The sequence below is a fragment of the Marinomonas alcarazii genome (genome assembly GCF_003208215.1).
In the GTDB taxonomy this organism is placed as follows: Bacteria; Pseudomonadota; Gammaproteobacteria; order Pseudomonadales; family Marinomonadaceae; genus Marinomonas; species Marinomonas alcarazii.
In genome coordinates this window covers 57,672-115,342 of record NZ_QKLW01000003.1, presented here as the reverse complement: position 1 = coordinate 115,342, position 57,671 = coordinate 57,672, and the positions used below count along the sequence as shown (strand labels likewise).

The window sequence follows — 57,671 nt, the reverse complement described above, 5'->3', positions numbered from 1 at the left end:
AATGAATTTAATTTAAATATGATGAATTATATTCATGATTAAAAAATAGACACTGCACAAAGCAGTTACTTTTTCTCGAGAATAAATAGACTGGGAAAGACGAAAACGCCCTAGCTAGAGCGTTGTTTTATCGGACTCTAATCAACAAGGGAAAACGGAATAACCGGACAATTGAGCACAATATTGGTCCGTTCGATGGTGACCAAGCCCTGATCTTCAGCCGTAAGAATGGCTTCTTCAGACCTCAGCTCTGTTGCCTTACTTGGGTCTTTCCATACAACGACGTACATCAACCAAAGTGGTGAGTAATGAGTATCTTGGCTTTCATAGCCTAATGGCTCAGGAACTGACGCAAATACACTCCACGCTTGCTCTTGATTTGGAAAAGCATACACACGCTCCAATACCGTTTTGACTTGGGGCGGTTTGGGATAATTTGGCACGGCATCACGCAAACGAGGCGCATAATTGGCATTTTTGGCTTTTGCTACCCCCTGATCAGAGACATCGGTAGTAATGTAGCGAACTTCTTTGCCTTCATGCCAGCCGTGCAACAAAGGCAAGCTAACCTGAGGCGTATCTTTCATAACGCTGCAAGCAGACAATGCACACGCAAAAACGATGGCAAACACACTTTTAACTATCATGTATGTGAACGTCCTTAATAAGGTTAATTTTCTCATCCATTCTAACCTCGTAATCATTCTTCATTTTCGTCTTTTAACTTCGCGTATTTATAAACCGTGTTCCGGCTCACTCCAGCGGTTTTGGCGGTTTGCGAGACATTGCCTTTGAACTCGCTTAAGAGCCTAGGTATCAAGTCTTCTAACGGTTCATCTTGTTCGCTGGCAGCCTTTGATGATGCTGAATCATCAACTTGCCCCATGGCATCGAGGTCGTCAAAAAAATCATCAGGCAAATGCCATTCTTCTAGCTCTTCCTCATCGGCCATTGCCATGCCGACTTTCAGTACATGAGCGAGTTGACGCATGTTCCCCGGCCAAGGATGTCTAACCAATAATTCAAGCATATCTGACGATAAAGCAGGGCCGGGCTCTTCTTTTCGCAGACGTTCATGCAAATAACGAATCAATTCAGCCTTGTCGGTACGTTCACGTAATGCTGGTAATTCGATGTTTAACCCTGAGATTCGATAATATAAATCTTGGCGAAAACGTCCTTCTTTCACTTCTTCTTTTAAGATGCGATTGGTGGCGGAAATCAGTTTAATGTCCACAGGAAAGGCTTCTGTTGAACCCAATGGCGTAACCACTCTTTCTTGCAAAACACGCAATAAACGCGACTGCACAGCCATGGGCATTTCACCAATTTCATCGAGAAATAACGTACCGTGATGCGCGCGACGAATCAGACCAATTGAGCCTCTATTTTGTGCACCAGTAAAAGCGCCTTTTTCATAACCAAAAAGTTCAGACTCAACCAATTCCGCGGGGATGGCGGCACAGTTTACCGCTACCAGCATCTCTTTAGAACGAGAGCTATGATAGTGCAAACTGCGCACAAAAATTTCTTTCCCAGCCCCCGTTTCACCATGAATCAGAATAGGAATGTCTTTCTCCATAATCTTATGAGCCTGACGAACTAAACGCTCCACCCGATCATCACCATGCTGTAATTCGGACAGTGGAATCACGTTATCTGGAATCGCTGCAGAAGAAGGAGATTCCGCTTTTTTAATTTTTTCTTTTGGCGGATTTTTTTCATTCATAACAATGACTTCTGGTTGGCTAGGAGCAATATAATCGGCACGCTGACGAAAGTCTGGTATGCGCATAATTTGCTGTACGGGCGGAATGACTTTGACGTAAAACTGATAACGCCCCATGGCAATCAGTTTCATCGGTAAGCTAAAAGGATGATGCTTAATTTCACGCATTTCGATATCAAACACCTGATTGATATTTAGCAGAGCTAAATCTCTCGCCAACACCACTTCCGCACGACGATTTGCAGAGACAATCGTGCCATTTTCATCAAGCACTAAAATGCCCGACCAATGACTGTCCAAACTGACCACATTGGTATTAAAACTGAGAATGAAATGTTCCTGTTGGAAAGCGGAAAATATCAGGCGATTTTCCACACTCAGGGACATGAGCTTGACCATGCCAAAGGTATGATCTTGTGGCAAATACGCGTCTGATGAGATATCCAACACGCCAACCAAATCGTTTTTGGTGTTGTAAATAGGCGATGCAGAGCCAACCATGAAGCGATTAGCACGTAAGAAGTGTTCATCCCGACCCACTTGGATCGCTTCACCTGTAATCAGGGCTGTCCCAATGGCATTGGTTCCGACACCCATTTCAGTCCATTGGTTACCACCCACCAAACCATGTTGTGCAGCACTGCCAAAACGCGGTTGCCCCCAAGTGTTCAGAACATGGCCTTGGCGATCCGCCAAAACGATCATACAAGCCGAATTGCTAAGGATGTTCTCATAATACGGCAATACTTCGTTTTCAGTGGTTTCCAACAAGCTACGATGCTGATCAACTAAATCGTTTAAGGTGCCTTTTGGTAGCGTCGCAAAATCAGGACGACTGCTGTGATCCAGGCCAAATTGCTCGCAACGATACCAAGACGCTTGAATGCGCTCTTTGTGAGTTTGCGTCAAATTCGTTTCTGAGCTCGGGTCTATAACCTTAGATTCTGCGGCATTTTTTTGTTGTTTTTGTTCTTCTTCGTCTTGCATTTACAACTCCAACACACCGACCTAGACAGTCAAAGTGTGCATGAAATGTTCACTTTAATTGAATGACTCTAAACACTTTGAACAGTCGTGAACAGTACTTTTTCGAATGTGAAAAACAGAATAACGAATAGAAAAAGACAATAATTCCTATATTTTTCATGATGTTAAGCGTCCTAATTAGCATGAAAATATTTTTGGCACGGCTTTTGTAAGTACTTATTACATACAGACAAAATTGCTGTGTGTTCATTTTTGAGCCTTGCACAAGACCAAAAGCGTGCACACAAGAAAACAATAACAACAAAAAAGGTATTTACAATGTCTCTGACGCTGCAGAATGTATCGCGCGTTGTTGAAGGCGAGACGTGGATCGATGACGTAAACCTGTCTCTCGAACCCGGCTCTTTCAACGTTTTACTTGGACGCACCCTGTCCGGTAAAACCACACTAATGCGCCTCATGGCGGGTCTTGATCGACCCACCAAAGGAAAAATCCTCATGAATGGTGTGGACGTAACAGGGGTTCCTGTTCGTGAACGCAACATTTCCATGGTGTACCAACAGTTCATCAATTATCCCAATCTCACGGTTTACGAAAACATCGCATCGCCACTGCGTTTAGCAAAAATGGATGAAAAAGAAGTCGACCGTCGCGTACGTGAAACCGCTGAAATGCTCCGCATTGATCCTTACCTTGATCGTCTGCCACTGCAACTATCTGGTGGCCAGCAACAACGTACTGCCATGGCAAGAGCCTTGGTAAAAGACTCGCAAATCATCTTATTCGATGAGCCTCTGGTTAACTTAGATTACAAATTACGTGAAGAGCTACGCCAAGAATTACGCGCCTTGTTCAAAGCCCGTAACTGCATCGCCATTTACGCCACAACCGAACCTAACGAAGCCTTGGCTTTGGGTGGCAACACCGCCGTTTTAAACGAAGGTCGTTTGCTGCAAATGGGGCCAACCGCCGAGGTTTATCACCAGCCAAAAGACATTATCACTGCAGAGATGTTCTCTGAACCACCCATCAATGTGGTTCCTGGTCGCGTCAGCGAAGAAGAAGTCACTTTCGACGACACAGTGCATTTCCGTTTGAACAGCGATTTGCGTCGTCTTACACCGGGTGAATATCAGTTTGGTGTGCGTGCTTCTCATATCGGTTTAGTACCTCATTCCGACGATGATTTAGAACTGCCAGTCCGAGTGGATTTAGCAGAGATCAGTGGATCTGAAACCTTCTTACATGTGCACAATCCACACTTTGATTTAGTGCTTCATCTGTCTGGTGTTCATGCCTACCAAGTGGATCAAGAAATTAAGGTCTACTTCCCAACGCACAAGCTGTACGCCTTCGATGCCCAAGGCAAGATGGTGCATTCCCCAGCACGAATGAGGGATCAATAATCATGGCTTCTATAACCTTAAATGCCTTAGCGCATACCTATACCGACAATCCAACCAAACCAGAAGACTACGCCATCCGCGAAATGTCTCACGTTTGGGAGCAAGGCGGTGCTTTCGCTCTACTTGGTCCATCTGGCTGCGGTAAATCCACCCTACTGAATATTATTTCTGGGCTGCTAAAACCGTCTAATGGGGAGGTTTTATTTGACGGCAAACGCGTTAACGAATTAAAACCCGAAGAACGTAATATCGCGCAGGTTTTCCAGTTTCCTGTGGTGTACGACACCATGACAGTGTTTGATAACTTGGCTTTTCCCCTGCGCAATATCGGCGTGCCGGAATACAAGGTGAAGTCGAAAGTTTACGAAGTCGCCGAGATTCTTGAGCTGTCTGACCAGCTAAAGCGCAAAGCCAAAGGTTTGTCAGCGGATCAGAAACAAAAAGTCTCCATGGGACGCGGCTTAGTACGTGACGATGTGTCGGCGATTCTGTTTGATGAACCACTTACCGTTATCGATCCTCAGCTGAAATGGAAGCTGCGCCGCAAGCTAAAGCAGATCCATGAGCAGTTCAACATCACCATGGTGTATGTGACCCACGACCAATTAGAAGCCTCGACGTTCGCCGATAAAATCGCCGTCATGTACAACGGGCAAATCGTCCAATTCGGCACGCCACGAGAATTATTCGAAAAACCAGCTCATACCTTTGTTGGTTACTTTATCGGCAGTCCTGGCATGAACTTTTTTGAAGCCGAACTAAAAAGCAACGGTGAAGAAAAAGCAGCGCTGATGTTTGGAGAGCATGAAATCTCCGTCAGCGATGCCATGTTAGCGCGTTTAAAAGCCATGGGAGCTAATAAAGTCACCTTGGGCATTCGCCCTGAGTTTGTTCATGTTTGGGAAGGCAAAAATGACGACGCTTTTTCTGTCAATGTGGATTACGTGGAAGACCTTGGCACCTACAAGATTCTGTCTTTCATGTTCCATGGGCAAGTAATGAAAGCGCGTTTGAGCGAAGACCAAAAAGTCCCTTCAGGGCAAATCTATGTGAGCTTTCCGGAACAGTGGACCAAGGTCTATGTGGACGAATATTTGGTTGATGTAGACGGTCAACCAGACACAGCAGATCAGAATAAGGAGACCGACCATGCAAACTAAAGTCGAGAACAACAAGGCATGGTTCCTTGTTATGCCCGTTTTCCTGATCGTTGCTTTCTCTGCCATCATCCCATTGATGACGGTGGTGAACTATTCGGTGCAGGATATTTTTGACCCTTATACTCGCTACTTTGTTGGTACTGAGTGGTTCAAACAAGTGATGCTAGACAGCCGCTTACATGAAGCTCTGCTACGTCAGTTTATCTACTCATTCACCATTCTGATCATTGAAGTACCACTGGGTATTTGTGTTGCCTTGATGATGCCAACAAAAGGTCGTGGTGCCTCTTTGGCTTTGATTCTTGTTGCCATTCCCCTGCTGATTCCATGGAACGTTGTGGGCACAATCTGGCAAATCTTCGGCCGTGCTGACATCGGTTTGTTCGGGGCCTTTATGAGTAGTATCGGTGTCGATTACAACTACGCGTCTGATCCGACCGATGCTTGGTTAACTGTCGTCTTGATGGACGTGTGGCACTGGACGCCATTGGTTGCCTTGTTGTGCTATTCCGGTCTACGAGCGATTCCTGAAGTCTATTATCAAGCGGCACGTATCGACCAAGCGTCTCGCTGGGCGGTATTCCGCTACATCCAGCTGCCTAAGCTTACTAACGTACTGATTATTGGTGTGTTATTGCGCTTTATGGATTCCTTCATGATTTACACCGAGCCTTTTGTACTAACAGGCGGTGGCCCAGGCAGTTCTACAACTTTCTTGAGTCAGTCCTTGGTACAGCAAGCCATCGGCCAGTTTGATCTTGGCCCTGCGGCAGCCTTCTCGCTGGTGTACTTCTTAATCATCTTGCTCGTGTGTTGGGTGTTCTACACCACCATCATGAACATGCAAAAAGACAAGTAGGAGCGGATCATGACGCAATTAAAAACATCAATGACACGCCACAATACAGGCACCAAAGAACAAGCTCCGGTTTACAGCAAAGCTGAACGTAAGACGCGTAATGCCCACCTTCGCGGTCGCTTTGGTTTGGTGCTGTATTTGGTTCTGTTATTACTGCCAATCTATTGGCTGATTAATATGTCATTTAAAACCAATACGGAAATTCTTAGCGGCTTATCTTTCGTCCCAGCGGATTTCACCTTGGCGAACTACGCCAAGATATTTGGCGATCCAACCTGGTACATGGGTTACGTAAACTCAATCTTTTACGTATCCATGAACATGGTTATCAGTCTACTGGTTGCCTTACCTGCTGCTTATGCGTTTAGTCGCTATAAGTTTATTGGTGATAAGCACATGTTTTTCTGGCTGCTATCTAATCGTATGGCACCACCTGCGGTTTTCTTACTGCCTTTCTTCCAACTGTATTCGTCAGTGGGGTTGTTCGACACCCATATCGCTGTGGCGCTAGCACACTGTATTTTCACTGTGCCATTAGCGGTGTGGATACTGGAAGGTTTTATGAGTGGCGTACCGCGTGAAATCGACGAAACAGCGTACATAGATGGCTACTCGTTTCCGAAATTTTTCGTACGAATTTTCATTCCTTTAATTCGTTCCGGTATCGGTGTAACGGCCTTCTTCTGCTTTATGTTCTCTTGGGTAGAACTCTTGCTCGCACGCACATTAACGTCAGTCGAAGCAAAACCTATTGCCGCCATTATGACGAGAACGGTGTCTGCTTCTGGGATGGATTGGGGGCTGCTCGCGGCCGCAGGTGTACTGACAATTATTCCGGGAATGCTGGTCATTTACTTCGTTCGTAACCATGTGGCGAAGGGCTTTGCCCTTGGTCGAGTGTAAGGAGAATTATTATGGCTTGGATGTCTTGGACATTACCCACTGCCCTGTTTTTTATCGGCATTGCTGTGATCTTGGTCGGTATGACCACATGGCAATTGATCTCGCCTTGCGTAGAGCGTCGTGGCTTTTTGCCACTGGCAACCACGCGCGGTGATCGCTTATTCATTGGCCTGCTTAGCAGTGCTTTTATCCACCTTGCATTCGTTGCGTTAACGGATGTGAACATCGCGGTGGCAACCGCCCTATGTGCACTCTGGATGATTATCCTAATGCGCTGGGGCTAGTCAGCGTCCTTATCAGTAATAAAGGATGGAATTTTTGGCACGGAAGCCAAACCTAAAAACCAAAAGAAAAACCAAACTTTGTTGAGGTAAAATATGCACTACAATAAGAAAAAAATTGCACTCGCCGCCTTACCCTTTGCAGTCATGATGCATTCGGCAACCTTATGGGCTGACGCATACTCAGATGCAGCAAAAAAGTGGGTAGATACCGAATTCACCGTTTCTACACTAAGCAAGCAACAACAGCTTGATGAAATGCAATGGTTCACCGACGCCGCAAAAAAATTCCGCGGCATGGAAATTAATGTCGCGTCAGAGACATTAACGACTCACAAATACGAATCTCAGGTATTGGCTAAAGCCTTTACAGAAATCACCGGCATCAAGGTCAACCATGACTTGATCCAAGAAGGTGATGTGGTCGAAAAACTGCAAACACAAATGCAGTCTGGCCGTAACATTTACGATGCCTACGTCAACGATTCTGATTTGATCGGTACGCATTTCCGCTACGGTAAAGTCGTGCCTATCTCTGACATGATGCAGGGCGACGGTAAAGATTTCACGTCACCAACCCTAGATCTTGCCGACTTCATCGGTTTGGATTTCACCACAGGGCCAGATGGCAAACTTTATCAATTGCCAACGCAGCAATTTGCTAACCTTTATTGGTTCCGTGCTGACTGGTTTGCTCGTCCAGACCTAAAAGCAAAATTCAAATCTATCTACGGTTATGAACTCGGTGTACCCGTTAACTGGTCCGCTTATGAAGACATCGCAGAATTCTTTACTGACAAAGTGAAAAATATCGACGGCGAACGTGTTTACGGTCATATGGATTACGGTAAAAAAGACCCTTCTTTAGGGTGGCGTTTTACTGATGCATGGTTCTCCATGGCTGGTGCTGGCGACAAAGGGATTCCAAATGGTCTACCTGTCGATGAATGGGGCATTCGTATCAAAGATGCGTGTTCACCTGTTGGTTCAAGTGTCTCTCGTGGCGGCGCAACAAACGGCCCAGCTGCCGTTTATGCGACCACTAAATACGTAGATTGGTTACGTAAGTACGCGCCACCAGAAGCACAAGGTATGACCTTCTCTGAATCTGGCCCAGTGCCAGCACAAGGTGCCGTGGCCCAGCAAATCTTCTGGTACACAGCCTTCACAGCGGACATGACAGCCAAAGGTCTACCTGTTGTAAACGAAGACGGTACGCCAAAATGGCGCATGGCTCCTTCGCCTGTTGGGCCATACTGGGAAGAAGGTATGAAGAAAGGCTATCAAGACGTAGGTGCTTGGACTTTCATGAACTCTACCCCAGAAGATCGTCGTTTAGCGGCTTGGTTGTACGCTCAGTTCACCACAGCCAAAACCGTTTCTTTGAAGAAAACATTGGTTGGTTTAACACCTATTCGTGAATCCGATATCAACTCGCCAGAAATGGCTGAAGCCGCGCCTAAATTGGGCGGTTTGGTTGAATTCTACAAAGGGCCTGCACGTAAAGAGTGGTCGCCAACTGGGATCAACGTGCCAGACTACCCTAAACTTGCGCAACTTTGGTGGCAGTACATTTCTCAAGCGGCAAGCGGAGAAGCCACTCCACAAGAAGCGCTTAACGGCCTAGCGGCAGCACAAGATAAAGTCATGGAGCGTCTAGAACGCGCCAACGTGCAACCGATCTGTGGACCGAAAATGAATGAACCACGTGATGAAGCCTATTGGTTAGCTCAACCTGGCGCACCAAAAGCGAAGTTATCCAATGAGAAACCACAAGGCGTTACCGTTTCTTATGACGATCTACTTCGTTCTTGGGAATAATATCACTCGACCCTCTCTGAACGTTTGACCGGCTTAGGCCGGTCTTTTTTTGGGTGGAGTCATGGGAGGATGACGTTGTGTGAGAAAATAGTTTCTATGGTGTGGCTTAACAAAAACATCAATGGGTCATTTGCTCATCATCTGACATCAAAGCTCTTAGCTCATCCTGTAAGCTCTCAATTTTTTCCGCCAATATATGCTGTTGTGATGGCGGTATTTGAGCAATATCCTGAAGCGATACTTTTTCTAAATTTTCAAGCAAGCTAACCAAATGTTGTATGCGGTCATCTTTTCTGTTCATGCGAGTTCTCTCCGTAGATTGCATGGTAATGACTTAACCATAGACAACTTTAGAAAATTACTCTGTCTAATATTCGAAAATTTATGTTAAAAACGGAAAAACTCACTATAAAGCTGACATGAAACAACTTCAATTCATGCCAGTTTACGTTAAAAAATAGGGATTATGTTTAGAGGTAAGGCTAACAACCACCTTTTTTAGCTTGTCCTGGAGGACAAAATTTACCCGAAGATCCGTTATCCTTGTGACCTTCATCGCTTTTCGCTTCTATATCAATACCAGCAAGCTTCCCGCCCACTCGGTTTATCTCGCAACCGGTTAACGAGACCAGACTGGCTACAATAATAAGTAAAGTGGCTTTCATTTTTATCTCCTCATTCTTCGAATGGGCGAGCATACCAAAGTACTTTTCTGACCACCCTTAGCCTTACAAAGTCATGACTGTAATTTGCATTACCCAAAGGTCGCTGACTGAATCCTTTCGGAGCCATCATCGATCAAACTAAAAGTGAATGAGTGGATTACAAAAAACACTGCCCAATATCAGTCGCTAAAATAGCGATAGGAATACCTACCAGAGCACCTAATGGTATGATGGGTCTAAGACACAAATCACAGCGATGCTAACCCTGACAAGGACACCAATTTGATGACAGTACCTAAACATGAAGATTTCCAAAACAAGGGTGTCCTTAAACTTTCCAATGTCATCGATGTTGAAAAGGTTGCCGATGTTCAAACCCATTTTTGGCAAGAAGTTAACCGCAAGTTTGGCATTAATATCGACGATCCTAGCACATGGTTTTCCAATGCCAGCAACCCTGTCGGAGACGCTCGGGCAAAACGCCTAAACGGAATGGGATCGATTATGCGAGAGCTCAAAGACTCGGGGCAATTAGATGAGATAGAGAGTGAAATCCAATCATCTTTAGATCAGGTATTCGGCACTCACACCTGGCGCCCATTAGATCTTTGGTATTCTTTATTAAGCTTTCCAGGCTCAGAGTCGGTTTGGAATGTCCCTCATAAATCTTGGCACAGCGATGAACCCAGTGTGGTAGGAGACGCGAAGCCTTGGAGTTTATTTGTTTTTGTATTTCTCGATGATGTAAGTGCAGACATGGGAGCAACAACCGTCATTTCTGGGTCTCATCGACGCGCGGAGCGTCTTGCCAAAACACTCGGGACATCTAATAACGAGGCATTAATAAACGCCTTTGAATCAGTGAACAGCGGTCTGTTTAAAAACCCTAACGACGTCACACTATTGCCTATGGATCAGGTGTTAGATCCCCTTGTTCAAGAAGACCCTTGGTTCCAAGAGCTGCTTCAAGAAGGTTCCCCTGATCAACGAATCCAACGATTCATAAAAGAAGGCAGTTCGCTGCATGGCATTGAACAGAAAGCTGTCACATTGACCGGCGCTGCTGGCGATATCATCGTATTTGATCCACGCTGCCTTCACACCTTTTCCGCGAATGTGTCCAACCTTCCGAGACAAGTATTACGACTCGATTTTAGACGCCAATTATAATCTAGCTTCCAAGGCCTTCATGACTAGAATAACTCGCAACAACGCACAGACAGATCATTCAGATGAGACATTAAACAATGCACGAAATGCATTTGAAATCAGTTTGTCTAACTTCACCACGGATCACACGGAAGTCATCAACCACATGCAAGAAATTGTTGAGATTTTACTTAAGCAGAAGCAATTTGCTGAGGCATTAAAAGAAATCGAGCAATTAAAGAAACTGGCGACATCGAATAAGAAGATCAAAATCGCCATGCTTGAAATGAAAGGTCGTATCAAACAAGTTGGCGCAAGATCGGGTTTTCGATCTCGCGCCACCAAAAAATATACGACAAAAAAGCCTAAAAGCGCTTAATCGAAACGGAAGCTAGACGCTGTCCAACCACCAAACAATCCTTCATCATGATAAACGCAAGTTGCTTTGCCATTTTCAGCGGCGCCAAGGGCAACCATAAGAGGAATCAAATGATCTTCTCTTGGATGACAAAGACGAGCGTATGGCGCCTTGTCCCATTCGACAATACTCGCACTGCGCTCGGCGGGCTCAGAGTCTAATAAGGTTTCTTGTAACCAAGCATCAAAGCCATTCGAAGGCTTGATGGCTTGCGGGCCTCTTAACCCTAGGTTATGAAAGCTCAAACCACTGCCAACAATTAAAACGCCTTCTTCACGCAATGGCGCCAAGGCACGACCTAACGCCATGTGTTCTTCTGGGTTTAGATTCGATTTAAGTGACAATTGAACCAGTGGCATGTCCGCTTCTGGATACATTACAGCCATGGGCGCAAATGCACCGTGGTCGAAACCTTTTTTATCATCAAGATCCACCGCAAAGCCTGCACTTTTAATGAGTTCAGAGACACGATCGGCCACCTCTGGCGAACCCGGAGCTTGGTATGTCACTTCATAAGTATGCGCAGGAAAGCCGTAATAATCGTATTCCATTCCTGGCGCTGGATTAGACTGAACAGCAAAGGTTTTGCGCTCCCAATGGCCAGAGATCATCAAAATCGCTTTTGGCTTTTCAGGCAATTCTTGCGTCATGCGAACCAAAGACGCTTCAAGATTGGAAAACATCGCGCGCATGTCAGCGATATAAGGCCAAGGGCCGCCACCATGGGAAATAAAATAAGTAGGTAACATCATCATTCACCTGTAAAACTGGAGTAAGTAGCCAACGTACAAAACGCTGAATTGGCTTTATTGATGCAATCAGTCTAGGCGTGCTCATCGACTGGATCAATATGCATCCAGTTAACCCATCATTTCATTTTGATCAATAATCTTCAAAAAAGCCCTACTGGCGTTTCCTTTCAATCAAAAAAAACACCGCCATTATGAAGTGACCGTGTTTTTCAGATTGCTCACCGACTCTTAGGCGTTATTGGCTTTTTCAGGCGTATAAACACGCAAACGATGACCGTCAGGATCGAGCGCAGTAAAAGTCGTACCAAAATCCATTTCGGTTGGTTCTTGAATAATGTCGACTCCCAGCTCTCGCCATTTGATGTAGTTAATCTGCAAAGTAATCAGGTTATCAAGAGTTAATGCCACTTCCATACTGCCCGCAGGGACATCATTGGCTTTTGGCAATACGTCTTCTCGCGCCCATAAGCCAAACTTGGCTCCCGTTTCCGAGACAAACAAGGCAAATCCTTCAGTTAACTCCACAGGTTCGCGGTCAAACAAAGGGCGATAAAAATCCACGCTGCGCTGAACATTATTCACATACAAGATGGTGAAATTTGAAAGATCCATACTGACATTCCTATTCGCTGTTTAGATTTCACATTAAAAGTTTAGTACTTCTCATCAAGCTTGAGCCCGATAATGAGAGAATAAACAAGCAGAGTGTCAGATCTTGTCAGTAGTGATGGAAAACAACGGAGGTTTTATTGGGAAGACTTAGATTCATGCAGAGTGGCTCGCCATTGTTTTAGCAAGACAGGACGAGGCGTGGCATAGCGCGTTTCTATTAGCTCACTCGACAGAATTCGGTCAGTACGAAAATTACGAATGTCTTGGCGCAATTCACACCAAGCAACCAACACACGCACTTCATCAAAATAGCCCAAAGCAAATGGCCAAATCCGTCGCTGAGAGTGTTTGCCTTTTAAATCTCGATAATCAATGGAAAGAATCTTTTCATCTCGAATCGCTTGACGAACTTCAGCTATATTCACCGTATCTCTGGTCGACTCTTTACTCGGGCCGATCAGCAAAGTCGTATCGTCGAGCATGTCTTTTAACTCGATAGGCAATACCGCTGCAATTTTATTCAAGGCGTTTTGTGCACCATCACTTAATTGGCTATCGGTACGTTGCGCCACCCAACGGGCACCCAGTACCAAGGCTTCTATTTCTTCCTCAGTGAACATTAATGGCGGCAGAAGAAAACCCGGTTTAAGTACGTAACCCACGCCAGCTTCGCCTTCGATATTCGCGCCCTGCTCTTGCAACGTCGCAATGTCTCGATACAAGGTGCGCAAGCTCACATTGAGCTTTTCAGCTAAGGCTTTCCCCGATACCGGATATCGATGACTCCGCAGTAAAGCAATGAGAGCAAGCAAACGTTGAGAACGAACCACAAGTGCACCTATCAATAAAAAGACGTTCGACAATACCTCTCCATTCTGTAATGAACAACTCATCTCGCTAAAAATTTCACTCGCTGAAGTGAAAATCTCGTGTAATGAATATCTCCTTTTCTGCGCTTTTAAACGCCATTTCGATACGCCATGCGTGTTGAAAATGCCTGTTAAGTAAACACCGAGTCATGATTGCGCAATAGCAGATTACACAAGGGGTTCAGGTCATTTTTCTGTCAATTTTTAAGTACTGATAAACGCGTTATTCTGGAAAAAGAACAACCAACATAGCTATTTATCAGGAGATAAAAACATGTCTTTTAACATCGCAAAACGCACGCTTCTCAGCAGTATTATTGCAGCGTCCTCACTGTCCACATTGGCGCTTGCGCAACAACAAGAAGGGTTCACAATTACGCCAAGCATTGGCTACTACAACATGGATAGCGACCGAGATATTAAGGATGACAAAGCTTATTCATTAGGTTTGGGGTATCAATTTAACAACCCATGGGCTGTAGAATTTGTTTACCTAAACGCCGACAGTAAACAGGCAGGCAATGATGTCGATGTAGATCAATACCGTTTAGACGGTCTCTATCATTTGCCAACCCTAAACAATGTAGATCTCACCCCTTATCTAGCTGCCGGTGTGGGCACCACAGACTTTAGTAACGATTCAGGCCACGACAATGTCCAAGTTAACGCCGGTGGTGGTTTAAAGTACGCCGTCAACGATACGGTATCAGTACGAGCAGACTTTCGTTTAGTAAACGATGTTGAAGACCATCACCTAGATAATGTGACCTCTTTGGGTGTGCAGATGACATTTGGCGGTCCATCCAAGCAATCTTCCTCTAGCGACGACAGTTACAACACGCCCGTCCAGCAAACTTACACTCAAACGGAGCCCGTACAGCAAGCTCAAGTTGAGCCAACCGAGGAAGAACCCGTAACAGACGAAATGGCAGAGCAGCCAGAAGAAATGGTTCAAGCAGAACCAGCAACTGAGGCACCAATGGCCGGTGAGTCAACTCAACAACCCGTTGTAGAAACGCTACCGCCGGAAAAAATAAACATTCAATTTGGTCTTAATGAAACCACTGTTGAGCAGAAGTTTTATCCAGATATAGAAAAAATCGCAGTATTCCTTAAAGACAATCCTGGTAGCACAGTGATTATCGAAGGACATACGGACGACACAGGTGCAGCAAGTTACAACCAAACCGTTTCAGAAAAGCGCGCTCAGTCCGTTGCTGATGTGCTAATCAACACCTTTCAGGTTGACGAGTCTCGTGTCGAGGCCATCGGTTATGGTGAGGAAAGACCTTTTGTCGAAAATGACAGTGAAGAGCACCGTGAAGCCAACCGCCGCATTGTTGCGATTATCTCCACCAGCGAAGCCTAATCGCCTAGCAACGATTATCAGCTAATGGTCACATTGCGCCCAATACTGAGTATTGGGCGCTTTTTTTTGCTTATTTGATACTTTGTGACGCGCTTCTTCATAGTCAGGTCACAATTACTTTTTGGCACTTTTTAAGTGAAAACTTAATGTAATAAGCGGCGCATTTCCTACACCCTTTCGAACACATTTTAACCACCCAACTGCTGGAATATAACCACTTAAGTAAAGCTTACGTCATGATTAGGCAGTCGCTGTTCACGTCCTATTTTTTGCGCATTTTAGGTGGGGTTTTCAGGGGGGAAAATCAGCGTAATCTAGATAGCGAACAACAAAACATTATGTTCATTAGGAGAAATAATATGTCTACTTCATTTAAAAAACGTACTCTTTTTAGCGGTGTCCTAATAGCTTCATCACTCGCTACCATGGCATATGCAGAAACACCAAAACCCGGCTTTACCGTTACACCAAGCATAGGTCACTACAACGCAGACGGCGACAGACAAGCTGGCGATGATACGTCTTACTCTATTGGTGTTGGTTATCAAACCAACAGTCCACTGGCTCTAGAAGCGGTTTATCTTCATTCAGATGCCAATAAACGCGGACGCAATAACGACCTAGATCAATACCGTGTCGATGGCCTTTACAGCCTTCCTGAGTTTACGACAGTCAACCTGACACCTTATGTTGCCGCAGGTGTTGGTATGACAGATGTTGATGGCGATTCAACCAACCTACTGGTTAACGCAGGTGGTGGTGTGAAATACGCGATTAACAGCGATGTCGATCTACGTGCCGACTTCCGTCTTGTGAAAGATGTGGAAGATAACCATTTGGATAACGTGACGTCTGTTGGCGTACAGTACAACTTCGGAATGCCGAATCAACCAGCGTCTCAAGGGTCTAACGAATAACTCGTTAAGCTAACCAAATCATTCTCGCACACGGATGTGCAGTACGACCAAGATAGAAAGAAAAAAATCGCCCAATGGCAACATTGGGCGATTTTTGTTTATTCAATCTAAGGCTTTTATATTTCAAGCTCTACTAAGAAAATCATCCACGCCTTTCGCAACCAAATGACCTGTTGCAAAACACGCTGTTAACAAATAGCCACCCGTTGGCGCTTCCCAATCCAACATCTCGCCAGCACAGAAAACACCGGGCATAGCGTTAAGCATGAGCGCTTCATTGACACTGCTTTCACACACACCACCCGCACTCGAAATCACTTCTTCTATTGGCTTAGTTTTATAAAAACTAACAGGCACAGCTTTTAAGCATCGAGCTAAGCTTTCTGGGGTTTGAAAGTCTTCTTTAGAAAATGCCTCATGCAGCAGCACAGCTTTCACGCCAGATATACCTAGAGTGCGTTTCAGATATTTACTAAAAGATTCTTTTGGTTTGATGTTTCGCAGCTTTTTAATGACTTGTTCTTCACTTTGTAACGGTAGGAAGTCCATCAACAAAGACGACTGGCCTGACTCGTTAATGCCATCACGTAGGTATTTAGAAAAAGCATAAATTAGACTGCCCTCCATACCATCTTGAGTGACAATGCATTCGCCCTTTTTTGTGACAACTTGTCCATTTTCTAAGGTAAAAGAAAACGCCACGTCTTTTAAAGGGCTGCCAGCGAACTTAGTTTTTAAGTGTTCACTCCATTCACTGTAAAAGCCACAGTTGGCGCTTTGAAGAGGAGCAACATCGACCCCTTTATCCGTCAATACAGAGAACCAAGCACCATCAGAACCTAGCTTTGGCCAACTTGCACCGCCCATCGCCAACACAATCGCATCGGCCTTTGCCGTAACTTGTTCACCAACATGATCAAACACGACTTCATTGGCCGACAAGTTCGTCATTTTATGACGCATATGAAACTGCACACCGGCATCCCGTAAGCGCTTTAACCAGTTGCGTAATAACGGAGCGGCTTTCATGTCTTTAGGAAAGACACGACCTGATGTACCAACAAATGTTTCTATGCCTAGATCATGAATCCATTCACACAACGCATCCGCATTAAACTGGCGGATCGAGGTATCAAGCCATTCGGCTTTATCGTAATAACGCTGAATAAATTCTGGATACGCTTCGGAATGGGTAATGTTCATGCCACCAACACCGGCCAACAAAAACTTGCGGCACGCACTGGGTTTAGCATCGTAAACATGCACTTGATGACCTGCTGCACAAATACCTTCTGCTGCCATCAGACCCGCAGGGCCAGCGCCAACAACAACGACTGTTTTCTGCGTTTGCAACGCGTCTTGCATATTTACCAACATCACTTCAAAGAGTTACAAAAAAGAGGCGCATGATAAAGAATATTGACTCAAGGCCCAATGCTTTCTATAGAAAAACTCGCATTATACTTCAGGTTGTTTGCTCTGTACCCCAGCGGTTAAGGCAAGACGCATGGCTTCTTCTACCCCAATATCCAATACCGTTAAGCGGTCACGGGAAATATACAGCGTCATACCGCCAATTTGATAACTTAACGGTACGTACACACCGACAAGATCTTGCTCACCAAAAAGTTGCTGTCCGGTTTGTTCACCAGTAATAAAACCAATCACTTGCGCGCCATTCCATTCAATGGACACAACGCTTTTCATCTCCTTTTTCTCAGCCAAATTGAAGACCATCATCATGTCTTTAATCGCACCATAAATGGACTTCACTAACGGAATACGCTCGAAAATATTCTGGCTAATTTTAACCAAATAGCGGAAGCCGTATAAATTCACCAAGAAGCCAGTCACCACCAGCATGGACAAGCTCGCGATCAGACCTAGCCCAGGAAAATAAAGCGATTCAGGAATCAATAGCAGTAACAGCGGCTGAGCAATTGCTTCCCCCGTCGCCAACAACCAATAAATTAAAGATACGGTTATACCAATGGGTAAAACCGCCGCCAGCCCTTTAAGCAATAACTTAATCAATTTGTTCATGTCTGAAATGATCCTTTAAAATTGTTCACAGCATACCGCAAGCTTTGTGCCGCTCCTATTACTCCGAGTAAGACTTAACGAAAAGATTGCTGAAATCTGGTTAGCCTTATACCCTTTTGGACAATCCTTACTTTTTTATCTGTTTATTACACTAGAGGTCGCACTAACGTGAACTACAAACGTCTTGAAACTTTTGTTTGGGTTGCCTCTTTAGGAAGCTTCCGTAAAGCCGCCGAACGCCTCCATACCACGCAACCGGCGATTTCAGCCCGCATATCAGGATTGGAAGAAGAGCTAGGCGTCAAATTGTTCGAACGAGACGGCGGTTCCAGCCCCATTATGCTGACCTCAAAAGGCAAAGAATTACTCCCTTATGTGGAAAAAATTCTTTATCAGACTGAGCAGCTAAAAAAACGCGCTGGGCTGTCTACCGCTTATTCTGGAGTGCTACGCTTGGGCGTATCAGAAACCATAGTAAATACTTGGCTACCGGATTTCCTTTCACGACTCAACAAAGACATGCCCAACCTTGATGTAGAAATGACCGTCGACATCACCAGTAATTTGGCCAATGGCATACAAGACAGATCATTGGATTTAGGGTTATTGATGGGGCCGATTTCAGAGCCAAATATTGTCAACCGAGAGCTTTGTACGTTTGATCTTTCTTGGGTCGCCAGTCCAAATTTAAATCTACCAAATCGATTATTGTATTTAGAAGAGCTCGCCAAATGGCCAATCATTACCTACGCACGAGCCACCAAGCCTTATATCGAAATCAATCAAAAATTCCGCGAGCTTGATGGACCACCAGCACATTTTTTTGCTTCCACCTCATTGGCGGCATGTCGCAGTTTAGCCATTGATGCTGTTGGCATCTCCACCTTGCCAAACATCATGATTAAAAAAGAATTAGAAGCAGGAAGTCTGCGAAAAATCAGAGCCGTTTGGACTCCGAACCCACTGACCTTCACTGCCTCTTATTCTGATGAGCCTTTTAATCCGCTCGCAGAAGTCGCTACCAATATTGCCGTGATGGCAGCAGAGGACTACAACAAGCAGCAGCATTTTCCAAAGGACTCATAACTGAAAAAGCGCTTAGCTTTTAACAATAAGCTCTACCTTTTTTGCCAGATCTAAAATCAACTGATCCCTGCCTTCAGCCGCCGTCAACATCAGCCCCATAGGTTCTTGTTGAAAGCAAAAAGGCAGAGAAATACTGCAACCATTCAGTACATTGGCGAGCGAGGTATTACGCAAACACAGTAAGTTTAAACGGTCGTACTCGGCGTCTTGCTCTAAATCGGACAACTTAGGCGCGACAACCGCAACGGTCGGCAGCAAGAAAACCGTATTTGGCTCTTCTTCTGACATCCGCGTAATAAAAGCCTTTCTAGCCGCTTTCGTCTGCTCAAAATCGGCAACACTAATCGTGTTTGCACGGGCAATACGAGAAGCCACTCGCGGATCAATGTCCACGTGGTCTAGTTCATAGTGTTGACTATAAAACGCCTGACTTTCAAAAGCCGAAAACTGCCAAACCGGTAGGTTTTTATACTCTTCCAATGCCTCGACAAAGCGCCGCTCAATCGCCACACCTTCCGCCTCAAGGCGAGCCAGTATTTCGTCAAACCCATGCTCAACCTGCTCATCTAAATCGTTCATACCAAAATTGCTGGGTACGACAAGACGTATTTGCTGATTGTCAGTATTCTTATCGCCACCAGATGCAGGCTTTGTTCCAGACAGTACATGCCATAACAGTTCACATTCCTCTACTGTTTTAGCTATTGGACCAATAGAATCAAGTGACTCTGACAAAGGTAAACAACCTTCTCTTGATACACTCTGTTGCGACGGTTTGAACCCAGTCAAACCGCAAAACGCAGCAGGAATACGCAAAGAGCCGCCAGTATCCGTACCAAGCGCCGCATCCGCCACCCCCAGAGCAACCGACGCTGCACCACCACTGGTTGATCCGCCCGTAATGCGGCCAGCGTTCATCGGATTATCTGGCGTGCCGTAATGAGGGTTTAAGCCTAATCCCGAATACGCCAATTCAGTCATATTGGTGTGACCCAAAAAACTTGCACCAGCCAGTCTTAAATTGTTAACCGCTGCTGCATCTTGCTCTGCAATCTGTGGATGAATAAACACCGAGCCTGCTTGAGTTTTATAGCCCTGTACTTGAAATAGGTCCTTGATCGAGATAATCGCCCCATTCAATGGCCCTGACTGAGGCTCAACATAATCAAATAACTCAGTGAAAACCGCTTGCCCTCTTGCATTAATAATATCTACAGCGCTCTTCCACTTGGCAGTCAAATTTCGGTCCTGCCAAGCCAAAGTCGATGAATTTGATTGCATCATACCTTCGCTCACTATTGGCTATTCATTGCTTTGAAAAACTACCCTCCTTGGCTCACTCCGTCAAAGGTATAATGAACATCACCAACCCTTTGATAAAACTTTTTTATCAAATCACCCAAAAAACATGATTAGACTTTTAAGGTAGGCAAGATCTACTCTTGGTCTATAGATTGTGGCAAGAATAAGGAAGCCTCCATGAAACCAGCTCAGTCACCACTACTGCAAAGCACTTATGAATTGCGTCAAGCAATTCGTAGTAAAGCGCACACTGGCCCTACAAGCGGTTTAGTACAGGGGGCAATGCAAGGTAATGTGGTTATTTTACCTGCGGATTGGGCAAGTGATTTTTTGCTTTACTGTCAAAAGAACCCAGTGTCCTGCCCTTTAATTGGCGTGTCCGAAGTGGGTGATTTTACAATGCCACAACTTGGTCATGACATAGATATGCGCCACGATATTCCAGAATACTATGTGTATCGAGATGGTGAAAAAGTCGAGAACCGTTCCGATATCGAAGATTTGTGGCAAAGCGACATGGTGGCGTTTGTCTTGGGTTGTTCTTTTTCTTTTGAGCACGCGCTATCTCAAGCAGGACTCACACCAAGAAACATTGAAGAAGACGTGAATGTCTCTATGTTTGAAACCAATATTGCCACCGTACCTGCGGGCCGTTTCTTTGGCAACACGGTCGTCACCATGCGCCCTTATGTACCAAAAGATGCGATCCGAGCGATTCAAATAACCACACGTTTTCCAAAGGCTCACGGTGCGCCAATACATTTTGGCTCGCCACAAGAGATTGGCATTACAGACTTAAATAAACCAGATTACGGCGATGCAGTCAGTGTGAAAGACGGAGAGGTGCCAGTGTTTTGGGCTTGTGGCGTCACACCTCAGGTGGCCATTCGTAACGCTAAACCACCCATTTGCATTACCCATTCACCAGGAAAAATGCTGGTTACGGACATTCTAGATACAGACTTTGCTGTTCTTTAGCTCATTTCAAAAGCTCTAGATCTGCACAACGAAGGTAGAACCTACCTCACCCTGAATAATAAGAACCACACAACAACATTTAAAATAGGAACGATTACTATGTCAAAGTTATCCAATGCATTAATTGTTAGCGGCATCGCTCTTGGCGGTCTGACCTCTACAGCCAGTTTTGCTGAAAAATGGCATATGCCAACGCCTTACGGTGATGGTAATTTGCAAACACAAATCGCTTATACATTCGCGAAAGAAATCAAAGACAATAGCGACCTTGAAATTACTGTTCACTCTGGTGGCTCTTTAGTAAAACATACAGAGATTCCTCGTTCTGTGAAGTCAGGTCAGGTTCAAATGGGCGAAATGTTCTTGGGCATTTTGGGTAATGAAAACCCCATTTACAAACACGATAATATTCCGTTCTTAGCAACGTCTTTTGAAGATGCTAAAAAATTGTGGGAAGCCGCTAAACCATCCATTGCTAAAGAACTTGATAAAGACGGCATGATGTTGCTTTACACTGTGGCATGGCCAGCGCAAAGCCTTTATAGCAAAGAGCCTGTAAACAGCTTGGCTGATTTGCAAGGTCAGAAAATGCGAGCCTACAGCCCAACGCAATCTCGTCTTGCTGATTTGATGGACACCACGCCAATGACGATTCAAACCCCAGACATTCCACAAGCATTTAGTACTGGTATTATTCAAGCCATGATCACCTCTCCATCTACCGGTGTGGACAGCCAAGCTTGGGATTACGTGAATAACTACACAGATGTCAAAGCATGGATCCCAAAAAACATTGTTGTGGTCAACAAGCGCGCATTCCGTCGTTTAGATAAAGCGACTCAACAAGTGGTACTAGACGCAGCGAAAAACGCGGAAGCAGCGGGTTGGACTCAAATAGCAGCACGTGCAGCGAAAGACAAGGCAACCCTACTTGAAAATGGTATGACGGTTTCTGACCCATCTCCTCAGTTAGTTGAAGAGCTAAAAGCCATTGGTAAAACGATGACAGAAGAGTGGAAAGCGGAAGCGCCACAAGAGATTGGAGAAATCCTAACTCGTTACCAAAACTAAGTCTCTATAACGACCCCCACATTATCTCTCCCCTTGAAAATAAGAGGAGAGATAATAAGTGCTCCTCCCTAACCCTCCCCCTGCTAAGGGGGAGGCTGGGAGGGGGTCTCTAATTGCTCTTCAGAAAAGTGAACACTATGAGCCAATTAAAAGAAAAACTTTACCTCTGCTCTGGCCTGTTGTCCGGTTTGTGTATTGTTATTATTACCTCGCTTTTATTAGCACAAATCGTCGGTCGTTTATTCGGTTTTATTGTCCCTTCTGCAGAAGATTTTGCAGGCTACGCTCTGGCGGCATCAACCTTTCTTGGCCTGGCCTATACCTTTCGCGAAGGCGGTCATATTCGTGTCACCCTGCTAATACAACGATTTTCGCCAGTACCTCGTAAGATACAAGAAGGGATCATCCTGATCTTATCCTTCGCGCTATTGTGTTATTTGTCTTACGCCTGCGGTTATATGGTCTATGAATCCTATATTTATGAAGAAGTCTCCTACGGCTATATTCCAGTTCCACTGTGGATCCCTCAATTGCCCGTTGCCATTGGTGTGATCGCACTGAATCTGGCCATTTTAGACGCTTTAGTTAGCTTATTACGTGGTCAAAAAACCACTTACAGTGAACAAGAAGACGCGTTGTCTTTGGAGGAAATCTAATGGATATGATGTGGATTTCTATCCTACTCGCGTTTGCCTTAATCGCCCTATTATCTTTAGGGGTTTGGGTATCTTTTACTCTGATCGCGGTGGGTGGTCTGGGGTTAATTCTGTCTGAAAACTACCAGGTAGATTTGCTTTTCGCGACGTCTAGCTGGGGTGCCAGTACGGCGTGGTCACTCACCGCATTGCCGCTGTTTATTTGGATGGGTGAAGTCCTGTTTCGCACTCGCTTATCAGAAGATTTATTCAAAGGCCTCTCTCCTTGGTTAGGGGGCGTTCCAGGCAAATTGCTGCATGTGAATATTCTCAGCTGTGGCATTTTTGCCGCGGTATCAGGGTCTTCAGCAGCCACCGCTGCGACCATCGGACGTATGACATTGCCAGAGCTTCGCAAGCAAGGCTACAGCGACCGCATGGCCATTGGCACATTGGCGGGCTCGGGCACTTTAGGCCTATTAATTCCACCTTCGATTATTTTGATTGTGTACGGCGTGGCGGCCGAAGTGTCTATCGCACGCTTGTTTATTGCTGGCGCTTTACCCGGTTTATTGCTCGTGTCCTTGTTTATGGGGTTCACCATGATTTGGGGACACCTACACAAAGACGAATTGCCAAAAACAACCGGCCATGAAACCAGCTGGTCTGCTCGTATCAAAGGCTTGCGCAAGCTTTTACCCGTGGTCGGTTTAATCGGTTTCGTATTGGGTTCCATTTACGGTGGTATTACCACCCCAACCGAAGCGGCTGCCATCGGTGTAGCCGGTGCTTTAGTGCTGGCCGCGCTGACGGGGTCCTTAAGCCGCCATAGTTTTATGGACAGTTTATTGGGCGCTGTAAAAAGCTCTTGTATGATCGGTTTCATCCTCGTTGGCGCGCATTTTTTGACGCTAGCGATGGGCTTCTTGGGTATTCCTAAAGCCTTGGCGTTATGGATCTCAGGCATGTCCTTGTCGCCAATGGAGTTGATCTTATATCTAACGGTTTTATTCGTGGTATTAGGTTGCTTCTTAGATGGCATTTCAGTGGTGGTACTGACCGTTGCGGTCATTTTACCTATGGTGCAAGCCGCGAATATTGACCTATTGTGGTTTGGCGTTTTCATCGTGTTGGTGGTGGAGATGTCGCAGATCACCCCGCCTGTTGGCTTCAATCTCTTTGTTATTCAAGCCCTAACAGGGAAGAACATTTTGTATGTCGCAAAAGCCGCTTTGCCGTTCTTTTTACTTATTGGCGTAGCCATTTTGTTGATCAGTATGTTTCCTGAAATTGTGACTTACTTACCAACAACCATGTCTCAAAACTAAGCGCTTAGCAGTAAACAAGCTTAAGGAATAAAAAATGAAATTAAATTGTGATATGGGCGAAGCATTCGGTGCTTGGAAAATGGGTTTAGACGATCAAATCATGCCGTTTGTTGATCAGGCAAACATCGCTTGCGGCTTCCATGCTTCCGATCCATTGACCATGGCAAAGACGGTTGCCTTAGCGAAACAGCACAATGTGACCATAGGTGCCCATCCAGCCTACCCAGACTTAGTCGGTTTTGGACGTCGCAATATGGACATCGCCCCTGCTGAATTAAAAGCCTTGATTCAATACCAAATTGGCGCTCTTAAAGGTATCTGTGAAAGCCAAAACGCCCAAGTGGATTACGTCAAACCCCATGGTGCTTTGTACAACACCATGATGGCAGACTTCTCTGTTTTGGATACGGTGATGCAGGCCGTGAGCGAACTAGACGCTACATTGCCGCTGATGGTTATGGCGGTACCAGAAGCCCCAGAAATCAAGAAGATGGCGAAGAAATACGGCTTGAGTGTTTGGTTTGAAGCGTTCTCCGATCGTTTGTACACAGACGAAGGTCGACTCATGCCACGCAAAGAACCCAATGCGGTTCACACAAGCTTTGATTTAATCGAAAAGCAAGTCGAGCAATTATGTGAAACAGGCACATTAACGACTGCCTCAGGCAAACAACTGGCCATCCATGCAGATACCATCTGTGTGCATGGCGATGGCGCTCATGCGCTGGATGCTGTGACGCGTATTCGAAGTCTGGTTGACCGATTAAAGCTTTCTAAAGCAACTAAACAACTGTGAAATAAATCATGAGCCGTGAAGATTTTCCAAGTATAGACATGGTCAGTAATCAGGCCTGCTTATTAACATTTAGCCAGGTAATCAGCGAAGCGACATCTAATTACATTACCCAAGTCACCCAACATTTGGCAAAGCTGGAAGGTATTGTCGATTTAGTACCATCTTATACCACGATTTTAGTGGTGTTCGATGACGATCATTATGATCGCTTTGCTATTTTCAAGACCATTCGTCAGACCATAGAAGTGATTGACCCTAATGATTTTTCTGTCACAGATCAGCGCGAAGTGGTGATTCCCGTTTATTACGGCAAGGAAGTGGGACCAGATATCGACGATGTGGCCAAACACTGTCAATTAAGTATCGACGACGTTATTAAGCGCCACAGTGAAACAACATATCGCGCTTATGCTATTGGCTTTACACCTGGGTTTGCTTTTTTAGGCAATACTCCAGATGAATTGCACGTTCCCAGAAAAACCACTCCTCGCTTAAAAGTACCTATTGGCAGTGTGGCACTGGCAGAAAATCAAACGGCGGTTTACCCCAGCGTCACGCCAGGCGGTTGGCAAATTATTGGTCGTACGCCTGTCAATTTGATCGATTGGGGCAGTAAAAACCTTGCTCTTATCGCCATGGGAGACTCAGTACGATTCGAGCCTATTTCTCGCGATGAATTTTTAGTGCAAGGAGGTCAGCTCGATGGCTTTTAAAGTAATCAAACCTGGCTTATTGGCATTAATCCAAGACCTAGGTCGCCATGGTCATCAGTCGATTGGCCTGACGACAGGCGGTCCCATGGACGAAGTCGCTTTCCGTTGGGGCAATGCCTTACTCGATAACCACGACAATAGCCCTCAAATTGAGATCACCTTTGGGATGTTCGCGTTAGAAGCGCAAGCAGACACCTCGATTGCCATCACAGGGGCGGATCTTGGGGCGACGCTGAACAATAAAAGCATCTCGCCTTGGCAAACCTACGCCATTAAAAAAGGCGATGTATTGGCCTTTCAGCAACCCGTCTGGGGATTACGAGCCTATCTTGCGGTGAAAGGGGGCTTTCAGTGTGAGCCAACATTGGGCAGTGTTGCTACTGTCGTACGCGAAAAGATTGGCGGCTTAACAGGCAAGGGAGACAAACTCCAAAAAGGCGATCTGTTGGCCTATCAAGCCAGCTCTGATTATGAGAAAAGATCCGTACCACGCTTGGCTATTCCGAATTATAGCAACAAAGAAATTCCGGTCATTCTGGGTTATCAGTATCAGTCCTTTTCTTCTTTAGATCGGGCAAATTTTTTCTCTAGCGATTACACCGTGTCGTCAAACTCAGACCGCATGGGGTATCGCTTAGAAGGACAGAAAATCCACAGCGAGTTGAAAGGTATTATTTCTGAAGGGATTGCTTATGGTGCGATTCAAGTGCCAAAAGATGGCCAACCTATTGTCTTACTGCAAGACAGGCAAACCATAGGTGGCTACCCAAAAATAGGCTGCGTAACACGTATTGGCGGTAGCATTCTAGCTCAGCAAAAGCCAGGGGATATTATTCAGTTCACCCCAATCACGGTCGATCAAGCAGAAAAAGAACGTCTTTTACAAATGGCTCGCCTTGCTCAGTGGCGCTAACCTCCAACAATATGACGTTCATCAATTAGAAAACCCTACCTTCTATTGATGAGCGTTATATTACGTTACGCTGCACTCTGGTAACAAATTAAGACAATTCCACTCTAAATTCTTCCCATCTTTGCTAGAAAACACTCTACAATCTATTTAAGGTCGCAAGCTCTTATTCTAGGCTTATTTTCGGTCGTAAAATGTCATTCTACGGAGTACTTAAAACCCATGGTTTTGTCGCGCCTCGTCGTTTTTTCTTTTATGTTCATTCTCGCCAACCTGAGCTTTGCAAGCACAAGTCAAGCTGCACAGATTATCAAAGTGGGAATGAGCGGTGCTTTCTCGGGTGATAATGCCTCAATGGGAGAAGACTTTAGTGCGGGCGCACGCGCTGCTTTTTCTCGATTCCACAGCGAAACGGGCCATACGATTCAGCTCATGTCCATGGATGATGCCTACGAGCCTAGCCAAGTGGGATCCAATGTAAGAACCTTACTAAAAGATAGTTTCGTTGATGTATTATTTGGCAATATCGGGACGCCAACCATCGCAGTCAGTGCGCCCATTGCACTAGAAAATAAAACGCTTTTATTTGCCCCTGTCACCGGCTCTTCGGTTATTCGTCCCTCCACGCCCGACCGTTACATCATTAACTATAGAGCGAGCTATGAGGAAGAGTTAACTGCCATTTTTGATGCCTTAGCGAACGAGCTTAAGTTAACGCAAAATGACATTGCCTTCTTTAATCAACAAGACATGTTTGGTAGTACGGGACGAAAGTACCTTAACAAGCTGATTAAAAAGCACAATATAGGTTCAAAAAACAACCTGTTGCAAATGGAATATTCACACAACACCCTGGCAGTAGAACACGCCGTTGCAGACTTGCTTACCCGCACTCCAACCCCCAAGGTTATTTTTATGTTTAGCAGTGCTGGTCCCAGCGCAAAATTCATTCGACTAACCAGAGAGTACGGCCTAGATCCATTATTCGTCGGCCTCTCCTTTATGGGGAATCGATTATTTGTAGAACAATTACAGGATATACCAGCCCGAATTCTGATTACCCAAGTAGTACCGTCATTCAGAGACCAAACACTGCCTGTGGCGGCCGATTTTCGTCAAGATATGGCTAAATATTCTCCGCAGACTAAACTAAATGCACTAAGCTTTGAAGGTTATATCGCGGCTCGGGTTTTCACCAAACCATTTACCAATGAATTACCAACCAGCCGTGAGCAAATCATTGATGCCCTTGAGTCATTAGGGAGATTCGATATCGGTCTTGGCGTACCGCTTACCCTCTCGCCCCAAGAGCATCAAGCAAGCCACTCCGTATGGTTAACGCAGTTAAAAGTAGGACAGCTGGTTTCCATCCCTTTTAGCACTGCACCAAAACTCTATCTAGACTATATCAATTAGCGAAGGTGTCATACGGAATGAAAGTGTCGATTAAAATGCCTAAATCCAGTATCCGGTCCTTAGTCTGGCTGCTTACTCTTGTGGCACTAACCATGACAATCGCTTTTTCTATCATGCTTTCAACGGCGCTAGCCGAATTAAAAGTCACTTACAACGACGCAAGAACATCCCAAGACGAACTACTGTTTGCATCATCCGAACTACGAGAGCTTTTACCCGCTCATCAATATCGACTACGCCAAGTACTGCAAGAAGACTATGCTGCAGTTTATCCACCAGCAGAACAAATAGACCGAATAGATGCCGCCATAAAATCATTAGAAAAAGCAGGTAAAAAAGATACTGAATTTAGCTTTCTGTCTTCGGCACTAAATAGAAGTCTCAACCAAATATTACAGCTCACAATCGATATTCAAATCTGGAGCCAACAACGCAGCACGTTTGAAAAGAGTTACCCTAACGATAACTATAAAGAAGACACCCTAGCAACATTACAAGAAATGCGCGATTTACTTAACGATGTGGAAGGGAAAATTCATCTTAGTGGCGCAGCTATTCTATACCGTTACAACAACAGCGTCGACGAACAAAAAGCCAAGCTCGCACAAGAGTACAGCGATTTCAGTAATATGCGTCTCAACTCGCAAATACATCAAATTCTCATAAGCCTTTCTGACTTGAGAGTACTCATTAACTTTATGCTCACTGAGGCCGACATAGACAACCTAAGAGACATCAAAGACAATGGCGTAAAACCGATATTAGAAAGCCTAAACCGCCTCCCCATTTTATTAGAAAAAGATTTCAGTCTTACCTCAGAGAAATTAAAAACGCTCACGCAAGATCTGGCTAAAGAGATATTTGGTGATCGCTATTATGTAAACCAACAAAGGGACATCATTGTTCCTTCCGGCTTGAGTTTATATCAGATGCGTATCGACCAACTGCAAATTGAAAATGACCGAGCCCGCTTAGACAAACGCTTTTATAGTGCATTTCAAGACTTACCAAGGATGTTGGACTCCATTGGTGAACGCGTTCAAGTTCAGTCGAAAAAAACCAACTACGAAGTAGAAACACGTCTTGATGATTTCACAAAACGCATGTCCTCAAAAGCACTGATGGGTGTTTTCGCGTTGCTGATTTTATCTTGGATTGTGTCTCGTAAAGTGAAAAAACAACTGGCAGATTTGGTCGACAGCGAGAACCGCTTCCGCTCTATGTTCGAATTGTCTCCTGATCCAGTGTGGATCCTGTCGGGGCATGAGGTTGTAGAATGTAACAAAGCGGCCGTTGAACAAATGGGCTTCACCCATGAGCGAGACATCAAACAAAAAACCATGGAGGAACTCAGCCCAGCCACCCAAGCCAATGGTTATCAATCCTCCAGCGCTCTTGAAAACGTTCTAAGACGAGTAGAACAAGAAGGTTATCATCGCTTTGAGTGGCTGTTATCTGATGCTACCGGACAACCACTAATCGCCGAAATTACCATGGCCAGCATTGTGATTGCCAATCAGCCAGCCACGCTCTGTACTTGGCATAATATTCGTCAGCGTAAACAGGCAGAAAATGAGCTCAAAGCCCACCAAGAACAACTGGAAATCGAAGTTAAAAATCGTACCAATGAACTAGAGATTGCAAAAGACGCTGCCGAGCAAGCAAACCGAGCAAAAAGCGACTTTCTCGCCAATATGAGCCATGAAATTCGCACTCCAATGAACGCCATCATTGGCATGTCTCATCTTGCCTTATTAACCGACTTGAATAAGAAACAACGCAGTTATATTGAAAAGGTCAGCTATTCTGCTGAGTCGTTACTTGGCATCATCAATGACATTCTCGACTTTTCTAAAGTCGAGGCCGGCATGCTCACCATCGAACAAATAGACTTCAATATCAATACTGTATTTGGCGATGCTGCAAACATACTGGCATTAAAAGCCGAGGAAAAATCCATCGAGCTATTGTTCGATATTTCCCCCAATGTGCCACACAATTTAATAGGCGACCCTTTGCGACTCAGGCAAGTCCTACTCAATCTAGGTAACAATGCCATTAAATTCACGGAGCAAGGTGAAATCATCATTTCTGTTCATCGTTTCAAACAAAAAGGTGATCAGATTGAGTTGCACTTTAGTGTCAAAGACACAGGCATAGGCATCTCAGTAGAAGAGCAGACCAGACTATTCCAATCTTTTTCTCAAGCGGATTCATCGACCACCCGCAAATTTGGTGGAACAGGCCTAGGGCTCGCTATTTCGAAAAAAATCATCGACTTAATGAATGGTAATATTTGGGTAGAAAGCAAAGTAAATGAAGGCAGTACCTTTCACTTCACCTTGGCCTTTAAACAGAGCAAGGATGTATCCCAAAAGTTACCTAATTTACCGCTTTCACACCGAGTACTGATTGTTGATGACAACAGCACATCACGGGATATTTTACATCATATCATTGAAAACTTTGGCTTAAGAGCCTCCACCGCCAGCAGTGGCAAAGAAGCCTTGAGCTTGATTGCAGAAAATCAAACCAGCGACCCGTTCTCATTAGTATTGGTTGATTGGAAGATGCCCGACATGGACGGTGTTGAAACCTGCCGAGCGCTCCTTAACCAACATCAAGGCAAAAAAGATTTCCCAACCATTTTAATGGTCACCGCTTATGGATTAGACGAAGCACGACGAGCCAGTATGGACATCGACATTTCTGGTTTTTTAACCAAGCCTGTCACACCCTCTTCGTTATTTGATGCCATCATTCAAGCCTCGCACTTGGAATACGCAACCCCAATAAAACACACTCTGCTTCCGCAGACGAATACGCGATCCCTCGTCGGTGCTCACATATTATTGGTCGAAGATAACCTGCTAAATTTGGAACTGGCTCAAGAACTGCTTTCTACTAATGGTCTTATCGTCGACACGGCTCAAAATGGTCAGGAGGCAATCGACAAACTCAAAGAAAATACCTACGACGGTATTTTGATGGATTGCCAAATGCCTGTTATGGACGGTTACACCGCGACTAGAATCATTCGCCAAGATGCCAAGTATCGCGATTTGCCTATCATCTCCATGACCGCTAATGCGCTCGCAGGAGACAAAGAAAAAGTGATTGAAAGTGGCATGAATGACCATATATCCAAGCCTATTCAAGTCAACGCGATGTTTGAAACATTAACGAAATGGATAAAACCGAAACAACCCCTCACCCAACACTCTTCATCCAAACCAACGCTCTATCAGCAGTCCCTCACCCTTGAGGAGCAACGTGATTTAGAAAAACTAGTGGGCATTGATCTAGCCATTGGGCTTGCGATCACACAATATGACATCCACTTTTTCTGGCGCTTACTGTTGCGTTTTTATGAGTCGCAATCTTCATTTGTTAAACAATTTAGCGAGCTGTATCAAAAAGAAGACAAAGAAGACGCCCTACGTATGTTACACACATTGAAGGGCAATGCTGGCAATATTGGAATGACCGACTTAATGCACAAGGCTGCCGAATTAGAAAACGCCTGCCAGCAATCCGAAGCACAATTCACATCGGCGCTCAACCAACTGGCAGAAGAGTTGGAACGTATTCTGCTACCTATTCAAAACCATAAAGATCGACAAGAACACCTGACAAGCGAAGCACCCTTGGCAACAAAAAAACGACAAAAAGTTTCATCAGACTACTATCAAGCATTGCTCAATAAGCTGTACGATCATTTATTGAACGATAGACTGGATGCGGATATTGTTGCAGCAGAACTTGAAAGCATCACTGAAGGTAATGAAAACATTGATGTTCTCCATAGCATTCGCCAGTCCATCACTCGTTATGACTTTGAGTCGGCCTTGACTAAGCTAAAAGACTTAATGCCAAAAAATGAGTGAACTATATAAATCAATATCATAGCGGCGGTTACTTTCATGCTTACACAGGAACAACATAAGCCACTCATTCTGATTGTGGACGATACGCCAGAAAATATTGACGTACTGGCGGCGACTTTGCGCAACGAATACGACCTTAAAATCGCCACAAATGGCAAAAAAGCACTAAAAATTGCTCAACAAAGCTCACCTAAGCCAGAAATGATTTTATTGGATGTGATGATGCCAGAAATGGATGGCTACGAAGTTTGTCGTCAACTAAAAGCCAACCCAATCACCTCTGACATTCCTGTTTTATTTGTTACCGCCAAAGCCAATCCTTGCGATGAAGAGCAAGGCTTTGCACTTGGCGCCGTTGATTACATCACCAAACCGATCAGCCCTCCGAGAGTAAAAGCGCGTGTTCGCACACATATCGCGCTCTACAATCAAAACCGCCAACTGCAAAAGAAAGTCAAAGAACGCACACTGTCACTGGAACAGAACCGCCTACGCATTATTCAGCACCTTGGGCGAGCTGTAGAGTACAAAGACAATGAAACTGGCGCACACGTTATTCGTATGAGCCATTACTCTAAATTCCTCGCAGAAGCCTATGGTGGCAACCCAGATTGGGTAGAAATGGTATTTAATGCTGCTCCCATGCATGATGTTGGAAAAATTGGCATTGCAGACTCCATCCTCCTAAAACCAGGAAAATTGGATCATGATGAATGGGACACCATGCAGCAGCACACTATTTTCGGAGCCAAGATCTTAGGCGATTGTGATGATGATCCAATGTTAAATATGGCGAAAGTCATTGCGCTCACCCATCATGAAAAATGGGATGGCTCAGGTTACCCATATGGACTAAAGGGCGAAGAGATTCCTATCGAAGGTCGCATCGTTGCCATTGCCGATGTGTTAGATGCACTGCTTTCTAAACGCCCATATAAAGCAGCCTGGACACTTGAAGAAGCGTTAAACTATATGGACGAAAACGCAGGCCTGCATTTTGATGCTTCTTTAATTAAATTACTTCATACCGTCATACCTAAAATTGAAGAAATCCGTGCTGCCTATCCTGACGAAGAATAGTCAGCACTTCCCCCTCCCGCTCTAAGAGCTTGCCCACCTTCGTTACCTATCTTTTTTGTTCCTCCCAAACTTCCACAGAACAAATAGCTTTTATCAATTAGGATTTTAGTTATTAACAATTTTATTAATCATCTTCGTTTCCCTAATATGAGTCCTGTTGGTAACGCACTCAAACACACATTAGGAGAAACACAATGATCAACACGCAAATCAAACCATTCAATGCAACGGCTTTCAAAAATGGCGAATTCGTTGAAATTTCTGAAAAAGACGTACTAGGTAAATGGGCTGTATTCTTCTTCTACCCAGCTGACTTCACTTTTGTTTGCCCAACTGAACTTGGCGATGTTGCAGACAACTACGCTGAACTTCAATCTCGCGGCGTGGAAGTATTCTCTGTTTCTACAGACACTCACTTCACTCACAAAGCATGGCACGCAAGTTCTGACACAATCGGCAAAATCCAGTACTACATGGTTGGCGATCAAACAGGCAACATCACAAACAACTTCGGCGTAATGCGTGAAGGCCAAGGTCTTGCAGACCGCGCGACTTTCTTGATCGATCCAGAAGGCACTATCCAAGCAATGGAAATCACTGCTGAAGGTATTGGCCGTGACGCTCAAGACCTACTTCGCAAAGTAAAAGCTGCACAATACGTAGCCGCTCACCCAGGTGAAGTTTGCCCAGCAAAATGGAAAGAAGGCGAAGAAACACTGACTCCTTCACTAGACCTAGTTGGCAAAATCTAAGCTGACAACTGTCTAGACCCATAAAGGGGTCAGATCCCTTAATAACACATTGAGGAATCCCTTTAGATGACTTTCGTCTAAAGGGGCCTGACCCCTTTTACTCTTAACGCACAGTACATTACTCAATCAAACAGGTTTTATCATCATGTTAGAAGCAAACTTAAAACAGCAGTTGGGCACATACCTGCAAAATATCGTTAATCCGATTGAAATTACTGTGTCCACAAACGGTTCAGCGAAATCCGAAGAATTACTTGAATTGGCTCGCGAAATTACCGAGCTAAAAAGCGACAAAATCACCCTAACGGTGGATGCGAATTCACAAGGCCGTGCACCGCAAATGGCCATCGCGCCAAAAGGCGAAGCAGCACGTGTACGTTTTGCTGGCATTCCAATGGGCCACGAGTTTACGTCTCTCGTATTGGCTCTATTACAAGCTGGCGGCCACCCATCCAAAGCCGCACAAGCGACTCTTGAGCAAATCAAAGGCTTGGATCAAAAACTCAACTTTGAGGTGTACATTTCCCTCTCTTGCCACAACTGTCCAGACGTTGTGCAAGCCGTTAACTTAATGGCGGTATTAAACCCTAACATTACAGCGACCATGATCGATGGCTCTTTGTTCCAAGACGAAGTGAATGAACGCAACATCATGGCCGTGCCATCTGTCTTCCTAAATGGTGATCATTTTGGCCAAGGCCGAATGACCCTGGATGAGATTTTAAACAAAGTCGATACTGGCGCAGCAGACAAACAAGCGGCGGAGTTATCCGAGAAAGCCCCATACGATGTCCTTGTCGTTGGTGGTGGCCCAGCGGGTGCCGCAGCGGCGATTTACTCAGCTCGTAAAGGCATTCGAACTGGCGTCGTGGCTGAGCGCTTTGGCGGACAAGTATCTGACACCATGGCGATTGAAAACTTCATCTCTGTAAAAGCCACCGAAGGCCCGAAATTGGTCGCTGGCCTTGAGCAACACGTACTAGATTACGATGTTGAACTGATGAAAACGCAAAAAGCGGTTCGCCTTGAGAAGAAAGAATTCGTCGAAATTGAACTAGAAAATGGTGCTGTACTGAAAAGTAAATCTGTCATCTTAGCCACTGGCGCACGCTGGAGAGAGATGAACGTACCTGGCGAACAAGAATACCGTAATAAAGGCGTGGCGTACTGCCCACACTGTGACGGCCCATTGTTCAAAGGCAAGAAAACAGCCGTCATTGGCGGTGGTAACTCGGGCATCGAAGCCGCTATTGATTTGGCGGGAATTGTAGAACACGTTACCGTTCTTGAATTTGGCGATACGTTACGTGCAGACGATGTATTGGTGAAAAAAGCCAACTCTTTGCCAAACGTTACCATCATTAAAAATGCCATGACAACAGAAGTCCTTGGCGATGGTCAACGAGTTATCGGCCTGAAATACACTGATCGCTTAACCGACGAGTCTCACCTTGTGGACGTTGCTGGGATCTTTGTACAAATCGGCTTGGTGCCAAACAGCGAGTTCCTAAAAGACACATTGGAACTGACGAATAGAGGCGAAATCGTCATCAACGCTCACGGTGAGACATCGATTCCAGGTGTGTTTGCGGCTGGTGACGTCACCACAACGCCATACAAACAGATCATCATCTCCATGGGATCTGGCGCGACAGCGGCTCTTGGTGCGTTTGATTACTTGATTCGTAACTAAACACCCGCCTTCAGCAACGCCCGAACCGACCAACGAAAATCCTATAAACCGCCCTCTGGCTTAACTAGGTGGCGGTTTTTTGCGCTCCTGCAATTAAGTTAGAAACAAACTTCCCGCCTCGCTCCACGCGCAAGCGCGTAAAACCGCTCGGCGTGAGTTTGTTTCTACTTGATTTTACAGTTAAGCCAACTTATGAATTACTAAATCGCTCTCTTTCTAACAAATCAATAATGATTATTTCTATCTCCTGAACTCCGGGATAGTTTTCAGCAATACTCAGCCAGTAGGTTTTAAGTGCTCCTGAAAGCTCTTTCAAATTGACTAATTTACCGTCAATACTCCATCGCTTTGTAGGTTCTATATCTTGAGAAACTAATAGAAAGACACCACACACAGCACTTTCCTCTCGAAGATAATCGCCCACGAGCTGGTTCCTTAATCGTTCGCATAAATCTGGGCCAGACCACGCTTTATCTAATAGCTTTAGCTCAACTGGAACCGGAGATTGTACACTTGTATTATGAAGCCAAATATCCATGCGTTGACCATTGGCAAGTTCAGATTCTTGGGCCGTTGTGTATTGACCATGGCTGTTTTGGTTCAGCCAGCCAGCAATCAAAGTTCGCATTTCAGTTTCACCTTCTGCTCTTTTCCAAGTTCTCCATGGGCTATCATTACCTCGCTCTAACCAATTTTTTAAATCGTTTAGTCGGTTAACCGTATGATCAAAAAGTTGGCGATGTGTTGCAGGTTTTACTGTCTGATTTTTATCAAACTGACCAAACTGATCTACCGTCCAGAGCTCTAAATCACCATCGACCATTGCTCTTTTATATGCTTGTTGAGCCATCCATTTTCGATACTCAGGCTCGGGGTGTTCTTCAATCAGTTGTTTGATAGCTGCATAACTGGCAAAACCCGTCATATTACATAGAAGGGAAAACAATGCGCTCCGAGCGCTTTGTGCATCATCTCTCAACTCTGGAGAATACACTCCGCCGTCGGCACGGTTTATATCCTCTTTGGACGGAATATATTTATGCATGAGGACATAGAGCTTTTTCAGATGCTCTGGTGTCTTGAAGTAACCTACGTTAGGCACACTAAATGATCTATGGCTTTCACCAACAAGAGCGGTAACAAAAACCTGAGCTGCTCTACCGACAAACTCACTTTTAAATCCTGCTAACCATTGTTCAAGCTTAGGAATGCCATTCACTGGATCACAATCAACCAATAGAGCAAACCAGCAAGCAACACTATCTAAATCGTTACTTTTATCTATTTCTTGCTTTGCAATACTTGCCAAGCGATTAGGGTCACTTTTCCCAGAAATTAAAAGTTGAATACAATCTCTTCTATTATTTCCTTGAAGTGTATTTGAATGGGCTTCAACCCATTCTAAAAGACTAACCGCGATATCTTCATGTAACCAAGAAGCATTGAAGACAAGTGAACTCAATATACGGTTATACAAATCCAGTTCTGCGTTTTCTAGCTCCCAAATGAGCTCTTGAGTGACGGCTTTGGAAACCAATGAAGGAAATGCTCGGTACATACTCTCAAACCAACTAGGAAAACCATTTATCTCCCACGTGATATAGCGCAATGCATGCAGAACTTCTGATTCATCTAAGTGATATGGAAATTCCGAATGTTCAGATGTTTCAATTTCTAAACCAGATAAAGCAAGAAGAAGCGAGTAAGGGTGTGAGTTACTTCTGATTCCACTTTCTGATTGTAATGACGGGGTGTAAACTCTCCACAGTTTCATCAGTGCATCGCGATAAGAACTAGAAACTTCGTAACCAAACTCAGGAATTAATTTCGTCCAACTAGAGCCACTACTTCGTTTTGCTAATAAACGCTCATTATTAATCTCATCCAGTATCCAGCAAAAGTCATTCGTCACTTCACCAAAATATAGGTGTATAGAGTTACATAAACGCTCTGGGTTACTTTTTAGATCTGCTATCCAAGCATCACGGGACGTTTTTTTCTGTTCTTGTATAACATCATTTTTTTTCCTGCGCCTTTCATTCTCTTCTTTGTGCTTTTTTTCCCACTCATAAACTGGAGGGTCTATCAACATATCTAATTTATTAGTTAAAGTGACACTATGTTCTACGCTTGCTTTTAACTTTGTCAGCATATCCGATGGTTTATCGAGCTTGGTGTAAAGACGAAAGGCGGTACTTAGCGCAATAGATCGATCATTCTCTAATTCACGAGAACGGATAAATAAAAGCAATCGTTGAAAACTCTCAACTGTACTAAATGCCCAAAAATGCCCTTGCCAAGAAATAGGCCAATCTGAAGTCAAAGGTTCGCTTTTAGGATCTGAAAGTAGCTTTATTTTTTCCTGTTCAATACAAGCCCAATAAAGCCGATCATTCAATTCACTCCAATGCGGTATCAGTTCGGCTAAGTTACTTTCATAATCATCAAAGTGTTCTCCACCATAAGAATTGTATAGCGGTAGCATCATAAGAATGGATAAACTTTCTTCGGAAAATGAAAATGAATGCCTTATCTCAATTAGGCGTTCCACAAGATGAACGGCGACACCAAGAAGCCATGAATGAGCTTCCGAAATTTTACACTCACTCTTCTCGATATACGGCGGATCATTTAGATAACCGATTAAGCCATGTATTAACGTTTGATAAATCTGTGTGTTTGCAGCAATAGGCATTCGCGTAACAAACTGATGAAGTGCTCGTCGCAAACCATTCGCCTCGAAGCTCTCATTGGCAGATAGTTTTAATTTGCTAACTGATAAAAGTATATTTTGAATATTCTCACTGGTTGGCGCTGCATCTTCGATTAGCTCTGCTAGCAATCGACGTGGAATTTTTTCCTCGCTTTGATTGAGCCTTTGCCATAAGGATTGTATTTGTTCATTGGTGCCACAGGTTATAACAGCCCGAGCAGAGGTTAATCGAGCATAACCCCCACGGATAGGGTTAAGAGCTATTTCCAGCAAAGGAGCAACACAGTCCGTCATTTTCCCTTGCCAAACCAATCGAGCCAGGAAGAAAATGGCATCATCATTTTCTTTGTATTGATCGATAAGTTGTAAAGCATCTTTTGTTAGGGCTGCATCAGCAATTTTTGCAATTGCGCTGTTATCCCCTCCAGTACTATTGTTTTCATCCTGCGCAATACGGTGGACTATATTTTTAAGAATGGTTTTTCTTTCTGGTAAAGGCAGTTTAGATGGATCTCCACCTTCAATAGCAACCTCAGGATCAATACTTAGTACAGTGTTTCTGATGTTGGTATCCCACAATATTAACCAAGGCAAAATGGATCGAAGTCTTGGCCTAATGATTGTCTCGCCATATTGTTCACCAATAAATAAACGCTCTATAGATAAACGACTGTCGCCATTAGCCATCAGATGAGCAAACCATTTTGCTGCGAGCAATGCTCTGATATCACGATGCCGAAAACGAACCGCTCCGTAAATAACATCGCTAAAAACACCTCGCTCCAAAAGTGCATTCACATCATGCGGATGCCAATCAGACAGTACAGCTTGTGCGTCTATTCCAAATCTGTCGGGCGAGGCATCAGGAATATTGATACTTGATTGGCCGCTCATGACGACAGCGGCAGCCAAACGCTGCGCACCCTTATGAGCTTGCTCTAAATTTAACGGCTGACGTTGTGCTCTATCTATATTATGTTCATCGCTTAACTGCTCATTTATACTGTGTTCTAGTAGATCTAGACGGCTACCAAGTTTTTTATCCTTTCTCCATTTGGATAAAATACTATCTAAATCAAGAGGCCGTTGAGCCAAGCTCCAAATACTCGCTCTATCAATTTCCCTTAAGAGTTCATCAATGTCATTCACTGACCTTTTTTCACAGAAACAGCGAATTCTTTCCTCATCTAAAGGCCTCATTCCGTATACAGTCAAAGCACTTTGAGGTTGAGTGAGATTATCTTCAGTATTGTCGTCTTCGTGTTTTTTTGCAGCTAAAAATAAATATCTATTTAGCAACTCTCGATCCGCTACTGGTCGCCAAGAGTAGGGACGACTGGAAATATAAAGATGCATTCTATGAGCACCGTTTTTGATACCTTTAGAGAATTGCTTTAACGCTAATTCAAGAGCCCTCGGGGTTTCTAACCTTGCTTCATCGACCGAATCCAAAAAGAACCAAGCTTCTTCTGTCGATGCTAGCCAAGCGTTAAATTCATCTTCTGTTCCAACCTCAAAGGCGTCATAAAAATCTTGCTCGATATCTTCAATACGAATAAAAAAAGATAGTCTGCCTTGTTTCGATAACGCTTTAGCTCTACTGCGTAATTCCTCCGTCTTACCGGCACCAGCTTCAGCTAAAATGACACAGCGATATTCACCCTCTAAATCAGCCCAAGTTTTTAGCGCTGAATGACCTAAAGAAAAAAGCGATTCATTATTTTCTAGATCTTCTTGGTCTTCTGAAATAATTGAAAATTGACGATCTAATGGAATGTACTTTTCTTTAGTCATAGACGATAAGTTCGCTTCATCAAAAAACAAAGGGGTTTCATACAGTTACTAGGTTTAACAATAACGCTAACGTGTTAAGGCTCCAAGCTAAGTTTCTTCCACTTCCCCATACGTAAATAAACAACTATACAAAAACGTACCATTTATGGTACAAATTAATTCATGAATAACATAAAACACAAGAAAGTGTCTGTTCGCTTTTTCCGAACTGCGTCGGGAAGTGAACCTGTCAGGGAATGGTTCTTGTCTCTTACAAAAGAGGATAGAAGCGCCATAGGACAGGATATCAAAACAGCAGAATACGGTTGGCCTATCGGTATGCCCATATGTCGTTATATGGGAGATGGGCTGTGGGAAGTGCGCACTAACTTAGAGGGTGGTCGTATTGCTAGGGTGTTATTTTTCTTTAGAAATAACGAATTAATTTTACTGAATGGCTTTATGAAGAAATCCCAAAAGACACCTAAGTCTGAATTAGATCTGGCTAAAAAACGAAAACGTGAGGTTGAAAATGGCTAACAAACACATCGGATCTTCCTTTGACGAGTTCCTTGAAGAGGAAGGCATCTTAGCTGAAACCAACGCTATTGCTATAAAACGAGTCGTTGCATGGCAGATTCAACAAAAGATTGAACAGGAACATTTGTCTAAGACGAAAATGGCGCAGCTGATGAAAACAAGCCGCTCTGGATTGGATAGACTGCTTGATCCAAAAAACACATCTGTCACGCTGCATACCTTGGACAATGCCGCGAAAGCGTTAGGTAAAAAACTCAAATTAGAGCTTGTTTAAAAAGTGACGTTACTCTCTTCATTTTAAGTATGGCTAAGTGTTACTCATGCTTCCCAGTCACTAAGACAAGCTAAAATCTTTGCGTATGGAAAAAATTAAACACTGACTTGCAGGAGTAAAATATGGATACGTTAAGTTACTCAGCTTTTAGAGCAAATCTTGCTAGCACGCTTGATAAAGTGAATGACGATCATAAGCCTGTTCTCATTACTCGTCAGGGTGGCAAACCAGCCGTATTGATTAGCTTAGAGGGCTTTCAAGCGTATGAGGAGACTGCCTATTTGATGGCAAGCCCAAAAAACGCTTCTCGTTTGAACGAAGCTATTGCCGAAGTGGAAGCAGGCAAAACACAGACAAGGGATAGGATTAAGAAATGATGCTGCCTTGAACAGAAATTGAATAAAAAGCCAATGCAAACCTTCATTCGTATTGGCTGTTTATGTTCTATTCTGCGTTATTTTTCGGCTTTTTCATTCCACATTTTTAGCTCTGACTTCGACCAAGAGCCGTACGAAGCATTTGGCATAACAATCCAGTCGTTACCAAAATGGGCTGCTTCTTTCGCCACGAGGCCACGCTGATACTCAGTCGATTCCTTATTTTTAAATTCGGCAGCAAAATCATGTAAGCTGTCGCCTATCAACATAATAATATCGTGCTCTTTGCGAACGACATCACGACGTGCTTCTTTCGACTCGGTATACAGCAGCACATTGTCACTGCTCACTTGTGCAATATTCAGCTTCTAAGGTATTAGGGAAAAATCGTCGCGAGACTCTCATTCAAAGTGGTACCTTATTTCGTTGGTACTCAATAGAATAAAAATACGAGGTAATCCATGATCACAGCACCCGAACTTAAACATTTTGCAACATTAGAAATAGAAGTCGCTGCACCGCAAGAGGTGGGTAAAACCCTTCACGGAGAGCGTCGAATCATTCCTATCCTAGGTGGCAAAGTCACCGGTGACGGCTGGCAAGGCGAAGTGCTTGCGGGTGGTGCCGATTATCAGCTTATCGTCTCACCAAGAATGTCTCACTTAGACGCTCGCTACGTCTTTGAAACAGACCAAGGTGAACGTATTTACATCCATAACGAAGCCATACGTGTTGCATCTGCTGAAATCACTCAAAAGATCAAAGACGGTGAACTAGTGGACCCAAAGCACGTTTATTTTCGCTGTGTCCCCAAATTTGAAACCAGTTCTGAGCGCTTTCAGTGGATTACAGAACGTGTCTTCATCGGCGTCGGTATCCGCAAACCAACGTTGGTAGAACTGCAAGTATTCGAAGTTTGTTAGATAAAAATTACAACGCTTCCAAATACTCAAAAACCTGTTCTGACTCGAGGGGTCTAGCAAAATAATGGCTTAATGATGACTCATTAAAGAGCTTATTTTAAAAGCGATATTCCCCCCAATACCCACAAAAAAGCCGATGCTAGAACGAGCATCGGCTTTTTGACCCTCTGGTAAACGTTATTTTGCGTTTTGTTCATTCCACGTTTTTAGCTCTGACTTCGACCAAGAGCCGTACGAAGCATTTGGCATAACAATCCAGTTGTTACCAAAGTGCGCCGCTTCTTTGGCAACTAGACCACGCTGATACTCAGTCGATTCCTTATTTTTAAATTCGGCAGCAAAGTCATGTAAGCTGTCGCCTATCAACATAATAATATCGTGCTCTTTACGAACGACATCACGACGTGCTTCTTTCGACTCGGTATACAACAACACATTATCACTGCTTACTTGAGCAACATTCAGCTTTTTCAGTGTCTTAATCGTGTCAGCTTTGTTCTCCTGAAAACGATCTGAGATATAGTAAATTTTCACACCTTGTTTTGTGACAAAGTCGATAAAATCTTTAGCCCCTGGGATCAAGGTTGGCTCGCCTTTTTGCTCCCAATCACTCCAAGTATCCCAAGATGTATAATCGTGGCAATTATTTACATCACGAACTAATAATGGCGTGTTATCGATCACTGTTTCATCCAAATCCAACACCACAGCAGGCTTTTTATCTGAATGATGATTCGCTAAAAGTTGAATAAAACGCTGCGTGGCAAACTGGTACGCCTGCAATTGTAACGCCATCACTTCGGCAGACTGTTGCTGATAACGCAGCGCCATAGTGTATTCTTTTGGTGCGCAACTGGTATCTTCAGCTGCAAACGTAACACTGCTCAATAGTGGTAAAGCAACAAGAATAGATGAGGTAATTTTTCCCATAAAATGACTCTCCATGTGTGTATAACGAATTAATGTGACATTTTTATTAAACATGCATTTAATTATAACTCAAAGCTATTTTTCTTTTTTTCCTTATTTCGGCACCATAAAAAGAATGGTTTTAAACAGTAAGAAATTATGTCGAGCTAGCTTCTACCTCACACTTTTCATCATGCCAAGAGTGTTGGGATTTCGTCTCTGTCTTTGCAATGTAAGCAACAAAATATTGATTTGTGATTAAAATTTCTCACCATAAATAACCGACCTTATGATGAAATTAAAATGCTATTCTGGGGTCTGATTAGCGCTGAAGACATTCTTTCAACACACTTCAACCAAAGAGACATAGTATGAAATTTTTACGTTTAATCTCCATTTTAGAAGGCACATCGCTTTTACTGCTGCTCTTTATTGCCGTGCCATTGAAGCGCCTGATGGACATGCCAGAGTATGTGAGCATCATTGGCCCAATTCATGGTGGGTTGTTTATCTTGTTTAACATTCTTTTGATGTTAAGTGTGTCTCGATATGGGGTGTCATCAAAACACGCCTTGATGGGATTTGTTGCGTCATTAGTGCCATTTGGTAGTTATGTCTTTAAAGCGAAGATCTTAAATAAATACTAATTAGCCCCTTCCAATAACATTGATCCAATAAAAAAGCAGAGAAAAAGACGACCCTCTTCTCTGCTTTTCGTATTATGTTTCTGATCATTTATAACAGATCAATCAGCCTTAAACAGAAGACTTCTTCACAAACTGAGATTTCAGCATCATTTCCCCGCCGCCATCCAATTTGCAATCAATGTCGTGGTCGCCATCTACAAGGCGCTTAATAGTCGCTTTAGTGCCGATTTTTAGCACTTGAGAAGAGCCTTTGACTTTAAGATCTTTCGCTAGGGTCACTTTATCGCCTTCTTGCAATAAGTTACCGCCCATGTCTTTGATAATGAGTGCATCTTCGTCAACGACAACTTCGTTCGGATTCCACTCGTGCGCGCACTCTGGGCAAATCAACATAGCTTGATCTTCATACACGTAGGCGGAATCGCATTTTGGGCAATTTGGAAGACTCATAATTATCACTACCTTCTAACGTAAACAGGAAAATTTCGCGCATTATAACCCTATTTTCATTATGGTTTTTGTCTAGCCGCAAAAAATTCAGTAAAAACTTTCAGTTGTACAACAAAATCCTCCTATGCAATCGACACAGAATCGATTTGCATCTTAATTAAACCAATACTCTCTTCAATACGTACTAAAGTTAGTTAAAACAAATAAATAGGGTTATGTGATGAAATTGGGTGTGGTTTGGTTCGGAGATGATTTGCGCTGCGCAGATCAGAACATGCTTTGGCGAGCAACTCAGGAGGTCGATTATCTTGTCTGTCTGTATTGCGATGAACCTCATAATAACCGCCCTAGTCGCTATGCAACACAAGGCATGTCTGCCAACCGCCGCCGATTTTTAGACCAAGGTCTGCAAGACTTAGCCATGCAGCTACAAGCCTTAGGGCAGACGCTATTCGTTAGTTCTATGGATGCGGCCACCAGCTTAAGCTTGCTGCTCAACGAAGTGCCAATCTCACACATTTATCGTAATCATCACTCTGGTTGGGATGAACGGCAAACACTCAAGCGTATCGCCAATAACTTTCCTGATGTTCGCATTCATCTGGATCATGGTTTGAGCTTATTCACGCCCTCTCAGCTGCCATTTGATACGGCAGAATTGCCCGATTCTTTTTCCAAATTCCGGCGTTTAGTAGAGAACTTAGATACGTTCACGCCCCTGCCAGCCTTGCAAAAACTGCCACCCGTTCCGAAGTTCGATCTGCAACGCATTCGACCTTGGCAAATCAAAGTCATTGATGACAACAAAGCATTTACGGGTGGTGAACAAGCCGCAATAGATCAGCTAAGCGATTATTTTTCCACTGATCTACCAGACAGCTATAAAGAAACACGTAATGAATTAGACGGTTGGGAGAACTCCACTAAATTTTCCCCTTGGCTTGCACAGGGCAGTCTGTCAGCCAGACAAGTCAAAGCCAGCATCGAGGTCTACGAACGAGATCATGGCGCAAATGAATCAACCTACTGGATCTATTTCGAGCTCCTCTGGCGCGAGTATTTTCATTGGTACGCGACTCGTTACGGCAAACGCCTTTTCTTACCCAGCGGCATCACGGGAAAACACACTCAAGGCAGTTATTATGCGGAACGTTTTCGCAAATGGAGCCAAGGCAACACGCCTTACCCTTTGGTTAACGCCTGTATGAAACAGCTCAGTGAGACAGGCTTTATGAGCAATAGAGGTCGCCAAATTACCGCCAGTTGTTTGATCTATGAATTAGGCATCGACTGGCGTTATGGCGCGGCGTATTTTGAAGAACAATTGATCGATTACAGTGTTGGCTCAAACTGGGGCAATTGGCAATACATCGCGGGCGTCGGAGCAGACCCAAGAGGTGGCCGCCACTTTAATTTGCAAAAGCAAACCGAACAATACGACCCAAATCAGCTCTTTATTCATAAATGGCAAGGCCAAATTTTTGATACGCAACTGGACTCGGTCGATGCGGCCGACTGGCCCATTTATCCGACCAAATGAGCGACCACCAGATGACAGGCAATATTGCCATAAAACCAGCGGTAGTTTGGCTTAAGCGAGATTTACGCCTTAGCGATCATCTACCTCTTGCATCGGCCATGGCGAACAACAGACCGATTATCCTGTTGTATATCTTTGAACCCAGCCTGATCGCTGATCCACATTACAGCGAGCGCCACTGGCGCTTTGTTTGGCAGTCTTTAGAGGATATGAATCGCCAACTAACCGAACATGGTGGGCATATACACATAGTTTGGCAAGAAGCCCTGCCTGCACTTGAAGCGCTTCATGACGCCACGCAATTCGATGAATTATTCAGTAGTGAAGAAATTGGCATCGGCCTCACGTTCCAGCGTGATATTGAGATCAAATCTTGGTGTCAGCGACAAGACATATCGTGGCATGAGTCACCAACAGGCGCGGTAATACGACCACTTGATAACAGAAAAAATTGGGATGAGGATTGGCAACATGTCATGCGCGCCCCCTTGGCAAACATCGACCTTAAAGCAACCACTTGGTATCAGATAGACTCGCCACCTCTGTCGGTTCCAGCCTCATGGCAAACACCACAAAAAGGCATGCAAACGGGCGGCCCTACGCTGGCTTGGAAAACCTTAGACAGCTTCTATGAAGGGCGCGGCAAAGACTATTATCGATCTATTTCCAGTCCTCTTAGCAGCCGATCAGCCTGTACAAGACTGTCTCCTTATCTCGCTTGGGGGAATATCAGTCTCCGAGAAGTCTATCAAGACCTGCTATCGCGTTGGAAAACCGCTGGCTGGAAACGAACCCTTATTGCACTCAGCTCTCGATTGCATTGGCACTGCCACTTTATGCAAAAATTTGAAAGTGAATGCCGCATGGAGTTTGAACCTGTTAACCGAGCTTACGCCCACTTCCCTTATCGGCAAGATGACCAAGTCGAGGCAGACTTAATTGCTTGGCAACAAGGACAAACGGGTTATCCGATGGTTGATGCGTGCATGAGAGCTTTGCATCACACCGGTTACATTAACTTTCGTATGCGCGCCATGCTGGTAAGCTTTCTATGTCATCACTTAAACATTGATTGGCGCCTAGGCGTACATCACCTAGCCAGGCTATTCCTCGATTTTGAGCCGGGGATTCACTACCCACAATTTCAAATGCAAGCTGGTGTCACAGGCTCAAATGCCATTCGGATTTATAACCCCGTAAAGCAGGCTCAAGACCAAGATCCAGATGGCGAGTTTATTCGCCGTTGGGTGCCGGAATTGGCTGAAGTCCCTGTACCATTGATACACTCTCCTTGGGAAATGTCACCGATGGAGGAAGCCTTGTATCAATTCAGCCTTGGAGAAAACTATCCAGCGCCCATTGTTAGTCTCAAAGAGGCCGCAAAAGAGGCCCGTGATCGCCTTTGGGGATATCGTGAGCAACCAAACGTTCAGCAAGAAAAACAACGCATTTTAGCCACCCATGTGCGTTCGAATAGTCGGGCAAAATCCAGACAACCGAAAGTAAGGACATCCTCATGAAACCATTCCACACACTGCGCGTTATTCTTGGTGATCAACTTAATTCGACACATTCTTGGTTCAAACAACAAGATCAAGGTGTGCTGTATTTGATCGCTGAACTGCACCCAGAAGCTACCTATGTCACACATCATATTCAAAAGCTTTGCGCGTTTTTCCTCGCCATGGAACGCTTTGCTAGTGCCTTAAAAGAAAACGGCCATGACGTGTGTTATCTCACTTTGGATGACACGCAAAATCAGAGCCTAGAAGAAGTCATTTTAAGCCTCACTAAACAACATAATATTGATCGTATAGAGCTGCAGCGCCCCGACGAATATCGCGTGCTTCAACAATATCACCAGTTAATCACAAGCGATTCAAAGCCAACATTTAACATGGTTGATAGCGAGCATTTCTTATTACCATTCAACGAAATTCCTAACTTTTTTCAGGCAAAAAGTACCGTTCGTATGGAGCATTTTTATCGCAAGATGCGCCAACGTTTTAATATCTTAATGGCGGACGAAAGAGAGCCTGAAGGCGGCCAATGGAACTACGACGTGGCCAATCGCAATAAACTCAAAGCAAAAGATCTGGACGACATTCCAGCGCCCTTATGTTTTCAGCATGATGTGGCGCATTTGCTTGAGCGCATTCAGCGTCACGAGATTCCTTTTCTTGGCAAAGCAGAATCCAATTTACTTTGGCCTGTTTCCAGCCAAGACGCGCTGAGTTTGCTTACCTTTTTCTGCGAGCACTTGCTGCCGAATTTTGGCCGCTTTCAAGACGCCATGACAAGCCAAACACCCCATAGTTGGAGCTTGTACCATTCACGTTTGTCTTTTGCGCTTAACGCGAAATTGATCAGCCCAAAGCACGTCATAAAAGCCGCCATTTCGGCTTATCGAGAAAACGACAATATCGACATCGCCCAAATCGAAGGATTCGTGCGACAAATTCTCGGCTGGCGCGAATATGTGCGCGGCATGTATTGGATCAATATGCCTGATTATCAACAACAAAATGCCTTAAACGCCGAGCGAGCTCTGCCCAGTTTTTTCTGGAACGGGCAGACAAAAATGAAGTGTCTTGCTAACGCCATAGGGCAATCTCTCGATTATGCTTACGCCCATCATATTCAACGCTTGATGGTGACAGGCAACTTTTGCCTATTAACCGAAATTCGGCCGCAGCAAGTCGACGAATGGTATCTGGGGATTTACGTGGACGCCCTAGAATGGGTGGAATTGCCCAACACGCGTGGTATGAGTCAATTCGCTGATGGCGGTTGGATTGCTTCTAAGCCCTATGCGGCAAGCGGCAGTTATATGCAGAAAATGAGTGACTACTGCGGGAATTGCCACTACAAGGTAAAAGAGAAAACCAGCGCAGAGTCATGTCCTCTTAACAGCTTATATTGGCGCTTTATGGTCAAGCATCGAGACCGCCTTGCTAAGAATCATCGCATCGGTATGATTTACGGCAACTGGGACAAGCAAGACGACGCACAAAAGCACGCCGTCTTAGAAAGAGCACAGTGGTGTTTAGACAACCTAGAATCGCTCTAAACCCAACTATGAGCGGACAAAAACCTAATTTACCGGACTAGGCAAACTGATTAACAGACAATTCCACCATTAAATCACTACTGATTTTCTCCAGTGCCGCTTCCAATTCTGACAAAGGTAGATCTTTCGGCACAGCCAACACCATATCGGTTTTAAATAACATATCAGAGCTCATCGGCGCGGGTTCGCACGTAGTGGTGAGCTCTTTAACGTTAACCATCAAGGAATGCAGCACTTGAGACACTTCTTTAACAATCCCCGGACGATCATTCCCTACCACGGATAAAGACAAGGTCGAGCCAGATCCTGAACTTTGTTTCGCTATTTCAACGGTGACATGCAGACCCAATTTTTCAAAATCACGCAAAGCACTCACTAGAGCTTCTTGCTGATCCAAAGGCACAGAGACAGTCAAAATACCGGCAAATTTATCTGCCAAATGCGCCATGCGGCTTTCTAGCCAATTGCCATTATAACGCGCGATGGTGTCGGACAGACGCTCAACAAGGCCTGGGCGGTCTTCGCCAATAAAACTCAATACAAGATGCTGCGACATACACTTCTCCATCGATATTGTTAGACTGGTACAAATTACATCAATTCAAGACTACTGTAGTTAGACACAAGTGCCAAGCACACGCCAATTGAGTTACTCACCCTAAATTATAGTGAATCCTATCGCTTTGTGTTTACCTGTTGGCGCAAAAACCAGAAGCCCAAGCTGGCAGCGAGCAGACCCGAAAAGCTGCCCACGCCAATGGCCCATCTCGCGCCAAAGAAGTCTGCAACCCAGCCAACCAAAGGTGCACCCAACGCGGTGCTGCCCATTGCGGTTGCCAGAACCACAGCCATCACTCGGCCTCGATAGCGCTTCTCCGTTGCCACCTGCATATAAGAAGCCGTCGATGTGGTAAACAGCTGCAAACTAAGACCGAGCAAAATAAGCAACACAGCGAACGCCCAGAATGACGTGCTAATCGCGACCAAGAAGCAACTCACCGCAAACATAGCAGCGACATAGATCATAAAACGAAATGTCGGTGAGGAGCGGCGGCTAGCAGTGACTAAAGCGCCGCTAATCGAACCGATCGCCATCATAGAAATTAAGAAGCCATATTGATCTGCATGGCCTTGAAACACATGCACTGTCATCGCCGAAAGATAAACCGAAAAATTCATACCTAAACTGCAAATTAAAAATGACATGACCAGTATGACGGCCATCTCACGATGCAGCCAAATGTACCGAAAACCATCCAGAAACTTGGCCACATCTGGCGTCTTTTTACTGTTATCCACCTCCACTTTTGGCAAGCGACTCTTGAAAAGATGCAAAGCCATTAACAAAGGAATAAAAGACAACACGTTGATCATAAACACCCAACCCGTCCCGATTAGGGCGATCAGTATGCCTGCAATAGCTGGACCTACAAGACGTGCAGAGTTGAAGGACACGGAATTCAGGCCAACGGCGTTTGATAGCTCGTCTTCACTCACAAGGTCCGACACAAAAGCATGACGAGCAGGCGCGTCAAAGGCGGCAACGCAACCTAATGCAAACGCACAAGCACACACTTGCCATAGCTCAACATGACCACTCAATACCAATATGCCAAGAATTAATGCCAGTGCTGCCATCAAACACTGAGTAATAAACAGCAGCTTTCTACGATCCATCCTATCTGCAGTCCACCCCGTCACGGGCAAGAGTAAAATCTGCGGTGCAAATTGTAAAAATACCACCAGCCCTACGGCTGAGGCATTCTTATCTGATAGTTCGGCAATGACGATCCAATCTTGCGCCGTTCGCTGCAGCCAAGTACCGATATTCGAAATAACTGCGCCACCAAACCAAAGCCTATAATTCAGGTTTGATAGCGATCGAAATGCATTACTCAATACACACCTCTTAAACTGATTAATAAAACATCAAATATTACTTAAATGTGTCATTTTTTAGGGGTAATATAAGAATCCCCTTACACGAGGAGCTCAAAAATTACTGATTAAAGACGGTTTTCTTATACTCTCGTGCATTTTCTCAACTAATCGACCAAGCATATCTTGCTCTGTAAAACATAAATGGACTTTGAGTTTCACAGCAATGGCGTAATAAATATAACTTACTGTGGGTAATACATCGTGATATTCAACAAAATGTCTCTAAAAGCTCAATTTATTTCCGTAATAGCACTGCCTTGCCTTGTGCTCTTACTTGTTAGTTGGGCTGGCTTACGCGGCCTTTCTAGTGGACAAGAGCAAACTAAACAATTAGCCGAAAATACAAGCGCACCACTGCGATCTCTGGCAGAAGTGGCATCACGTATACCTCGTATGCGTGTGGGTATCGATATTATCTTGCTGCAAGAAATTCCAGCCATGCAAGATCAAAAAGGCGCTCTCACTCGCGTTAAAGAAACCCGTACCGAAGATATCCCAGAAATGGATATGGCGCTCAAGGAAGCATTAAATTCCCAAGTTAATCCTAAAATGCGTGCTGAAGTACAAAAACTCATAGACGTGTTTGCTAAAGTTAAACGTGACGAACTAACGCCTATGCTGGCCGCCATTGAAAATAATGACTTGCCGACCGCGCAAGAAATATACAAAACAAAATACGCAAACAGCTATGGCGTTATGCGTAAAGCTGTCAATATGCTCCTAGACGAACTGCTTGAGCAAGGCCAGCAAAGCTATGCCCAAAGCCAGATAAATTATGAAAAAAGCCGCAACAACATGATCGGCTTAATCGTGGTTGCCTTATTGGCTTCTATTCTCTTGGCTTGGTTGATCTTACGTCGTCTTAACAGCCGCGTGTCTTATCTACAGCAACATATTTCAAGCGCGAGTGACAAACTGGACCTTGGCTCTGTGATGTCTCTAGATGGCAAAGACGAACTTAGCGATATCGCCCAACATTTTAATCAGTTTATCACTAAAGTTCGCACGGCTATTGAAAACGTTGCTGAAAACTCCCGTCAGCTTGCCCATACCGCAAACGACGTCGCATCGAAAGCCAAAGCAACGCACACCAACTGTTTAAATGAGCGCGACCGTACCACTCAAATCGCCACCGCCATTCACGAAATGGGAGCCACAGTAGAGAACATCGCTGAAAACGCGTCTCAAGCAGCTAAAGCAGCCCAAGAAGCGGATAAACAAGCTCATCAAGGCGCTGGCTTAGTCGCACGCGCTCGCCAAGGAGTAACTGAGCTATCTACTGAAATACAACACATCAGTGCCGACATTGATTCTTTAGCAACGCAGACTGATTCGATTGGTAGCATTCTAGACACCATTCGCAGTATCTCTGAACAAACGAACTTATTGGCCTTGAACGCAGCGATAGAAGCGGCTCGGGCTGGTGAACAAGGTCGAGGCTTCGCCGTCGTTGCCGATGAAGTACGTAACCTTGCCAGCCGCTCTGCTGCATCGACTGACGAAATCCAAAAAATGATCGACAAGCTCCAAGAACAGTCGGCCAAAACCGTTGCGACCATCCAATCTGGACAAGATCAAAGCACCGAAGTAGTTGGTCAGGCGAATGAAGCCAATACATCGCTGGAGCAAATTACAGCGCACATTGGCCAGATCAGTGACATGAACATTCAAGTTGCCACTGCGACAGAAGAGCAATCTCTCGTGGTAAACGACATGAGCAAAAACGTTGAAGAGATTAATCAGCTAACAACAGAAACGTCGGAAATCGCCGATGAACTGACAGCATCAAGTACCAACTTGCAAAAACTGTCTGTACAACTTGATAAACTGGTTACCCAATTTAAGCTTTAAAACAGCCTAAACCAGCACATTATAGAAACCAAAAAGGGAAGCACTTTGCTTCCCTTTTTTGTCATCGCAGAGCGATAATCACATTATGGCAATCTAGTTCTTATCATTAGAAAGACAAGCCGCCGCTGTAAATAACGCATCCGTCGAGCTATTTAATGCCGTTTCAGCAGAATCCTGTAAAACGCCAATAATAAAACCAACCGCCACAACCTGCATGGAAACTTCGTTGGAAATATTAAATAAGCTACAGGCCAACGGAATCAGCAACAGCGAACCACCCGCCACACCAGAAGCACCACACGCAGAGACAGCCGCAATCACACTAAGCAATAACGCGGTACCAAAGTCCAAGGTAATACCTAAGGTATTTACGGCTGCCAAAGTTAACACCGTAATCGTGATGGCAGCGCCAGCCATATTAATGGTCGCACCCAAAGGAATAGACACGGAATAAGTATCTTCGTCCAAGTCTAAGCGCTTACAAAGGTCCAAGTTAACCGGAATGTTCGCAGCAGAGCTGCGGGTAAAAAATGCGGTTACGCCACTTTCTTTTAGACACTTAAATACTAAAGGATAAGGGTTACGACGAAGTTTCCAGAATACCAATAATGGATTGGTAACAAACGCAATAAACAGCATGGCACCAATCAATACAGCCAACAAATGGGAATAGCCAAGCAAGGCATCAAAGCCTGTCGCCGCAATCGTACTGGCCACCAAACCAAAGATACCAAACGGCGCCAAGCGAATAATAAAAGAAACAATGCCGGTCACGCTGGTTGATAAATTCTGAAGAACGGATTTTGTTGTATCGGAGGCATGACGTAGTCCTAAGCCCAAGCCAATCGCCCAAGTCAGAAGACCTACATAATTGCCCTGCACCAAAGCGTTTACAGGGTTATCGACCATCTTAAATACCAAGGTATGTAAGACTTCACCTATGCCTTGAGGTGCACTTTTACTTAAATCAGGAGAGACCAAATTTAGCTCGGTCGGAAAAGCAAAACTGAAAACAACCGCCGTTAATGAAGCGATAAAGGTACCAATAATATAAAGCAGAATCACTGGGCGAATATGGCTTTGCTGACTTTGCTTGTGATTGGCAATCGACGCCATCACCAGTATGAACACCAAGATTGGCGCAATGGCTTTGAGGGCCTTGACGAAGAAGTCACCAAGCAAACTGGTCGATAAAGCTATGCTCGGTGCGACATAGGCGAGAACAATACCACACACAATACCGATGGCAATTTGCAACACTAAACTACCGCGAAGATAACGCTGAAACAACGAAGGTTTTTGATCAAATGTCATTAGAAGGGGGTCCATTGAAATTTTCAAAGCCGCACCTTACTTCATCCTCGCTTAAAAATGAACCATTTTAGGGCGTTATTGCCGATATTATTGCAACATACCAACCAAATCGGAGAATTAACCGATTATTCAACTTCCTTACTTTATGCTTAAAGTTCGACTTGAACTTAATCATTACAAGACCAATATTAAGGGAATACAAAAACCTTATTTAGGAATAACCATGTCGAATTTGTTAGAAAAATTAAACTGGCGCTATGCCACAAAGAAAATGGACTCAAGCAAAGTCGTTGAGCAAGAAAAAGTAGACCGCATTCTAGAAGCGATCCGCCTAACAGCGACATCAAGCGGCCTCCAGCCTTACGAAGTTATTGTTGTAAAAAACAAAGCCCTGCGTGAAGCCATCGTCCCTCATGCTTGGAACCAAGCGCAAATCACTGACGGTTCGCATCTTTTGGTTTTCGCTGCATGGGATAACTACACAGAAGAACGAATTAACAAAATGTTCGACCTAGTAAACGATGAGCGTGGCTTTAAAAATGAAGGTTGGGAAAACTACCGTCAAATGATTTTAGGTGCTTACCCTCCTCGTGATGCTGAAGTGAATTACCAACATGCTGCTCGTCAGGCATACATTGGTCTAGGCACGGCCCTAATTGCCGCTGCTGAAGAAGGCGTAGACAGCACGCCAATGGAAGGCTTTGATCCTGCAAAAGTTGACGAGATTCTAGGTCTAACAGAACGCGGTCTGCGCTCTGTGATTCTGCTTCCTTTGGGCTACCGCGCAGACGAAGGCGACTGGTTGAAAGATCTGAAAAAAGTCCGTCGTTCGAAAGAAGATTTCATCACTGAAATGAACTAATTTTCTGTTTCATTGAAACAACAGATCTAAAACGCCAGCCTGCTGGCGTTTTTTTATGCTTCTTTCTTGAACTTGGCAAAAAATAGGGAACAGTGCTACCAAGCTCAAAAAGAATGACCCAAACTGACTGAAACCTGCGTATGTTAGTAGAACTAAAACTATCCAATTGCCAAGGACTCAGCATGCCAAAGTATCTAGGACTTCTATTCATCACACTATTCTTAAGTGCTTGCTCTTCAAACGACAACTGGCGCACCGCAAGCCGAGAACCAGCGGGTATCGCACCCTCACCAGAAACAGAAAAACAAGCCGTTATCGAGTTTTATGCCGCCGATGCTTTTAGTTGGCGAGGCTGGTTTGCGGTTCATACTTGGGTGGCAACCAAAGAAAAGAACGCGTCTGAATACACTGTCCACGAAGTCGTCGGTTGGCGAGTAAAAAGAGGACTTCCTGCATTATCTGAATACACAACCACCACACCGGACCGTTATTGGTTTGGTGCGAAACCAGAGAAAGTGCTTTCGATTATTGGCCCTAAAGCCGAAGCATTGATTCCGAAAATAGACGAAGCGGTAAAACGTTACCCCTGGAAAAACGAATACACAGTGTTCCCAGGGCCAAACAGCAACACTTTCCCAGCGTGGATTGGCTTGCAAGTGCCAGAACTGGATCTTGATATGCCATTTCGCGCCATTGGCAGTGGTTATGCAGATTAAAAACGCTTAATCGCAAGAAAACTGAGCAACAAAAAAGCGAATGGTGGGAGCACCATTCGCTTTTTATCATCTAACCTATCCCAGCTTAGTGCTTAGTCGAACCGGGATTTGGGATGAAGTTAATCACCACTTCTTCCGCTTCTGGAGAACTGCTATGGGGCTGATTCACTCGAGTAGGAATCTCGGTTGGCTGCGCCTGTATTACCGTAGATTGCTCATCCGTGTAACCACAACCAACGCACTCACGATATTGCTTTTCAGCGTCATCGTCGCGCCAAGCACGAATTTTATCCATCTCACTACAACGAGGGCACACAGCCCCTGCGATAAAGCGTTTTACTGTCATAACCCAACTACCTTAAAAAAAATAACGCCTTAAAGCGACGTCATAAAAAAAGCAGCGTCTTAGCTGATTTGCATCAGGCGAGACGCTGCTTCCTTGCAGTACAAAAGTTTATGCCGCGATGCCGCTGTGTCTCAATAAGGCATCGGTGCTTGGCTCACGGCCACGGAATTCAGCGAATAATTCCGCTGCTGGACGAGAGCCGCCATTGGCCAATATGGTATCACGGAAGCGTGCGCCCGTATCTTTATTGAAGATACCCTCTTCTTCGAATTTCGAAAAAGCATCCGCCGACAAAACTTCCGCCCATTTGTAGCTGTAATAACCCGCCGCGTAGCCACCAGCAAAAATATGCGAGAAGCTGTTTTGGAAGCGGTTAAATTCAGGTGGTGTGGTCACCGCCACTTTGCTACGAACATCATCAAGTACCGATTGAACGGAAATGCCCTTTTGATATTCCATGTGCAAACGGAAATCGAACAAAGAAAATTCCAATTGACGCATCATCTGCATACCAGATTGGAAGTTCTTCGCCGCTAGCATCTTGTCTAATAAGTCCTGTGGCAGCGGTTCACCGGTTTCGTAATGACCTGCAATATGAGCCAGCGCTTCAGGCTCGTAGCACCAGTTTTCCATAAATTGACTTGGTAACTCGACCGCATCCCACGCCACGCCATTGATACCCGACACAGAAGAAACGTCCACCTGCGTCAACATGTGATGCAAACCGTGACCAAATTCATGGAATAAGGTGGTCACTTCGTTATGAGTAAGCAAAGCAGGATTGTCACCTATAGGTGGCGTAAAATTACACACAAGATAGGCAATTGGCAGCTGCAAACGGTCATCACTCAAACGTCGACGAGTACGACAAGAATCCATCCATGCCCCACCGCGTTTTGCTTCACGCGCATACGGATCGAGATAGAAGCGAGATACGTCTTCGCCATCCTTGCTGATGGTGAATAACTGCAAGTCCTTGTTATAGCTATCAAATTCTTTTTCTTCGCGAATATCCACGCCAAATAAGGTTTGTGCCACGTGAAACAATCCGGATAACACTTTGTTCATCGGGAAGTAAGGACGCAGCTCTTCTTGGGAAATACTGAACTTATGCTGACGCAATTTCTCTGCGTAGTAAGTCATGTCCCAAGCGTTCAATTCTTCCACGCCATTTTCGTCTTTTGCGAAGGCCGTCAATTGTGCAAGATCTTGTTCTGCCGAGCTTTTTGACTTCTTAGCAAGGTCTTCCAAGAAATCGATCACCTGCTGACCATTGTCGGCCATTTTCGTGGCAACAGATAATTCAGCGTAGTTATCAAAGCCGAGAATATGAGCCATTTCATGGCGTAATTCTAAAATTTCGTCGATCAAAGGCGCGTTATTAAATTTGATGTCGCCACCTTGATCAGACGCGCGAGTCGCAAAGGCACGATACATTTCTTCGCGTAATCCCGCATTGTCAGCGTAACTCATTACTGGCATGTAAGATGGAAAGTCTAGGGTGAATAACCAACCGTCTTTGTCTTTGGCTTGTGCCATTTGCTTCGCTTGCGCCAGAGCAGACTCAGGCAAGCCTGACAACTCACTTTCGTCGGTGATTAATTTGCTCCACGCTTGTGTCGCATCCAAAACGTTTTCGCCAAATTGGCTGCTAAGTTCAGACAAACGCTGGCTGATCTCACCATAACGTTTCTTGGCATCGCCTTCTAAGCCGACACCAGACAATTCGAAATCACGAATCGTTTGCGCCAAGGCTTCGCTTTGAGCTTGGCTTAGCGTTTTCGCTGCCTCACTTTCAGCAAGATTTTTGTAAGCTTGGTACAAAGCTTTATTTTGC

General features: G+C 44.6%; 53 protein-coding genes (1 of these 53 only partly in view). 34 read left to right on the top strand and 19 right to left on the bottom strand.

The window, feature by feature from the left end:
* Positions 1–137: 137 nt before the first annotated feature.
* The gene (locus tag DFP75_RS08725) at positions 138–647 is read right to left on the bottom strand and encodes a DUF7482 domain-containing protein (RefSeq protein WP_110574676.1); all 510 of its coding nucleotides are present in this window, start codon (positions 645–647) and stop codon (positions 138–140) included.
* 53 nt (positions 648–700) lie between these two features.
* The gene (locus DFP75_RS08720; RefSeq protein ID WP_110574674.1) at positions 701–2,716 is read right to left on the bottom strand and encodes a sigma-54-dependent Fis family transcriptional regulator; all 2,016 of its coding nucleotides are present in this window, start codon (positions 2,714–2,716) and stop codon (positions 701–703) included.
* A 318-nt stretch (positions 2,717–3,034) separates the two neighbouring features.
* Here DFP75_RS08720 and DFP75_RS08715 point away from each other — a divergent pair, with 318 nt between their 5' ends.
* The 6 genes from DFP75_RS08715 (at position 3,035) to DFP75_RS08690 (ending at position 9,147) form a co-directional block, all read left to right on the top strand.
* On the top strand, positions 3,035–4,123 hold the full coding sequence (locus DFP75_RS08715; RefSeq protein ID WP_110574671.1) for an ABC transporter ATP-binding protein: 1,089 nt from the start codon (positions 3,035–3,037) through the stop codon (positions 4,121–4,123).
* A gap of 2 nt (positions 4,124–4,125) precedes the next feature.
* Positions 4,126–5,283 carry an ABC transporter ATP-binding protein gene (locus DFP75_RS08710; RefSeq protein WP_110574669.1) on the top strand — a complete coding sequence of 386 codons (1,158 nt, stop codon included), beginning with the start codon at positions 4,126–4,128 and terminating at the stop codon, positions 5,281–5,283.
* Positions 5,273–6,142 carry a carbohydrate ABC transporter permease gene (locus DFP75_RS08705; protein WP_110574667.1) on the top strand — a complete coding sequence of 290 codons (870 nt, stop codon included), beginning with the start codon at positions 5,273–5,275 and terminating at the stop codon, positions 6,140–6,142. The genes DFP75_RS08710 and DFP75_RS08705 overlap by 11 nt, the downstream gene beginning before the upstream one ends.
* 9 nt (positions 6,143–6,151) lie before the next feature.
* Positions 6,152–7,045: a carbohydrate ABC transporter permease gene (locus DFP75_RS08700; protein ID WP_245927016.1), complete on the top strand. Its 894-nt coding sequence runs from the start codon at positions 6,152–6,154 to the stop codon at positions 7,043–7,045.
* Positions 7,046–7,056: 11 nt separating this feature from the next.
* Complete coding sequence (locus DFP75_RS08695) at positions 7,057–7,329, top strand: DUF2160 domain-containing protein (RefSeq protein ID WP_110574665.1); 273 nt, start codon at positions 7,057–7,059, stop codon at positions 7,327–7,329.
* Between the two features lie 93 nt (positions 7,330–7,422).
* Positions 7,423–9,147: an ABC transporter substrate-binding protein gene (locus DFP75_RS08690; protein WP_110574663.1), complete on the top strand. Its 1,725-nt coding sequence runs from the start codon at positions 7,423–7,425 to the stop codon at positions 9,145–9,147.
* Between the two features lie 118 nt (positions 9,148–9,265).
* On the opposite strand, the gene DFP75_RS08685 is transcribed toward DFP75_RS08690, so the two are convergent.
* Both DFP75_RS08685 and DFP75_RS08680 read right to left on the bottom strand, forming a co-directional pair.
* A complete protein-coding gene (locus tag DFP75_RS08685) occupies positions 9,266–9,448 on the bottom strand; it encodes a hypothetical protein (RefSeq protein ID WP_110574661.1) in 183 nt (60 codons plus the stop codon).
* Positions 9,449–9,629: 181 nt separating this feature from the next.
* Positions 9,630–9,812: a hypothetical protein gene (locus tag DFP75_RS08680; protein WP_110574659.1), complete on the bottom strand. Its 183-nt coding sequence runs from the start codon at positions 9,810–9,812 to the stop codon at positions 9,630–9,632.
* A 285-nt stretch (positions 9,813–10,097) separates the two neighbouring features.
* Here DFP75_RS08680 and DFP75_RS08675 point away from each other — a divergent pair, with 285 nt between their 5' ends.
* Entirely contained in the window at positions 10,098–10,982 is an 885-nt protein-coding gene (locus tag DFP75_RS08675; RefSeq protein WP_110574657.1) for a phytanoyl-CoA dioxygenase family protein, read from the top strand.
* A 19-nt stretch (positions 10,983–11,001) separates the two neighbouring features.
* Positions 11,002–11,340, top strand: a complete 339-nt coding sequence (locus DFP75_RS08670) for a hypothetical protein (protein ID WP_110574655.1) — start codon at positions 11,002–11,004, stop codon at positions 11,338–11,340.
* On the opposite strand, the gene DFP75_RS08665 is transcribed toward DFP75_RS08670, so the two are convergent.
* The 3 genes from DFP75_RS08665 to DFP75_RS08655 form a co-directional block, all read right to left on the bottom strand.
* On the bottom strand, positions 11,337–12,128 hold the full coding sequence (locus DFP75_RS08665) for a DODA-type extradiol aromatic ring-opening family dioxygenase (protein ID WP_110574653.1): 792 nt from the start codon (positions 12,126–12,128) through the stop codon (positions 11,337–11,339). The two genes, DFP75_RS08670 and DFP75_RS08665, sit on opposite strands and share 4 nt — an antisense overlap.
* Before the next feature lie 231 nt (positions 12,129–12,359).
* On the bottom strand, positions 12,360–12,743 hold the full coding sequence (locus tag DFP75_RS08660) for a VOC family protein (protein ID WP_110574651.1): 384 nt from the start codon (positions 12,741–12,743) through the stop codon (positions 12,360–12,362).
* Between the two features lie 134 nt (positions 12,744–12,877).
* Positions 12,878–13,606 (bottom strand): helix-turn-helix transcriptional regulator, encoded by a 729-nt coding sequence (locus DFP75_RS08655; protein ID WP_245927015.1) that lies wholly within the window; start codon positions 13,604–13,606, stop codon positions 12,878–12,880.
* A 280-nt stretch (positions 13,607–13,886) separates the two neighbouring features.
* Between DFP75_RS08655 and DFP75_RS08650 the strand changes: the two genes are divergently transcribed.
* Positions 13,887–14,981, top strand: a complete 1,095-nt coding sequence (locus DFP75_RS08650) for an OmpA family protein (protein WP_110574649.1) — start codon at positions 13,887–13,889, stop codon at positions 14,979–14,981.
* Positions 14,982–15,340: 359 nt separating this feature from the next.
* Positions 15,341–15,898, top strand: a complete 558-nt coding sequence (locus DFP75_RS08645) for a porin family protein (RefSeq protein ID WP_110574647.1) — start codon at positions 15,341–15,343, stop codon at positions 15,896–15,898.
* A 123-nt stretch (positions 15,899–16,021) separates the two neighbouring features.
* On the opposite strand, the gene DFP75_RS08640 is transcribed toward DFP75_RS08645, so the two are convergent.
* Both DFP75_RS08640 and DFP75_RS08635 read right to left on the bottom strand, forming a co-directional pair.
* A complete protein-coding gene (locus DFP75_RS08640) occupies positions 16,022–17,263 on the bottom strand; it encodes a TIGR03862 family flavoprotein (RefSeq protein WP_110574645.1) in 1,242 nt (413 codons plus the stop codon).
* Positions 17,264–17,356: 93 nt separating this feature from the next.
* Entirely contained in the window at positions 17,357–17,941 is a 585-nt protein-coding gene (locus tag DFP75_RS08635; RefSeq protein ID WP_110574643.1) for a DUF502 domain-containing protein, read from the bottom strand.
* 168 nt (positions 17,942–18,109) lie between these two features.
* Between DFP75_RS08635 and DFP75_RS08630 the strand changes: the two genes are divergently transcribed.
* Positions 18,110–19,027 carry a LysR family transcriptional regulator gene (locus DFP75_RS08630; RefSeq protein ID WP_110574641.1) on the top strand — a complete coding sequence of 306 codons (918 nt, stop codon included), beginning with the start codon at positions 18,110–18,112 and terminating at the stop codon, positions 19,025–19,027.
* A 12-nt stretch (positions 19,028–19,039) separates the two neighbouring features.
* Here the strand turns inward: DFP75_RS08630 and DFP75_RS08625 are convergent, their stop codons facing one another.
* The gene (locus DFP75_RS08625) at positions 19,040–20,311 is read right to left on the bottom strand and encodes an amidase family protein (protein WP_220032629.1); all 1,272 of its coding nucleotides are present in this window, start codon (positions 20,309–20,311) and stop codon (positions 19,040–19,042) included.
* 195 nt (positions 20,312–20,506) lie between these two features.
* On the opposite strand from DFP75_RS08625, the gene DFP75_RS08620 reads away from it, so the two are divergent.
* The 12 genes from DFP75_RS08620 to ahpF all read left to right on the top strand — a co-directional run bounded on the left by DFP75_RS08620 (position 20,507) and on the right by ahpF (position 35,588).
* A complete protein-coding gene (locus DFP75_RS08620; protein WP_110574638.1) occupies positions 20,507–21,307 on the top strand; it encodes a putative hydro-lyase in 801 nt (266 codons plus the stop codon).
* A 99-nt stretch (positions 21,308–21,406) separates the two neighbouring features.
* The gene (locus DFP75_RS08615) at positions 21,407–22,378 is read left to right on the top strand and encodes a TRAP transporter substrate-binding protein (protein ID WP_110574636.1); all 972 of its coding nucleotides are present in this window, start codon (positions 21,407–21,409) and stop codon (positions 22,376–22,378) included.
* 137 nt (positions 22,379–22,515) lie between these two features.
* Positions 22,516–23,034: a TRAP transporter small permease gene (locus DFP75_RS08610; protein ID WP_110574634.1), complete on the top strand. Its 519-nt coding sequence runs from the start codon at positions 22,516–22,518 to the stop codon at positions 23,032–23,034.
* On the top strand, positions 23,034–24,341 hold the full coding sequence (locus tag DFP75_RS08605; protein WP_110574632.1) for a TRAP transporter large permease: 1,308 nt from the start codon (positions 23,034–23,036) through the stop codon (positions 24,339–24,341). The genes DFP75_RS08610 and DFP75_RS08605 overlap by 1 nt, the downstream gene beginning before the upstream one ends.
* Before the next feature lie 34 nt (positions 24,342–24,375).
* The gene (locus DFP75_RS08600) at positions 24,376–25,137 is read left to right on the top strand and encodes a 5-oxoprolinase subunit PxpA (protein WP_110574630.1); all 762 of its coding nucleotides are present in this window, start codon (positions 24,376–24,378) and stop codon (positions 25,135–25,137) included.
* An 8-nt stretch (positions 25,138–25,145) separates the two neighbouring features.
* Positions 25,146–25,850, top strand: coding sequence for a 5-oxoprolinase subunit PxpB (gene pxpB, locus DFP75_RS08595; RefSeq protein WP_110574628.1), 705 nt, complete (start codon positions 25,146–25,148; stop codon positions 25,848–25,850).
* Positions 25,840–26,763, top strand: coding sequence for a 5-oxoprolinase subunit C family protein (locus tag DFP75_RS08590; protein ID WP_110574626.1), 924 nt, complete (start codon positions 25,840–25,842; stop codon positions 26,761–26,763). Before pxpB ends, DFP75_RS08590 begins: the two co-directional genes overlap by 11 nt.
* Positions 26,764–26,982: 219 nt before the next feature.
* On the top strand, positions 26,983–28,176 hold the full coding sequence (locus DFP75_RS08585) for an ABC transporter substrate-binding protein (RefSeq protein ID WP_110574623.1): 1,194 nt from the start codon (positions 26,983–26,985) through the stop codon (positions 28,174–28,176).
* 17 nt (positions 28,177–28,193) lie between these two features.
* Entirely contained in the window at positions 28,194–32,063 is a 3,870-nt protein-coding gene (locus DFP75_RS08580) for a response regulator (RefSeq protein ID WP_110574621.1), read from the top strand.
* 36 nt (positions 32,064–32,099) lie between these two features.
* Positions 32,100–33,143: a response regulator gene (locus tag DFP75_RS08575; protein WP_110574619.1), complete on the top strand. Its 1,044-nt coding sequence runs from the start codon at positions 32,100–32,102 to the stop codon at positions 33,141–33,143.
* Between the two features lie 194 nt (positions 33,144–33,337).
* On the top strand, positions 33,338–33,895 hold the full coding sequence (gene ahpC / locus DFP75_RS08570; RefSeq protein WP_110574617.1) for an alkyl hydroperoxide reductase subunit C: 558 nt from the start codon (positions 33,338–33,340) through the stop codon (positions 33,893–33,895).
* 145 nt (positions 33,896–34,040) lie between these two features.
* A complete protein-coding gene (gene ahpF, locus DFP75_RS08565) occupies positions 34,041–35,588 on the top strand; it encodes an alkyl hydroperoxide reductase subunit F (protein ID WP_110574614.1) in 1,548 nt (515 codons plus the stop codon).
* A gap of 190 nt (positions 35,589–35,778) precedes the next feature.
* Here the strand turns inward: ahpF and DFP75_RS08560 are convergent, their stop codons facing one another.
* Positions 35,779–40,095, bottom strand: coding sequence for an NACHT domain-containing protein (locus tag DFP75_RS08560; RefSeq protein WP_146219953.1), 4,317 nt, complete (start codon positions 40,093–40,095; stop codon positions 35,779–35,781).
* 162 nt (positions 40,096–40,257) lie between these two features.
* On the opposite strand from DFP75_RS08560, the gene DFP75_RS08555 reads away from it, so the two are divergent.
* The 3 genes from DFP75_RS08555 to DFP75_RS08545 all read left to right on the top strand — a co-directional run bounded on the left by DFP75_RS08555 (position 40,258) and on the right by DFP75_RS08545 (position 41,265).
* Complete coding sequence (locus DFP75_RS08555; RefSeq protein WP_110574610.1) at positions 40,258–40,614, top strand: type II toxin-antitoxin system RelE/ParE family toxin; 357 nt, start codon at positions 40,258–40,260, stop codon at positions 40,612–40,614.
* Complete coding sequence (locus DFP75_RS08550) at positions 40,607–40,888, top strand: XRE family transcriptional regulator (protein WP_110574608.1); 282 nt, start codon at positions 40,607–40,609, stop codon at positions 40,886–40,888. The genes DFP75_RS08555 and DFP75_RS08550 overlap by 8 nt, the downstream gene beginning before the upstream one ends.
* A gap of 122 nt (positions 40,889–41,010) precedes the next feature.
* Entirely contained in the window at positions 41,011–41,265 is a 255-nt protein-coding gene (locus DFP75_RS08545) for a type II toxin-antitoxin system Phd/YefM family antitoxin (RefSeq protein WP_110574606.1), read from the top strand.
* A 77-nt stretch (positions 41,266–41,342) separates the two neighbouring features.
* Here the strand turns inward: DFP75_RS08545 and DFP75_RS08540 are convergent, their stop codons facing one another.
* Positions 41,343–41,615 (bottom strand): HAD family acid phosphatase, encoded by a 273-nt coding sequence (locus DFP75_RS08540; protein WP_220032628.1) that lies wholly within the window; start codon positions 41,613–41,615, stop codon positions 41,343–41,345.
* Positions 41,616–41,726: 111 nt separating this feature from the next.
* On the opposite strand from DFP75_RS08540, the gene DFP75_RS08535 reads away from it, so the two are divergent.
* Positions 41,727–42,188, top strand: a complete 462-nt coding sequence (locus DFP75_RS08535) for a DUF3237 domain-containing protein (RefSeq protein WP_110574601.1) — start codon at positions 41,727–41,729, stop codon at positions 42,186–42,188.
* 177 nt (positions 42,189–42,365) lie between these two features.
* On the opposite strand, the gene DFP75_RS08530 is transcribed toward DFP75_RS08535, so the two are convergent.
* Positions 42,366–43,118, bottom strand: coding sequence for a 5'-nucleotidase, lipoprotein e(P4) family (locus tag DFP75_RS08530; RefSeq protein ID WP_110574599.1), 753 nt, complete (start codon positions 43,116–43,118; stop codon positions 42,366–42,368).
* A 350-nt stretch (positions 43,119–43,468) separates the two neighbouring features.
* Between DFP75_RS08530 and DFP75_RS08525 the strand changes: the two genes are divergently transcribed.
* Complete coding sequence (locus DFP75_RS08525) at positions 43,469–43,744, top strand: DUF3817 domain-containing protein (RefSeq protein ID WP_110574597.1); 276 nt, start codon at positions 43,469–43,471, stop codon at positions 43,742–43,744.
* Between the two features lie 108 nt (positions 43,745–43,852).
* On the opposite strand, the gene DFP75_RS08520 is transcribed toward DFP75_RS08525, so the two are convergent.
* Complete coding sequence (locus tag DFP75_RS08520) at positions 43,853–44,194, bottom strand: zinc ribbon domain-containing protein YjdM (protein ID WP_110574595.1); 342 nt, start codon at positions 44,192–44,194, stop codon at positions 43,853–43,855.
* 220 nt (positions 44,195–44,414) lie between these two features.
* Between DFP75_RS08520 and DFP75_RS08515 the strand changes: the two genes are divergently transcribed.
* The 3 genes from DFP75_RS08515 to DFP75_RS08505 are packed head-to-tail and all read left to right on the top strand — an operon-like array spanning position 44,415 to position 48,804.
* On the top strand, positions 44,415–45,734 hold the full coding sequence (locus DFP75_RS08515) for a DASH family cryptochrome (protein ID WP_110574593.1): 1,320 nt from the start codon (positions 44,415–44,417) through the stop codon (positions 45,732–45,734).
* An 11-nt stretch (positions 45,735–45,745) separates the two neighbouring features.
* Complete coding sequence (locus DFP75_RS08510) at positions 45,746–47,254, top strand: cryptochrome/deoxyribodipyrimidine photo-lyase family protein (RefSeq protein ID WP_110574591.1); 1,509 nt, start codon at positions 45,746–45,748, stop codon at positions 47,252–47,254.
* A complete protein-coding gene (locus DFP75_RS08505) occupies positions 47,251–48,804 on the top strand; it encodes a cryptochrome/photolyase family protein (protein WP_110574589.1) in 1,554 nt (517 codons plus the stop codon). The genes DFP75_RS08510 and DFP75_RS08505 overlap by 4 nt, the downstream gene beginning before the upstream one ends.
* A 37-nt stretch (positions 48,805–48,841) precedes the next feature.
* Here the strand turns inward: DFP75_RS08505 and DFP75_RS08500 are convergent, their stop codons facing one another.
* Positions 48,842–49,360, bottom strand: a complete 519-nt coding sequence (locus DFP75_RS08500) for a glycine cleavage system transcriptional repressor (RefSeq protein WP_110574587.1) — start codon at positions 49,358–49,360, stop codon at positions 48,842–48,844.
* A gap of 119 nt (positions 49,361–49,479) precedes the next feature.
* Positions 49,480–50,703: an MFS transporter gene (locus DFP75_RS08495; RefSeq protein WP_110574585.1), complete on the bottom strand. Its 1,224-nt coding sequence runs from the start codon at positions 50,701–50,703 to the stop codon at positions 49,480–49,482.
* A 243-nt stretch (positions 50,704–50,946) separates the two neighbouring features.
* Here DFP75_RS08495 and DFP75_RS08490 point away from each other — a divergent pair, with 243 nt between their 5' ends.
* On the top strand, positions 50,947–52,596 hold the full coding sequence (locus DFP75_RS08490) for a methyl-accepting chemotaxis protein (RefSeq protein ID WP_220032627.1): 1,650 nt from the start codon (positions 50,947–50,949) through the stop codon (positions 52,594–52,596).
* Between the two features lie 93 nt (positions 52,597–52,689).
* Here DFP75_RS08490 and sstT read toward each other — a convergent pair whose 3' ends face one another.
* Positions 52,690–53,910 carry a serine/threonine transporter SstT gene (gene sstT / locus DFP75_RS08485; RefSeq protein ID WP_245927014.1) on the bottom strand — a complete coding sequence of 407 codons (1,221 nt, stop codon included), beginning with the start codon at positions 53,908–53,910 and terminating at the stop codon, positions 52,690–52,692.
* 223 nt (positions 53,911–54,133) lie between these two features.
* Between sstT and DFP75_RS08480 the strand changes: the two genes are divergently transcribed.
* Both DFP75_RS08480 and DFP75_RS08475 read left to right on the top strand, forming a co-directional pair.
* Positions 54,134–54,772 carry an NAD(P)H-dependent oxidoreductase gene (locus DFP75_RS08480; RefSeq protein WP_110574581.1) on the top strand — a complete coding sequence of 213 codons (639 nt, stop codon included), beginning with the start codon at positions 54,134–54,136 and terminating at the stop codon, positions 54,770–54,772.
* A 182-nt stretch (positions 54,773–54,954) separates the two neighbouring features.
* Positions 54,955–55,488, top strand: a complete 534-nt coding sequence (locus DFP75_RS08475) for a DUF3750 domain-containing protein (protein ID WP_110574579.1) — start codon at positions 54,955–54,957, stop codon at positions 55,486–55,488.
* Positions 55,489–55,573: 85 nt separating this feature from the next.
* Here DFP75_RS08475 and DFP75_RS08470 read toward each other — a convergent pair whose 3' ends face one another.
* Together DFP75_RS08470 and prlC are read right to left on the bottom strand one after the other, a co-directional pair.
* Positions 55,574–55,834 carry a YheV family putative zinc ribbon protein gene (locus tag DFP75_RS08470; protein ID WP_110574577.1) on the bottom strand — a complete coding sequence of 87 codons (261 nt, stop codon included), beginning with the start codon at positions 55,832–55,834 and terminating at the stop codon, positions 55,574–55,576.
* 108 nt (positions 55,835–55,942) lie between these two features.
* Positions 55,943–57,671, bottom strand: the 3' portion of a protein-coding gene (gene prlC / locus DFP75_RS08465) for an oligopeptidase A (RefSeq protein WP_110574575.1). The gene runs 302 nt beyond the window's last position; only the last 1,729 of its 2,031 coding nucleotides appear in the window; the start codon falls outside the window, past its right edge; its stop codon occupies positions 55,943–55,945.

Coding starts and splice junctions, on each gene's coding strand:
- DFP75_RS08725 (WP_110574676.1), bottom strand. CDS start 647: ATGATAGTTAAAAGTGTGTTTGCCATCGTTTTTGCGTGTGCATTGTCT.
- pxpB (WP_110574628.1), top strand. CDS start 25,146: ATGAGCCGTGAAGATTTTCCAAGTATAGACATGGTCAGTAATCAGGCC.
- DFP75_RS08645 (WP_110574647.1), top strand. CDS start 15,341: ATGTCTACTTCATTTAAAAAACGTACTCTTTTTAGCGGTGTCCTAATA.
- sstT (WP_245927014.1), bottom strand. CDS start 53,910: ATGACATTTGATCAAAAACCTTCGTTGTTTCAGCGTTATCTTCGCGGT.
- DFP75_RS08585 (WP_110574623.1), top strand. CDS start 26,983: ATGGTTTTGTCGCGCCTCGTCGTTTTTTCTTTTATGTTCATTCTCGCC.
- DFP75_RS08705 (WP_110574667.1), top strand. CDS start 5,273: ATGCAAACTAAAGTCGAGAACAACAAGGCATGGTTCCTTGTTATGCCC.
- DFP75_RS08580 (WP_110574621.1), top strand. CDS start 28,194: ATGAAAGTGTCGATTAAAATGCCTAAATCCAGTATCCGGTCCTTAGTC.
- DFP75_RS08550 (WP_110574608.1), top strand. CDS start 40,607: ATGGCTAACAAACACATCGGATCTTCCTTTGACGAGTTCCTTGAAGAG.
- DFP75_RS08660 (WP_110574651.1), bottom strand. CDS start 12,743: ATGGATCTTTCAAATTTCACCATCTTGTATGTGAATAATGTTCAGCGC.
- DFP75_RS08635 (WP_110574643.1), bottom strand. CDS start 17,941: ATGAACAAATTGATTAAGTTATTGCTTAAAGGGCTGGCGGCGGTTTTA.
- DFP75_RS08515 (WP_110574593.1), top strand. CDS start 44,415: ATGAAATTGGGTGTGGTTTGGTTCGGAGATGATTTGCGCTGCGCAGAT.
- DFP75_RS08555 (WP_110574610.1), top strand. CDS start 40,258: ATGAATAACATAAAACACAAGAAAGTGTCTGTTCGCTTTTTCCGAACT.
- DFP75_RS08680 (WP_110574659.1), bottom strand. CDS start 9,812: ATGAAAGCCACTTTACTTATTATTGTAGCCAGTCTGGTCTCGTTAACC.
- DFP75_RS08650 (WP_110574649.1), top strand. CDS start 13,887: ATGTCTTTTAACATCGCAAAACGCACGCTTCTCAGCAGTATTATTGCA.
- DFP75_RS08640 (WP_110574645.1), bottom strand. CDS start 17,263: ATGCAAGACGCGTTGCAAACGCAGAAAACAGTCGTTGTTGTTGGCGCT.
- DFP75_RS08480 (WP_110574581.1), top strand. CDS start 54,134: ATGTCGAATTTGTTAGAAAAATTAAACTGGCGCTATGCCACAAAGAAA.
- DFP75_RS08695 (WP_110574665.1), top strand. CDS start 7,057: ATGGCTTGGATGTCTTGGACATTACCCACTGCCCTGTTTTTTATCGGC.
- DFP75_RS08505 (WP_110574589.1), top strand. CDS start 47,251: ATGAAACCATTCCACACACTGCGCGTTATTCTTGGTGATCAACTTAAT.
- DFP75_RS08700 (WP_245927016.1), top strand. CDS start 6,152: ATGACGCAATTAAAAACATCAATGACACGCCACAATACAGGCACCAAA.
- DFP75_RS08715 (WP_110574671.1), top strand. CDS start 3,035: ATGTCTCTGACGCTGCAGAATGTATCGCGCGTTGTTGAAGGCGAGACG.
- DFP75_RS08690 (WP_110574663.1), top strand. CDS start 7,423: ATGCACTACAATAAGAAAAAAATTGCACTCGCCGCCTTACCCTTTGCA.
- DFP75_RS08665 (WP_110574653.1), bottom strand. CDS start 12,128: ATGTTACCTACTTATTTTATTTCCCATGGTGGCGGCCCTTGGCCTTAT.
- DFP75_RS08610 (WP_110574634.1), top strand. CDS start 22,516: ATGAGCCAATTAAAAGAAAAACTTTACCTCTGCTCTGGCCTGTTGTCC.
- DFP75_RS08720 (WP_110574674.1), bottom strand. CDS start 2,716: ATGCAAGACGAAGAAGAACAAAAACAACAAAAAAATGCCGCAGAATCT.
- ahpF (WP_110574614.1), top strand. CDS start 34,041: ATGTTAGAAGCAAACTTAAAACAGCAGTTGGGCACATACCTGCAAAAT.
- DFP75_RS08520 (WP_110574595.1), bottom strand. CDS start 44,194: ATGAGTCTTCCAAATTGCCCAAAATGCGATTCCGCCTACGTGTATGAA.
- DFP75_RS08670 (WP_110574655.1), top strand. CDS start 11,002: ATGACTAGAATAACTCGCAACAACGCACAGACAGATCATTCAGATGAG.
- DFP75_RS08625 (WP_220032629.1), bottom strand. CDS start 20,311: ATGATGCAATCAAATTCATCGACTTTGGCTTGGCAGGACCGAAATTTG.
- DFP75_RS08675 (WP_110574657.1), top strand. CDS start 10,098: ATGACAGTACCTAAACATGAAGATTTCCAAAACAAGGGTGTCCTTAAA.
- DFP75_RS08710 (WP_110574669.1), top strand. CDS start 4,126: ATGGCTTCTATAACCTTAAATGCCTTAGCGCATACCTATACCGACAAT.
- DFP75_RS08500 (WP_110574587.1), bottom strand. CDS start 49,360: ATGTCGCAGCATCTTGTATTGAGTTTTATTGGCGAAGACCGCCCAGGC.
- DFP75_RS08470 (WP_110574577.1), bottom strand. CDS start 55,834: ATGACAGTAAAACGCTTTATCGCAGGGGCTGTGTGCCCTCGTTGTAGT.
- DFP75_RS08560 (WP_146219953.1), bottom strand. CDS start 40,095: ATGACTAAAGAAAAGTACATTCCATTAGATCGTCAATTTTCAATTATT.
- DFP75_RS08600 (WP_110574630.1), top strand. CDS start 24,376: ATGAAATTAAATTGTGATATGGGCGAAGCATTCGGTGCTTGGAAAATG.
- DFP75_RS08545 (WP_110574606.1), top strand. CDS start 41,011: ATGGATACGTTAAGTTACTCAGCTTTTAGAGCAAATCTTGCTAGCACG.
- DFP75_RS08530 (WP_110574599.1), bottom strand. CDS start 43,118: ATGGGAAAAATTACCTCATCTATTCTTGTTGCTTTACCACTATTGAGC.
- DFP75_RS08590 (WP_110574626.1), top strand. CDS start 25,840: ATGGCTTTTAAAGTAATCAAACCTGGCTTATTGGCATTAATCCAAGAC.
- DFP75_RS08535 (WP_110574601.1), top strand. CDS start 41,727: ATGATCACAGCACCCGAACTTAAACATTTTGCAACATTAGAAATAGAA.
- DFP75_RS08475 (WP_110574579.1), top strand. CDS start 54,955: ATGCCAAAGTATCTAGGACTTCTATTCATCACACTATTCTTAAGTGCT.
- DFP75_RS08605 (WP_110574632.1), top strand. CDS start 23,034: ATGGATATGATGTGGATTTCTATCCTACTCGCGTTTGCCTTAATCGCC.
- DFP75_RS08510 (WP_110574591.1), top strand. CDS start 45,746: ATGACAGGCAATATTGCCATAAAACCAGCGGTAGTTTGGCTTAAGCGA.
- DFP75_RS08575 (WP_110574619.1), top strand. CDS start 32,100: ATGCTTACACAGGAACAACATAAGCCACTCATTCTGATTGTGGACGAT.
- DFP75_RS08685 (WP_110574661.1), bottom strand. CDS start 9,448: ATGAACAGAAAAGATGACCGCATACAACATTTGGTTAGCTTGCTTGAA.
- DFP75_RS08525 (WP_110574597.1), top strand. CDS start 43,469: ATGAAATTTTTACGTTTAATCTCCATTTTAGAAGGCACATCGCTTTTA.
- DFP75_RS08620 (WP_110574638.1), top strand. CDS start 20,507: ATGAAACCAGCTCAGTCACCACTACTGCAAAGCACTTATGAATTGCGT.
- DFP75_RS08615 (WP_110574636.1), top strand. CDS start 21,407: ATGTCAAAGTTATCCAATGCATTAATTGTTAGCGGCATCGCTCTTGGC.
- ahpC (WP_110574617.1), top strand. CDS start 33,338: ATGATCAACACGCAAATCAAACCATTCAATGCAACGGCTTTCAAAAAT.